This is a genomic window from Flavobacterium seoulense (assembly GCF_000695795.1).
Taxonomy (GTDB): domain Bacteria; phylum Bacteroidota; class Bacteroidia; order Flavobacteriales; family Flavobacteriaceae; genus Flavobacterium; species Flavobacterium seoulense.
In genome coordinates this window covers 288,357-346,027 of sequence record NZ_JNCA01000001.1, presented here as the reverse complement: position 1 = coordinate 346,027, position 57,671 = coordinate 288,357, and the positions used below count along the sequence as shown (strand labels likewise).

The 57,671-nt window shown below is 33.1% G+C and carries 43 protein-coding genes (2 of these 43 cut by a window edge); 17 read left to right on the top strand and 26 right to left on the bottom strand.

Features of this window, described 5'->3' with window-relative positions:
• Window positions 1-1,536, top strand: the 3' portion of a protein-coding gene (locus FEM21_RS01275) for an Rne/Rng family ribonuclease (RefSeq protein WP_035656868.1). Its footprint begins 9 nt before the window's first position; 1,536 of the gene's 1,545 nt are visible here — the last part of the coding sequence; the start codon falls outside the window, past its left edge; the stop codon is at window positions 1,534-1,536.
• 141 nt (window positions 1,537-1,677) lie between these two features.
• Here FEM21_RS01275 and FEM21_RS01270 read toward each other — a convergent pair whose 3' ends face one another.
• Window positions 1,678-2,844, bottom strand: a complete 1,167-nt coding sequence (locus tag FEM21_RS01270) for an MFS transporter (RefSeq protein WP_035656865.1) — start codon at window positions 2,842-2,844, stop codon at window positions 1,678-1,680.
• A 129-nt stretch (window positions 2,845-2,973) separates the two neighbouring features.
• Between FEM21_RS01270 and FEM21_RS01265 the strand changes: the two genes are divergently transcribed.
• Window positions 2,974-3,807 (top strand): AraC family transcriptional regulator, encoded by an 834-nt coding sequence (locus tag FEM21_RS01265; RefSeq protein ID WP_035656863.1) that lies wholly within the window; start codon window positions 2,974-2,976, stop codon window positions 3,805-3,807.
• On the opposite strand, the gene FEM21_RS01260 is transcribed toward FEM21_RS01265, so the two are convergent.
• Window positions 3,802-4,251, bottom strand: coding sequence for a nucleoside deaminase (locus FEM21_RS01260; RefSeq protein WP_035656861.1), 450 nt, complete (start codon window positions 4,249-4,251; stop codon window positions 3,802-3,804). The genes FEM21_RS01265 and FEM21_RS01260 overlap by 6 nt on opposite strands.
• A gap of 38 nt (window positions 4,252-4,289) precedes the next feature.
• Here FEM21_RS01260 and FEM21_RS01255 point away from each other — a divergent pair, with 38 nt between their 5' ends.
• A complete protein-coding gene (locus FEM21_RS01255) occupies window positions 4,290-6,080 on the top strand; it encodes a 1-deoxy-D-xylulose-5-phosphate synthase (RefSeq protein WP_035656858.1) in 1,791 nt (596 codons plus the stop codon).
• Between the two features lie 28 nt (window positions 6,081-6,108).
• Window positions 6,109-7,290 (top strand): DUF3078 domain-containing protein, encoded by a 1,182-nt coding sequence (locus FEM21_RS01250; RefSeq protein WP_236353485.1) that lies wholly within the window; start codon window positions 6,109-6,111, stop codon window positions 7,288-7,290.
• A gap of 3 nt (window positions 7,291-7,293) precedes the next feature.
• Here the strand turns inward: FEM21_RS01250 and FEM21_RS01245 are convergent, their stop codons facing one another.
• The 3 genes from FEM21_RS01245 to FEM21_RS01235 all read right to left on the bottom strand — a co-directional run bounded on the left by FEM21_RS01245 (window position 7,294) and on the right by FEM21_RS01235 (window position 12,529).
• Window positions 7,294-8,640: a deoxyguanosinetriphosphate triphosphohydrolase gene (locus FEM21_RS01245; RefSeq protein ID WP_035656856.1), complete on the bottom strand. Its 1,347-nt coding sequence runs from the start codon at window positions 8,638-8,640 to the stop codon at window positions 7,294-7,296.
• 164 nt (window positions 8,641-8,804) lie between these two features.
• Complete coding sequence (locus tag FEM21_RS01240) at window positions 8,805-9,974, bottom strand: hypothetical protein (protein WP_035656855.1); 1,170 nt, start codon at window positions 9,972-9,974, stop codon at window positions 8,805-8,807.
• Between the two features lie 11 nt (window positions 9,975-9,985).
• Window positions 9,986-12,529 (bottom strand): TonB-dependent receptor, encoded by a 2,544-nt coding sequence (locus FEM21_RS01235; protein WP_035656854.1) that lies wholly within the window; start codon window positions 12,527-12,529, stop codon window positions 9,986-9,988.
• A gap of 224 nt (window positions 12,530-12,753) precedes the next feature.
• Between FEM21_RS01235 and FEM21_RS01230 the strand changes: the two genes are divergently transcribed.
• Window positions 12,754-13,566, top strand: coding sequence for a S1/P1 nuclease (locus FEM21_RS01230; RefSeq protein ID WP_035656853.1), 813 nt, complete (start codon window positions 12,754-12,756; stop codon window positions 13,564-13,566).
• Window positions 13,567-13,619: 53 nt separating this feature from the next.
• Here FEM21_RS01230 and FEM21_RS01225 read toward each other — a convergent pair whose 3' ends face one another.
• The 5 genes from FEM21_RS01225 to FEM21_RS01205 all read right to left on the bottom strand — a co-directional run bounded on the left by FEM21_RS01225 (window position 13,620) and on the right by FEM21_RS01205 (window position 19,382).
• A complete protein-coding gene (locus FEM21_RS01225) occupies window positions 13,620-14,081 on the bottom strand; it encodes an Lrp/AsnC family transcriptional regulator (RefSeq protein ID WP_035656851.1) in 462 nt (153 codons plus the stop codon).
• 285 nt (window positions 14,082-14,366) lie between these two features.
• Window positions 14,367-14,861 carry an RDD family protein gene (locus FEM21_RS01220; protein ID WP_035656850.1) on the bottom strand — a complete coding sequence of 165 codons (495 nt, stop codon included), beginning with the start codon at window positions 14,859-14,861 and terminating at the stop codon, window positions 14,367-14,369.
• A 168-nt stretch (window positions 14,862-15,029) separates the two neighbouring features.
• Entirely contained in the window at window positions 15,030-17,429 is a 2,400-nt protein-coding gene (locus tag FEM21_RS01215; RefSeq protein ID WP_035656848.1) for a ribonucleoside-diphosphate reductase subunit alpha, read from the bottom strand.
• 133 nt (window positions 17,430-17,562) lie between these two features.
• Window positions 17,563-18,552 (bottom strand): ribonucleotide-diphosphate reductase subunit beta, encoded by a 990-nt coding sequence (locus FEM21_RS01210; protein WP_035656846.1) that lies wholly within the window; start codon window positions 18,550-18,552, stop codon window positions 17,563-17,565.
• 251 nt (window positions 18,553-18,803) lie between these two features.
• Window positions 18,804-19,382: a DUF3109 family protein gene (locus tag FEM21_RS01205; RefSeq protein WP_035656845.1), complete on the bottom strand. Its 579-nt coding sequence runs from the start codon at window positions 19,380-19,382 to the stop codon at window positions 18,804-18,806.
• A gap of 351 nt (window positions 19,383-19,733) precedes the next feature.
• Between FEM21_RS01205 and FEM21_RS01200 the strand changes: the two genes are divergently transcribed.
• Together FEM21_RS01200 and FEM21_RS01195 are read left to right on the top strand one after the other, a co-directional pair.
• Window positions 19,734-19,937 carry a hypothetical protein gene (locus FEM21_RS01200; RefSeq protein ID WP_035656843.1) on the top strand — a complete coding sequence of 68 codons (204 nt, stop codon included), beginning with the start codon at window positions 19,734-19,736 and terminating at the stop codon, window positions 19,935-19,937.
• Window positions 19,938-19,942: 5 nt separating this feature from the next.
• The gene (locus tag FEM21_RS01195; protein ID WP_035656842.1) at window positions 19,943-20,548 is read left to right on the top strand and encodes an FAD-dependent oxidoreductase; all 606 of its coding nucleotides are present in this window, start codon (window positions 19,943-19,945) and stop codon (window positions 20,546-20,548) included.
• A gap of 93 nt (window positions 20,549-20,641) precedes the next feature.
• Here FEM21_RS01195 and FEM21_RS01190 read toward each other — a convergent pair whose 3' ends face one another.
• From FEM21_RS01190 to FEM21_RS01175, 4 genes are read right to left on the bottom strand one after another with little or no spacing between them, the layout of a single operon-like run.
• Complete coding sequence (locus FEM21_RS01190; RefSeq protein WP_035656839.1) at window positions 20,642-20,953, bottom strand: hypothetical protein; 312 nt, start codon at window positions 20,951-20,953, stop codon at window positions 20,642-20,644.
• A 2-nt stretch (window positions 20,954-20,955) separates the two neighbouring features.
• Window positions 20,956-22,530, bottom strand: coding sequence for a S41 family peptidase (locus tag FEM21_RS01185; RefSeq protein WP_035656837.1), 1,575 nt, complete (start codon window positions 22,528-22,530; stop codon window positions 20,956-20,958).
• 1 nt (window position 22,531) lies between these two features.
• Window positions 22,532-22,963, bottom strand: coding sequence for a deoxycytidylate deaminase (locus tag FEM21_RS01180; protein ID WP_035656835.1), 432 nt, complete (start codon window positions 22,961-22,963; stop codon window positions 22,532-22,534).
• A gap of 2 nt (window positions 22,964-22,965) precedes the next feature.
• Window positions 22,966-23,559: a HupE/UreJ family protein gene (locus tag FEM21_RS01175; RefSeq protein ID WP_035657127.1), complete on the bottom strand. Its 594-nt coding sequence runs from the start codon at window positions 23,557-23,559 to the stop codon at window positions 22,966-22,968.
• Between the two features lie 225 nt (window positions 23,560-23,784).
• On the opposite strand from FEM21_RS01175, the gene FEM21_RS01170 reads away from it, so the two are divergent.
• The gene (locus FEM21_RS01170) at window positions 23,785-24,216 is read left to right on the top strand and encodes a fructose 1,6-bisphosphatase (RefSeq protein ID WP_035656833.1); all 432 of its coding nucleotides are present in this window, start codon (window positions 23,785-23,787) and stop codon (window positions 24,214-24,216) included.
• 70 nt (window positions 24,217-24,286) lie between these two features.
• On the opposite strand, the gene fbp is transcribed toward FEM21_RS01170, so the two are convergent.
• A complete protein-coding gene (gene fbp / locus FEM21_RS01165) occupies window positions 24,287-25,297 on the bottom strand; it encodes a class 1 fructose-bisphosphatase (protein ID WP_035656830.1) in 1,011 nt (336 codons plus the stop codon).
• A 170-nt stretch (window positions 25,298-25,467) separates the two neighbouring features.
• Between fbp and FEM21_RS01160 the strand changes: the two genes are divergently transcribed.
• The 3 genes from FEM21_RS01160 to FEM21_RS01150 all read left to right on the top strand — a co-directional run bounded on the left by FEM21_RS01160 (window position 25,468) and on the right by FEM21_RS01150 (window position 28,465).
• Window positions 25,468-25,953 carry a GNAT family N-acetyltransferase gene (locus FEM21_RS01160; RefSeq protein WP_035656829.1) on the top strand — a complete coding sequence of 162 codons (486 nt, stop codon included), beginning with the start codon at window positions 25,468-25,470 and terminating at the stop codon, window positions 25,951-25,953.
• A gap of 12 nt (window positions 25,954-25,965) precedes the next feature.
• Window positions 25,966-27,222 (top strand): aspartate kinase, encoded by a 1,257-nt coding sequence (locus tag FEM21_RS01155; protein ID WP_035656827.1) that lies wholly within the window; start codon window positions 25,966-25,968, stop codon window positions 27,220-27,222.
• Between the two features lie 178 nt (window positions 27,223-27,400).
• The gene (locus tag FEM21_RS01150) at window positions 27,401-28,465 is read left to right on the top strand and encodes a glycosyltransferase (protein ID WP_035656825.1); all 1,065 of its coding nucleotides are present in this window, start codon (window positions 27,401-27,403) and stop codon (window positions 28,463-28,465) included.
• A gap of 107 nt (window positions 28,466-28,572) precedes the next feature.
• Here the strand turns inward: FEM21_RS01150 and FEM21_RS01145 are convergent, their stop codons facing one another.
• Genes FEM21_RS01145 through FEM21_RS01135 form a run of 3 tightly spaced genes read right to left on the bottom strand, consistent with a single transcriptional unit; the run spans window position 28,573 to window position 41,062 of the window.
• The gene (locus tag FEM21_RS01145) at window positions 28,573-30,522 is read right to left on the bottom strand and encodes an OmpA family protein (RefSeq protein WP_035656824.1); all 1,950 of its coding nucleotides are present in this window, start codon (window positions 30,520-30,522) and stop codon (window positions 28,573-28,575) included.
• A gap of 13 nt (window positions 30,523-30,535) precedes the next feature.
• Window positions 30,536-31,450, bottom strand: coding sequence for a PorP/SprF family type IX secretion system membrane protein (locus tag FEM21_RS01140; protein ID WP_035657126.1), 915 nt, complete (start codon window positions 31,448-31,450; stop codon window positions 30,536-30,538).
• A 54-nt stretch (window positions 31,451-31,504) separates the two neighbouring features.
• A complete protein-coding gene (locus FEM21_RS01135) occupies window positions 31,505-41,062 on the bottom strand; it encodes a DUF7507 domain-containing protein (protein WP_035656823.1) in 9,558 nt (3,185 codons plus the stop codon).
• Between the two features lie 360 nt (window positions 41,063-41,422).
• Here FEM21_RS01135 and FEM21_RS01130 point away from each other — a divergent pair, with 360 nt between their 5' ends.
• Both FEM21_RS01130 and FEM21_RS01125 read left to right on the top strand, forming a co-directional pair.
• Complete coding sequence (locus tag FEM21_RS01130; RefSeq protein ID WP_035656820.1) at window positions 41,423-42,886, top strand: sensor histidine kinase; 1,464 nt, start codon at window positions 41,423-41,425, stop codon at window positions 42,884-42,886.
• 23 nt (window positions 42,887-42,909) lie between these two features.
• Window positions 42,910-43,557: a response regulator gene (locus FEM21_RS01125; protein ID WP_035656819.1), complete on the top strand. Its 648-nt coding sequence runs from the start codon at window positions 42,910-42,912 to the stop codon at window positions 43,555-43,557.
• A 57-nt stretch (window positions 43,558-43,614) separates the two neighbouring features.
• Here FEM21_RS01125 and phoU read toward each other — a convergent pair whose 3' ends face one another.
• From phoU to FEM21_RS01085, 8 genes are all read right to left on the bottom strand, one after another.
• Window positions 43,615-44,286: a phosphate signaling complex protein PhoU gene (gene phoU, locus FEM21_RS01120; RefSeq protein WP_035657124.1), complete on the bottom strand. Its 672-nt coding sequence runs from the start codon at window positions 44,284-44,286 to the stop codon at window positions 43,615-43,617.
• A gap of 44 nt (window positions 44,287-44,330) precedes the next feature.
• On the bottom strand, window positions 44,331-45,083 hold the full coding sequence (pstB, locus tag FEM21_RS01115) for a phosphate ABC transporter ATP-binding protein PstB (RefSeq protein ID WP_035656817.1): 753 nt from the start codon (window positions 45,081-45,083) through the stop codon (window positions 44,331-44,333).
• A 43-nt stretch (window positions 45,084-45,126) separates the two neighbouring features.
• Window positions 45,127-46,005, bottom strand: a complete 879-nt coding sequence (pstA, locus tag FEM21_RS01110; RefSeq protein ID WP_035656814.1) for a phosphate ABC transporter permease PstA — start codon at window positions 46,003-46,005, stop codon at window positions 45,127-45,129.
• Between the two features lie 2 nt (window positions 46,006-46,007).
• Window positions 46,008-47,216: a phosphate ABC transporter permease subunit PstC gene (pstC, locus tag FEM21_RS01105; protein WP_035657122.1), complete on the bottom strand. Its 1,209-nt coding sequence runs from the start codon at window positions 47,214-47,216 to the stop codon at window positions 46,008-46,010.
• 170 nt (window positions 47,217-47,386) lie between these two features.
• Window positions 47,387-48,250: a PstS family phosphate ABC transporter substrate-binding protein gene (locus tag FEM21_RS01100; RefSeq protein ID WP_035656813.1), complete on the bottom strand. Its 864-nt coding sequence runs from the start codon at window positions 48,248-48,250 to the stop codon at window positions 47,387-47,389.
• Window positions 48,251-48,378: 128 nt separating this feature from the next.
• Window positions 48,379-49,671, bottom strand: coding sequence for a porin (locus tag FEM21_RS01095; protein WP_035656811.1), 1,293 nt, complete (start codon window positions 49,669-49,671; stop codon window positions 48,379-48,381).
• 209 nt (window positions 49,672-49,880) lie between these two features.
• Window positions 49,881-50,960, bottom strand: coding sequence for a sensor histidine kinase (locus tag FEM21_RS01090; protein WP_035656810.1), 1,080 nt, complete (start codon window positions 50,958-50,960; stop codon window positions 49,881-49,883).
• A gap of 288 nt (window positions 50,961-51,248) precedes the next feature.
• On the bottom strand, window positions 51,249-51,935 hold the full coding sequence (locus tag FEM21_RS01085; RefSeq protein WP_035656809.1) for a response regulator transcription factor: 687 nt from the start codon (window positions 51,933-51,935) through the stop codon (window positions 51,249-51,251).
• Between the two features lie 177 nt (window positions 51,936-52,112).
• On the opposite strand from FEM21_RS01085, the gene FEM21_RS01080 reads away from it, so the two are divergent.
• The 4 genes from FEM21_RS01080 to FEM21_RS01065 form a co-directional block, all read left to right on the top strand.
• Window positions 52,113-54,851, top strand: a complete 2,739-nt coding sequence (locus FEM21_RS01080; protein ID WP_035656808.1) for a TonB-dependent receptor — start codon at window positions 52,113-52,115, stop codon at window positions 54,849-54,851.
• A gap of 137 nt (window positions 54,852-54,988) precedes the next feature.
• A complete protein-coding gene (locus tag FEM21_RS01075) occupies window positions 54,989-56,173 on the top strand; it encodes a hypothetical protein (RefSeq protein ID WP_035656805.1) in 1,185 nt (394 codons plus the stop codon).
• Between the two features lie 110 nt (window positions 56,174-56,283).
• On the top strand, window positions 56,284-56,625 hold the full coding sequence (locus tag FEM21_RS01070) for a T9SS type A sorting domain-containing protein (protein WP_035656804.1): 342 nt from the start codon (window positions 56,284-56,286) through the stop codon (window positions 56,623-56,625).
• Window positions 56,626-56,724: 99 nt separating this feature from the next.
• Window positions 56,725-57,671, top strand: the 5' portion of a protein-coding gene (locus tag FEM21_RS01065) for a LuxE/PaaK family acyltransferase (protein WP_035656803.1). It continues 34 nt past the right edge of the window; only the first 947 of its 981 coding nucleotides appear in the window; it begins with the start codon at window positions 56,725-56,727; its stop codon lies off the right edge, out of view.

Here is a 57,671-nt window from a genome sequence, read left to right as displayed (position 1 = left end):
GAATTAATCATTAGATCTAGTTCTGATTCTGTAGATTTTGCCTTATTAAAAGATGGAAAACTAATTGAATTACATAAAGAAGAAGAAACAAGCAACTTTCAGGTGGGTGATATTTTTATTGCCAAAATCAGAAAACCAGTTGCCGGACTTAACGCTGCTTTTGTAAATGTAGGTTTCGAAAAAGATGCCTTTTTACATTATCACGATTTGGGTCCTAATCTCACTTCCCAACTGAAATTCATAAAACTTGTAAGCGCAGGTAAAATAAAAGATTTCTCCCTAAAAAACTTTCAGTTTGAAAAAGAGATAGACAAAGACGGCACCATTACCGATGTAATCAATGCTAATCAATCTATCTTAGTACAAGTTGTTAAAGAACCAATATCTACCAAAGGACCAAGAATTAGCGCTGAGCTTTCTCTTGCCGGACGTTTTATTGTTTTAGTCCCTTTCTCTGACCGTGTATCTATTTCTCAAAAAATAGAAGACAAAAAAGAAAAAGACCGATTAAAAAAGCTTGTACAATCCATCAAACCAAAAGGATTTGGCGTTATTGTTCGTACAGTAGCCGAAGGCAAAAATACAGCCGAATTAGAAAAAGATTTGCAGAACCTGCTCAGCAGATGGTCTGCAATGTGTAAGAAATTACCAACTGCTCATCATCCCTCAAAAGTATTGGGCGAACTCAACAGAGCTTCCTCAATTCTTAGAGACGTTTTTAACGATACCTTTACCGGTATTCAAATAGATGATGAAGAGTTGTACCATCAAACCAAGGATTACCTGCAAGAAATTGCACCATCAAAACAATCTATTGTCAAGTTTTATCAATCAAACGACACACCTATTTTTGAGAAATACAATATAGAGAGACAAATCAAAACTTCTTTTGGAAAAACCGTTTCCATGAGCAAAGGAGCTTACCTTATTATCGAACACACTGAAGCCTTACACGTAATTGACGTGAATAGCGGAAACCGTTCTAATAAAGCTACTAATCAGGAAGACACAGCCATGGAAGTCAATATGATTGCCGCAGCCGAAATAGCCAGACAACTGCGTTTGCGCGACATGGGCGGTATCATAGTGGTGGATTTTATCGATATGTCCAATCCCGAAAATCGCAAAGTCTTGTTCGACTTCCTGAGGGAAGAAATGAGCGACGATAAAGCAAAACATAAAATCTTACCTCCTAGTAAATTTGGTTTGGTCCAAATTACCAGACAAAGAGTAAGACCGGAAAGAAATATTAAAACCAGAGAAGAAGATCCAAACAATGGAAATGGTGAAATTGAAGCACCAATACTAATCATTGATAAAATCAATGCCGATCTGGAAAGAATTTTAAAAACCCACAAAAAAGTAGTACTCAATGTACATCCGTTTGTGGCTGCTTACCTCAGCAAAGGTTTTCCATCATTACGTTCAAAATGGTTACTTGAACATAAAAAATGGGTGAAAATTATACCACGTGACGCTTACACGTATTTAGAATATCATTTCTTTGACAAAAAAGGAAATGCTATAAAAGACTAAACAAAAAACCGTCCCGAGCTATCGGGACGGTTTTTTTGTGCCTTGTCGCAAAATTTTTTTCTTTTTCAAAAACAAAAACCGCTAAGCTTCTGACACATATCAGAACGAAAAGCGGTTTTTTTAATATAAAAACAATTAAATCTAAGCTGTAGCAAATTTTAAAATTCGGCGTCTTCTTTCGACCAAAATAACGGTGATTAAAACACCTATTAATGACATTCCAATTCCAACCAAATTAGGCGAAGCATAACTAAATCCTGCAATTAAAGGCAAACCTCCTAAGAAAGCACCTAAGGCATTCCCAATATTAAAAGCAGCCTGTATCGCAGCCGAAGCAATCATCTCGGCTCCTACTGCAATTTGAATCATCAGCATTTGAATAGGCGCAATAAGTGCAAATGCAATACAGCCCGTGCAAAAAACTAAAAGCAAACTCACATAAGGATTTGAAGAGAAAAAAAACACCATTGTTAAATCTAAAGCCATCAATAAAAGCAATACAATTAATGTTTTCTCCGGCGAAAATTGATCGGCCAATTTTCCTCCTACAAAATTCCCTACTACCATTCCGGCACCAGCCAATATCATAATATATGGTACATCGGCAGCATCAAAACCTGAAATATCCGTCAATAAAGGAGCAATATAACTAATCCAGCAAAATAAACCACCTACACCAATTGCTGTAATTAAAATAACTAACCAGGCTTCAATTTTCTTAAAAAACTGCATCTGATCTTTAACTGAAACTTCTTCATTAGGAGCTACTTTTGGCATCCAAAAATAGAGCGAAATAAAAGTTATAATACCAAAAATAGCAATCAGAATAAAAGTATAGCGCCAGGAAAAATGATGGCCAATATAAGTTCCAATAGGAACTCCGGCAAGATTAGCAATGGTTAGTCCTGCAAACATAATCGATATCGCCTGCGCTTCTTTACCTTTCTCAGCAAGTCGGCTTGCAACCACAGCACCCACACCAAAAAAAGCTCCATGTGGCAAACCAGAAAGAAACCGGGTAAGAAACAAGAAACCATAACTTGGAACAACAATAGACAAGGCATTAAAAAAAGCAAGCATGGCTGCTAAAATTAATAGTGTTTTTTTAGGAGGATAATTTCGGGCAATAATTACCAATAAAGGCGCACCAATTACAACTCCAAGCGCATAAGCCGAAATTAAATAACCTGCAACAGGAATACTTACCTGCAAATTTGAAGCGATATCCGGCAAGATTCCCATCATTACAAATTCGGTAATTCCTATTGTCAAACCTCCCAAAGAGAGTGAAAGCAAACTTTTTTTCATTTTAATTTAAAAGAGATTATTACTAACGCAGCTTACTTTTTACAACTACGTCTATTTTACATTGCAAATTTATTGCATATAAATGCAAAGAAATTGTAATTTTACAACATAAACTTGCAACTATAGGTTATGAAAAAATTAAATCAGTTTGACACCTTAGTAATTGATGAATTTGAAGAAGATAAATTCCATCTTCCGCGACACAGCCATACCTATTATGAGATTATTTACATCATAAAAGGAAAAGGAATTCATCGTTTAAACAACAACTTACTTCCATATAAATCAGGAGATTTATTTGTACTTTCGACTGATGATGAACATTATTTTGACATAAAACAAACCACTCGTTTTTTCTTTATAAAATTTACCGACACCTATTTTAATTCGAATAAAAAACTTGCCTGCGACGAATTTCTACTTAACACGCCTGAGAATTTCATGCGTGACAAATCGCTTAAAGAAAGTGTACTTAAACTCGACTCTTATTGCGCCAGTATATTAAAAAATACTATTGACACGATTCGAATTTACAATAGCAAAGCCAATATTTCTACTTCACCAATTGTCTTTCATCAAATACTATCGATTTTTGGATTAATAAAAGAAAGTTTGCAACAGCAAAACATAAAAATCACAGGATCAGGAATAGACAACGACCAGATTATCTCCTACATTCATCAAAATATTTATAAACCAAAACTAGTACAGATTAAAACTATTGCCGAGCATTTTTCAATCTCTCAAAGTTATTTTGGCAGTTATTTTAAACGAAATTTTGAAATAAGTTATAGAGAATACTGCAACCAATTACGAACACAATTAATAGAAAAACGGATTTTAAGCAAGCAATTATCCATGAAACAAATCGCTTTCGAATTTGGTTTCACCGATGAAAGTCATCTCTCTAATTATTTTAAAAAACAGCGAAATGTAAAACCTAGTGCGATTAAACAATTATAGTTTATTTCTTCTCGAAATAAAGAAACGTTTCATCAAATCGGCGGCTTCATTTGCCATAACTCCGGAAACGACAATAGTTTTGGGATGTAATTTAGTTCCCATAGTCATAAATCCTCGTTGTTCATCCCGAGCACCAAAAACAATTTTAGTAATTTGGCTCCAGTACAAAGCCCCAGCGCACATTTGGCAGGGTTCTAAAGTCACATACAAAGTACAATCTTTCAGATATTTTCCACCCAAATAATTAGCAGCTGCCGTTATCGATTGCATTTCGGCATGGGCAGTAACATCATTCAGCATTTCGGTCAAATTATGACTTCGGGCAATAACAGTATTATTGACAACAACAATTGCGCCCACAGGAATTTCGCCTTTTTCAAAAGCCATTTCTGCTTCCTGTAAAGCTTTTTTCATAAAATAGTCGTCTGTGAAAATATTTTCCATGAGGCAAAAATACAGCATTCAATTCGTACATTTGCGTTATGCCGGAAAATTTGCTTTCAAACATACAAACTCCCACTGATTTACGCTTACTAGATGAGAATCAACTTCCTCAGCTGGCGCAGGAATTGCGTGATTTTATTATCGATATTATTTCGGTAAAGGAAGGACATCTTGGAGCCAGTTTAGGTGTCATCGAATTAACCATTGCCTTGCATTATGTATTCAACACTCCTGATGATTCGTTGATTTGGGATGTGGGACATCAGGCTTACGGACATAAAATCTTAACTGGCCGAAGAGAAAATTTTCATACTAATCGTCAGTTAAACGGAATATCGGGCTTTCCAAAAAGAAGTGAAAGTGTGTATGATGCCTTTGGCGTAGGTCATTCTTCTACTTCAATTTCGGCAGCTTTAGGAATGGCAATTGCATCCAATTTGAATGGAGATTTCAATAAACAGCATATTGCGGTTATTGGCGATGCTTCTATTGCATCTGGAATGGCATTTGAAGGATTGAATCATGCCGGAGTGACCAATGCTAATTTATTAGTAATTCTTAATGATAACGCCATTGGAATTGACCCAAGTGTTGGCGCTTTGAAGAACTATCTTACTGCAGTAAAAGAAGGCAAAAATCCCCGTCAAAACAACATGATTAAGTCTTTGAATTTTAACTATTCGGGACCTATCGATGGAAACGATATTTTTGCTGTTATCAAGGAATTAAAACGATTACAAAAAATAAAAGGACCAAAATTTCTTCATGTAATTACCACAAAAGGCAAAGGATTACAACAGGCCGAACAGAATCAGGTACAATATCATGCTCCCGGAAAATTTGATGCTCTTACAGGCGAAATCATTCCGAAACCGGAAGAAAATCTTCCTCCAAAATATCAGGATGTTTTTGGCTTGACCGTATTAGATTTGGCACAAAAAAACGAAAAAATTGTTGGAATTACTCCCGCCATGCCTACCGGAAGTTCCTTAAAATTTATGATGGATGCTTTGCCAGAACGCGCTTTTGATGTTGGAATTGCTGAGCAACATGCCGTAACTCTAGCCGCCGGTATGGCAACTCAGGGAATGATTGTTTTTTGCAATATCTATTCAACTTTTTTACAAAGAGCCTATGATCAGGTGATTCACGATGTGGCTTTACAAAATCTGCCTGTAATTTTTTGTCTCGACAGAGCCGGACTTGTGGGCGAAGATGGAGCAACACATCATGGTGTTTTTGACATTGCCTATTTACGTTGCATTCCTAATCTTATTGTTTATGCTCCGTTAAACGAAATTGCTTTACAAAACATACTTTACACTGCTCAATTAGGTTTACAAAACCCTATTGCCATTCGTTATCCTCGAGGCCGTGGTATTATTAACAATTGGAAAAAAGAACATTTTGGAAATTACCAAAATATCGAAATAGGAAAATCACACTGTATTAAAAACGGAAACGAAGTAGCTGTTTTATCTAATGGAACCATTGGAAACAATGTGATTCAGGCATTAGACGAAATTGAAAATCCTGAGCAAATTGCTCATTATGATTTTGCTTTTGTAAAACCATTGGACGAAAAAACATTGCATGAAATTTTCAAAAAATTCAAAAACATCATCACCATAGAAGATGGCACAATTATTGGTGGGTTCGGAAGTGGAATTCTCGAATTTGCCGCACATAACAATTATCAGAACAGCATTCGAACATTAGGAATTCCGGATAATTTTATTGAGCAAGGAACTGTAAATCAATTACAAGAATATTGCGGAATTGATATTAAAACACTAAAATTACTTTTTTTAAGTTATAGTAAGAAGTAATTTGTACAACCCAAATTTCAATTGAATAATGAAACTACAAGACTTCAACAAACTTATAATAGCATTAATTCTCTTAATAAGCACCTCTCTTTTTTCGCAGACAATCAATGATACTATTGCTAAAGATTCTACAAAAACGGCAGTTGTTCCTAAATTAAAGAATATCTCCCGAAAAAATACTATAAAAAAAACACCTGTTCTTGTATTAAACGATACCATTGCAAAAGATTCTGTACGAGAAATTATTGTATCTGTAATACATGATAATTTTTATCGAAAACCAGAACCGCAAAAAATGAAATATACACTTGCAAGAATAGTGGCTATTCCGGAAATTCAAAGAATTGAAGCACACTATTCTCACTGGAAAGGCAAGAACATTTTAGGATTTGATATTTCAGAAATTGCTTTTGTCAACTGGAGTGCCGGTGGAACGAGTTCTATTTCGGGATTACTAAAAGGAGATTTCAACCGAACATACGAAAGGAAATACACTAAATGGGTAAACGAACTTAGTGTGCGATACGGAATGAATAAACAGGACGGAATTGAACTCCGTAAAACCGATGATGCTTTTAGATTCGACTCTACTTTTGGTTACCGAAAAAATCCGGAAAGTAACTGGTACCATTCAGGTAAACTGAATTTTAATTCCCAATTAACTAACGGTTACAAATACCCAAATAAAGACACTCCTATTTCCAGACTATTCGCCCCTGCTTATATGTTTTTAGGAACTGGAGCGGAGTATAGCACTAAAGCAAAAAATCATGTTTTTTATGCCTCTCCTCTTACTTACAAAGCCACATTTGTCTGGGATCAGGAACTGGCTAACAAAGGATCTTTTGGTGTTGAAAAAGCCGTTTTAGATGCCGATGGTAATATTCTTCAAAAAGGAAAAAGATCAAAAAATGAAGTCGGGATATTAATTACTGATCGTTATAAAAAGGAAATTGCCAAAAACGTCATCTTTGTAAGCAACGTCAGTCTCTATTCAGATTACATCAACAAATTCGGAAATGTCGATGTAGACTGTGATTTAGCCCTGAATTTAGTTGTTAACCAATATGTGAAAGCCAACATTGGCACCCGAATTATTTACGACGACGATATTAAAAACAAAATCGAAGTTAACGGAAAACAGGTTACCGAAGGTCCTAAAACCCAGTTAAAACAAGTATTAGGCGTTGGATTGACTTATGCTTTTTAAATTTTAATTCTTTTTGCTTCCGTTTATAGTTTTGTATAATTCCAGTGCATTTCCGTCAGTCAGTAAGGAAACATAATGGCAAATATGCAACAAACGGTCGTAAAGATTTTCTTTTTCCAGATGATGTTTTTCCGGTAACAATTTCAAGATTAATTTATCATAATTAGAAGCCGTACCATTGAATTTATTATCATAAGCGGTAATAAATTTATCCAGCAAGGTTTGGATAATCTGATAACCTACTAACTCTTTTTCGATTACCTCACGGCTTTGGTAAATTTTATCAATACTAATTTTGATAATATCATCCATTTGTGCCTTGTATTTACTTTTATCCATCAAGGCAAAAGGAAATTTTCCTTCTAAAATTACTTCTTCATTTTCGATAAAAATCCTTACTGCATCATTAATTAAGCTACCTATTGCCAAAGCTCTCAAATAACTAATTCGGTCTTCCTTAGTCGTTAACAAATTATATTTGGAAGAATCAATATTGTCTTTTACTAATTTAATCAGGTATTCTAAAGCAAAATCTTCAGATACTAATCCTAAATTAATTCCGTCTTCAAAATCGATAATGGTATAGCAAATATCATCGGCAGCTTCGACTAAATAAGCCAAAGGATGTCTTTCAAAACCAATATCATCTCCTGTTTTATTTGGGATTAATCCCAATTCCTGAGCTACTTCTTGAAAAAAGGCTGCATCCGATTGAAAAAAACCGTATTTTTTATCTGCAATATTAGCTGTTGGTTTCTTAGGCAAACTCTCTTTTGGATATTTCATAAAAGCACCAAGAGTAGCATACGTTAATCGAATTCCTCCCGCAACTCCCGGGCGAGAACTTGAAAGAACAGCAAATCCATTGGCATTTCCTTCAAAATCTACTAAATCCTGCCATTGTTTTGGCGTTACATGTTCCTGATATTTTTTCCCTTTACCAATGGAGAAATATTCGCCAATAGCTTTTTCTCCCGAATGTCCAAACGGCGGATTCCCAATATCGTGCGCTAAAGAAGCCGTAGCCACAATTGCACCAAAATCGTTCATTTGAAAGCCATGAACTTCTTGTAAGTGAGGATATTTTTCAATAATTTTTTTCCCAACCAGACGACCTAAAGAACGCCCTACAACCGAAACTTCTAAACTATGTGTTAATCGGGTATGCACAAAATCAATTTTAGAAAGCGGTATCACCTGAGTTTTATCCTGTAAACTTCTAAAAGCAGCCGAAAAAATAATACGATCATAATCTACTTCAAAACCTAATCGGGTTTCGTCCTGCTCTATTCGTAATCTTTTGCCTGTATCGCCTTGTTTTTTTAAAGATAAAAGTTGTTCCCAGTTCATTTTGATTTCAGATTGTAGATTTATGATTTTAGAACCCAAAAATACATTTTATTTTAGGATTTTTCGAGAACAAGAATTATTAGGATAATAAAAAATTCGGGTTACTAATTTTAGTTTAAAACCAAAACTAATAACCCGAATTGAAAATTTATTATTTAAAAAAACTATTCTTTTAAATAAATATAATTTTTATTAGTATCCAATACAACTGTAAAATTCTCAGTAGTTGATGAACCTCTATAAACATTTACGGTCAACAAAAATTCCTGATCTACTTGAGCATCTGGGAAATTTTTCTTTAAAACGACATTAAAAGCTTTTAACATAGCGTCATCACTCCAACCAGTTGTTCCGCTGGTTCTGCTGAAGTTTCCAAAACTAGTTAAGTTAGCAACTTGATTTACTAAAGTTGTTTCTGATGCTAATCCTGTAGCTGCAGCTGTATAATCGGCAGCTACAAATGTGTATTTGATTATATTGTTAGAAACCCAAACTCCGTTTTTAAATTTAAAATTAAGTGTTTGTGGCGTTGTCAAAGGAATTACTTTCCATTCGTTTCCATCATATTGATATTGCAATAAGGTATCTTCATTTATTCTACTTCCACCTGTAGGTACATACGAATAAACATATATTACTGACTGAATATCTCCGGCATTAGCGAATGGTTTTTCGGTAGATTTCAAGTAAATTGCAATTCGTTTTTCGGCAACGGCCTTATCTGAAAAATTAGCAAATGATTGTCCTAAAGTTGTATAATTGGCTGCAGACAACGTAAATGTGGATTCCCAAGTTAAACTGCTATTCAATAAAAAACTCTTAGTCATAGGAGTAGCTACACTTGAAACATTGTAGTTATACGATAACTTAATTACATTTCCTTTAACCGCTGCCGGAAACTTGGCTTTTAGAAATCTCACAATATCAGCTTCGGTAGAAAAATTTTTAAATCTAGCTATATTTCCTCCCTGACTTGCATAATCATCATCAGAGACTTCATAAGTTGTTGTAGCTGTAATTGTTGCAGTCGGGCGATACATATTGAAATTAACAGCTGCAATAGCTCCTTCAACACGAACTAATTTATTTAGAATAATAGCCGGAATTTTTGCAATAGCATCTTCTTCAGACGGAATTCCTTTGTACTTTTCATAATCATCCGTTTTAGATGTTGGATCAATTGCTGCATAATCAGCATCTACAAGAGTATATTTCAAATCAGTCTTTATAGGACTTGGAATATTTCCTAATTCGTCATAGGTTTTTTCTAATTCACTTTCGCATGAAAGCAATCCTATCGAAAGAGAAAGCAATAAATATTTTAGATTTTTCATAATAATTTATATTAGAAATTAATAATTGAACTGATACTAAACGTTCTTCCTGGGCCATAAAATACCGTTGCTCCCTGAGCCGTTCCGTCATTATCATTAGCTCTGGTAATAAATTCTGTATTGAATACATTATTCATACGTGCAATTACTTTAGCATCCAAATTCAAAATTTTGAATTTGTGTAACAAAGAAGCATCAAACAAATGGAAGCTAGGTACTTTCCAAGGATCTACACCTGGTGATGTACGATTACTCGGATTGAAATCAGCATAATATCTGTCATAATAATTATAATCTACACTGAAACTTGTTTTTGGAGTGACAAAATATCTTGCTCCTAAAGCAGCTGTTGTTTGAGCCGAACGTCCTACAGGAAGATCTTTAATAAATAAATTCAGGTTGCTTATTACATTTTGATCTGAATCGGTAATTACAGCAGTAACATCGTTTTTCCATTTCCAGTCTCCTAATGAAAGCATTCCTGTAAAAGAAAGACCAGTCAATGGACGATATTCAAAATCAACCTCAACACCCTGATGTAAAGCGTCTACACCTAAAATATTGGTAAAAACAGTTTCAACCTCATTGGTTGTAACATTCAAAGCAGTTCTTGTATCTGTTTGTGTTCTGTCATTCCATTGTGTGTAGTATAAATTCACATTAGCTGCAAATTTTGGAAGACGTAATCCATAACCTAATTCGATACTGGTAATTTTTTGATTTTCGGCATCTTTATTCGTTTGATCATTATTATTATTTGCCCAAACTGCTGAGAAATAAGGTGCTCTTTCGAAATATCCAACGTTAGCAAAAATATTATTGTATTCGTTTAAACGATAATTAGCTCCTGCTTTAGCTCCGTACCCAATGAAGTTTACATTATCTGTTTCACGAGTTGGATCAGTACTTAATTTTCTAAAATAATCTACTCTTCTGTAAGTTGTATTCGAACCATTTAAAGCAACAAAAGCAGAAAAATCATCTTTATCATATTCTAATTGCGCAAAACTACCATACCAGTTTACAAAAGCGTCATTGTAGTATCCTATTTTATCTCCTACTCTCGCAGCATTATTAGGATTATTTACATCACTGTTATCTTTATAAAACTGACCTCCTAATAAATCATCCACTTTTTTATACTTGATTCCTTTATAATAACGATAATCTAAACCTCCTATAAAAGTAAAGTGATCATTAATTCGGCTATTCCAGGTACTAATTGCTCCAAGCCAAATATGGTCATTAGCAGTAGTTTGAATAATCGCAGTCGACTCGCCATTAGCCATATTTTCGGCAACAACTCGATCTACATCAACAGGTCCAAATTCTCCAAAACGGTAAGAATTAGGCCCTGTCAATTTTCCTTTATCAGCTCCATCTTCAAAATTCACTCCTCCTTTTCCTGAAGAATAATAAACTGCAGTTGAGATTTTGTTATTATCATTTATCCTCCAGTAATGATTTATTGAGATTAAAGGCTTGTTGAAAAAGTTTTCACTTAGCGCGAACAATTGTCCATTTTTATATCCCCAACCTTTATTTAATTTCACACCTCTATCGCTTGTTCTATAATCCTGAATAGCTAAACGCTCAAAACGTTGTCCGTGTCTTTGTGTTGCTCCAGTTGCAGTAAAAACTAATTTATGATTATCATTAATTCTTTTAGAAATACTGGCAAAATAAGAAACTCCTTCAAATGGAGTTCCATCAACAAATCCGTCACCTGAAATTTTATCAGCATAAACAGTTGCTGCAAATCCATTATTCATTAATCCAGTAGAAAGTTTTACTCCTACTTTTTGATAATTATTATTTCCTGTAGTGTAGCTCACCTGACCACCTTCTTCAGTATCTGTATTATCAGTAATTGTATTTATCGTTCCTCCAATAGACGGAACAGCCACCTTAGATGCTCCTAAACCTCTTTGCACCTGAATTGACGAAGTAACACTCCCTAAACCAGTCCAGTTAGACCAGTAAACTCGTCCACCTTCCATATCGTTCACCGGAATTCCATTGATCAAAACCGCAACATTCTCTGAGTTAAATCCTCTCAAAGTAACTTCTCCATCTCCAAATCCTCCTCCTTCTCTACTCGCGTAAACTCCTGGAACTGATTTTAAGATTTCAACAAATTCCTGATTCCCTAATTTTTCTTCAATATCCTGTTTTTTTATAGTTGAAACTGCCACAGGCGTTTTTCTGTCTACAGCTCTGGATGAAAACACCTGTACTTCTTCTAAATCTAAAGAAGAATCTTCTAAAGTAATCTCAATCGTATTTGAATTATTTGCATCGAAAGCCACTTTTTTTGACACATAACCAATAATAGAAACTAATAATGTTCCTTGTTTTTTAGTTGTACTAAACTGAAAACTTCCTTCTCCGTTTGTAATTCCGCCCTCATTAGTTCCTTCTACTACTACAGAAACACCAATTAGAGGATTTTGTTTTTCATCTTTAATATTTCCTGAAATTAATTTCTTATTTTGCGAATATATATTAGCCAAACTTATCAAGCTTAATACCGCAATTAGTACAATTTTCTTCATTACTTTTTTAGTTAAATTTGAGCTGTAAAACTAGAAATTACAGCTAGAGCGCGAGTTATCTTACTTTTATAAAAACAAACCCAAATCATTAACTAAAAATTAACCAGGTTAACAAAAAGCTTTTAAAAGCTAAAAAACATAACCTTTTAAATACAATGGCTTAATTCATTGCTTTTTAATTTTCCTTTTCTTAGTTGTTCATTTTTAAAATTCAAAAAAAGAGCATGAAAAAATTACTCCTTTTAGCAATTATCAGCTTAAATTTTACCGTTTATTCCAGTCCAAATTGGGGAAAAACAGGACATAGAACTGTGGGCGAAATTGCCTCTAATTATGTATCTAATAAAACATTAAAAAAAATAAACACTTTATTAGACAACACCACTATTGCAACTGTTTCTGTCTACGCAGATGATATTAAAAGTGACAAACAATATGACAAATACGGAACCTGGCATTATGTAAACTTTGTTGGAAATAAAAAATATAAAGAAGACCCAATAAATCCTGAAGGCGATATTTTGCAGGGAATTAAAACCTGTATACTAAACATTCGATCAAAAACTACAACTAAAGAAGAAAAAGCATTTGCATTAAAAATGCTAATTCACTTTATGGGCGATTTACACATGCCTTTGCATGTTGGCAACACTGCAGATAAAGGAGGAAATACCATTAGTGTAAAATGGTTTGGGCAAAATTCTAATTTGCACCGCGTTTGGGATTCAGATATGATTGATGATTATCAAATGAGTTACACTGAACTTTCAGAAAACAACAGCTCTTTATCAAAAACTCAAATTGAAGAAATCGAAAAAGGAAATTTACTAGACTGGATATACGAATCAAGACAATTAGCTTTATCTATTTACGATGGCGTTCAGGCAGATGAAAAGTTAGGTTATAAATACAGCTATGAAAATTTCCCAACTGTTCAAAAACAACTACAAAAAGGCGGCGTGCGATTAGCACTCGTACTTAACGAAGTTTTTAAATCAAAATCTAAATGGATTGATGCTTTTTTAGCAAACGTATAATTTTAAATAATTCCAGTTGTTTTTTAAACCAAAAAGTAACTGGAATTATTCTTTTAAAAACTTAGTTCTGTACTGTGTTTAATTTCGCCCATCACAAAAATACTTTGGGTATTCCCGATATTTTCAATGGTTGATAATTTATTCATTACAAAATCCTGATAACTTGTCATATCGGCAACCAGAATTTTAAGCATAAAATCATAATCTCCCGCAATATTATAACATTCTATAATCTCAGGAAGCGCCACAATATCTTTGACAAAATTACTTCCTATATTTCTGGCGTGCTCTTTTAATCTGATATTACAAAAAACAGTCATTCCAAGATTTAGTTTTTTCTTATCTAATAAGGCTACATATTTTGTAATATATCCTTCCCGCTCTAATCTTTTAATTCGTTCATAAACAGGAGTTACAGTTAAAAATAACTTTGCAGCTATCTCTTTTGTAGTAATATTCGAATTGGCCTGAAGCTGTTTTAATATTTCTAAATCGGTCTTATCTAAATTTTCCATACTTTTTACTTTCAAAAATTACTTTTCTACAACTTACCAGAAAAAACATCTTCAAAAATATCAAATTAAAATTCATTTTACTTAACAATCCGAACTATTTAAGAATTAAAAACCAAGTAACTAAATTTACAAAGCAATAAAAACCAGAACACATTATTAAAACAAATAATCTGAGTTATCTAAGAAATTAGAAACAATAGAGAACTACTGTAAGAGAAAACAATTCTTGCTTAATAGTTTTTTACGAGAAAGCCCTGAATTGATTAATCTCAATCAGGGCTTTTTTTACAATGGAGCAACTGTTTCAAACGAATTTTGCTCTTTTCTTTTTTTAATTAACTCCCGCCTTTTAACTACATAAGTTCTCGAAAAAGCATCATGCCAGCCTTTTGGACCATATAAAAAAGTAAATGCTTCAAAAGGAATAAAACGACAACATGTTCGGATAAAAATGCTTTTTTTAGACGGCTTCAATCCATTTGCATTAACAACAACAGTATGCGTTAATAATTTAGCTATAGTACGAGAAAAATATACTTCGGTAATGTAGTAATATAAAAAAGCAACTATTAAGCTGTAAAAGCCAATTTCAACAGCAGTTAAATTAGCTACATAATTAGATAAAGCAAAATTATCTACCGCTAAAGCAATCAAAATAATAGTTGTACCTAAACTGAGAACCAAAATATAAATAAAAATTACATCGATACTAAGGTTAAAAAAACGCTGAGACTGTGTTGCCTGCAAATCCTCTGTTATTATAAATTCTTCATTTTTCATAACGATAGTTTTTAGCATTAAAAATCAACTATCTCAAATGTAAGGAATCATTAATAAATTCATCTTACTAAATTCCCACTTCCCAAAACTCATTTAATTGAAATTCATAAAAAAAGCAGCTATCGTAATGATAACTGCTTTTTAAAATATCTAAAATCTTAAATAAAATTACGCTCCACACATTTCGCAATCCTCTGGACCACCAGCCTGTGCCTGTAAAATCATCTTTTTGTAATCTTCAATATCTATTGCTTCTGTTTTTATTTCTTCATTAGCTGCAGCAGGAGTTTCTGATTTCTTGTCATTATTCAATGTGAACTTAATCGCATCTACTGCCGATTTTGTTCTTAAATAATACATTCCTGTTTTCAATCCTGATTGCCAAGCGTAGAAGTGCATCGAAGTTAATTTAGCATAATTAGCATCCTGCATAAACAAGTTCAATGATTGTGACTGGTCAATAAAATATCCTCTTTGACGAGACATATCAATAATATCTTTCATTGACATTTCCCAAACCGTTTTATACAATTCTTTCAAATCCTGCGGAATCACATCGATATTTTGAACCGATCCGTTATGACGCATGATTTCCTGTTTCAAACTTTCGTTCCATAATCCGCGCTCTACTAAATCATGTAATAAATGCTTGTTCACTACGATAAACTCTCCTGATAATACACGACGCGTATAAATATTTGAAGTATATGGTTCGAATGCCTCATTATTTCCTAAAATCTGAGAAGTAGAAGCCGTAGGCATTGGTGCAACTAATAAAGAGTTACGAACTCCATGCTCCAATACTTCTTTTCTTAATGAAGCCCAATCCCAACGACCTGATAAATCATCGTCGTTTAGTCCCCATAAGTTATGCTGGAATTCTCCTTTAGAAATTGGAGAACCTTCGTAAGTTGAATATGGTCCTTCTTCTTTGGCCATTTCCATAGAAGCAGTCACGGCAGCAAAATATAATGTTTCAAAAATTTCCTGATTCAGTTTTTTAGCTTCTTCACTTGTAAACGGCATACGCAACATGATGAAAGCATCTGCTAACCCTTGTACTCCTAAACCAACCGGACGGTGACGTAAGTTAGAATTTTCAGCTTCCTGAACCGGGTAGTAATTTCTATCAATTACTTTGTTCAGGTTTCTGGTAACACGTTTTGTAACATTAAACAACGCTTCATGATCAAATTTACCATTCTCTACAAACATTGGTAATGAAAGCGAAGCAAGGTTACAAACCGCAATTTCATCCTTAGAAGTGTACTCCATAATCTCAGTACACAAGTTAGACGAACGAATAACTCCTAAATTCTTTTGGTTTGATTTACGGTTAACTGAATCTTTGTACAACATATATGGAGTTCCAGTCTCTATTTGAGATTCCAGGATTTTCTCCCATAATTCACGTGCACGGATGGTTTTTCTACCTTTTCCTTTTGCTTCATAATCTGTGTACATTGCTTCAAATTCGTCTCCGTACACATCATACAATCCAGGACATTCGTTAGGACACATTAAAGTCCAGGCACCATCTTCCTGTACACGTTTCATAAACAAATCAGAAGTCCACATTGCGAAGAATAAATCTCTCGCACGCATTTCTTCTTTTCCGGTATTCTTTTTCAAGTCTAAGAATTCGAAAATATCAGCATGCCATGTTTCGATGTAAATCGCAAAACTACCTTTACGTTTTCCACCACCCTGATCTACATAACGAGCCGTATCGTTAAATACTCTCAACATTGGAACAATTCCGTTTGAAGTTCCGTTTGTTCCACGAATGTAAGAACCTGTAGCTCTAACATTATGAATAGAAAGCCCAATTCCTCCCGCTGATTGCGAGATTTTAGCCGTTTGTTTCAAAGTATCGTAAATACCATCAATACTATCATCCTGCATTGCTAAAAGGAAACAAGAAGACATTTGAGGTTTTGGGGTTCCTGCGTTGAATAACGTAGGAGTAGCATGCGTAAAGAACTTTTTAGACATTAAATCATAAGTTTCTAAAACTGCCTGTAAGTCATCTAAATGAATCCCTACAGCAACACGCATTAACATATGTTGTGGTCTTTCAACAATTTTCCCGTTTATTCTTAACAAATAAGAACGCTCTAATGTTTTGAAACCAAAATAATCATAATTAAAATCTCTTGTATAAATAATGTGAGAATCTAAAAAAGCAGCATTTTCCTGAATTACTTTAAATACTTCATCCGAGATTAATGGTGCATCCTGTCCGTTTCTTGGATTCACATAATGATACATTTCGGTCATAGTTTCCGAAAATGATTTTTTTGTATTCGAATGCAAATTTGAAATTGCAATTCTCGCTGCTAACTGAGCATAATCCGGATGCGCAATTGTCATCGAAGCCGCAGTTTCAGCAGCTAAATTATCTAACTCAGACGTAGAAACTCCATCGTATAATCCTTCAATCACTCGCATTGCCACTTTTACGGCATCTACTAAATCATTTAAACCATAGCAAAGTTTTTTAATTCTTTCTGTGATTTTGTCGAACATTACCGGCTCTTTATGGCCATCTCTTTTTACTACGTACATAAGTTTTTGTTTTTTAAAACAGAAAATCCCTTCACTGTTTTTGGTTATTTGTAATCTTTGTTTTGCCCGTGGGCGTAAAGCGGTAAAGCTTTATTATTTTGCTCGAAAACGAGTATTATTTTAGCATCGAATATTAAAAATCAGCATCGAATGAAATTTCCTGAGCGTCAGAATCATTCGCTTTTCCACTGTTTAAAACTCCTGCTTTTTGATATTCGGAAACTTTTTTCTCAAAGAAATTAGTTTTTCCCTGAAGCGAAATCATATCCATAAAATCAAATGGATTTGCAGTGTTATACACTCTTTCGCATCCTAATTCTACTAATAATCTATCGGTAACAAATTCTAAATATTGTGTCATCAAACCGGCATTCATACCAATCAAACTTACAGGAAGTGATTCAGTAATAAATTCTCTTTCGATATTTAAAGCATCAACAATAATTTCTTTGATTCTGTCTTTTGGTACCTTATTAATTAAGTGGTGATTATGCAAATGCACCGCAAAATCACAGTGAACTCCTTCGTCACGAGAAATCAATTCGTTAGAAAAAGTCAATCCTGGCATTAAACCACGTTTTTTCAACCAGTAAATAGAACAGAATGCGCCTGAAAAGAAAATTCCTTCTACGGCTGCAAAAGCAATTAGTCTTTCAGCAAAAGAATCAGATTCGATCCATCTTAAAGCCCAGTCTGCTTTTTTTCTAATAGCTGGAAAAACATCTAAAGCATTAAATAATTCGTCTTTTTCTTTTTCGTCTTTTACATAAGTATCAATTAAAAGCGAATAAGTTTCACTATGAATATTTTCCATCATGATTTGGAAACCATAGAAAAATTTAGCTTCAGCATATTGCACTTCGTTTACAAAGTTTTCAGCTAAATTTTCGTTTACAATTCCATCAGAAGCAGCAAAAAATGCCAAAATATGTTTGATGAAATATTTCTCATCTGAATTTAATTTATTGTTCCAATCATGTAAATCCTGAGACAAATCGATTTCTTCAGCTGTCCAGAAACTAGCCTCCATCTTTTTATACCATTCCCAGATATCATGGTGTTTTATAGGAAATATTACGAAACGATTTTTATTCTCTTGTAAAATAGGTTCTACTTGCGACATTGTTATTTTATTTTTATGAGATTTAAGGAAGATTTTTGCTTTTTGAAGCTTTACAAAGATTGTGAAATATTGCCGAAATTAAAAGCCAAACTTATTCACAATAGCTTGTAGTTTTTAACAAAGACCAAAAACACAGCGCCACAATAAAACTAAAACAACTAACTATATATCAAACAATTAAAAATTCGAAAACGTTGTAAAAACCCCTTAGAATATAGAATTAAAACAATGCGAAACAAGAAAAAAACAGTTTATTTTGACTTCACTTTTTTCCATTCCCGAGCTACAATTTCGAGCTCAGCATACCAGTCTTCTCCAAACCTTCTAACCAAGGCTTCTTTGACAAATTTATACACCGGAACCTCTAATTCCTTACCTAAAGAACAGGCATCATCACAAATATCCCACTTATCATAATTGACCGCTGCAAACTCAGTGAAATCTTTTACACGAATAGGATACAAATGACAAGAAACCGGTTTTTTCCAGTCTACAATTCCTTGATTATAGGCCTGCTCAATACCACAAAGCGCGGTTTTACCATCAAAAATCACATAAGCACAATCCTTATTATCAATCAAGGTTGTTTCAAGATCACCATCAGTACCTTTCACCCAGGTTCCCTGAGCTTCGATAGCCTCAATTCCTTCTTTGCGTAAAAAAGGTTTTACCTTAGGATATATTTCTTCCAGAATTTTAGTTTCCTCTTCATTCAATGGCGCTCCGGCATCGCCATCAACGCAACAAGCACCATGACAAGCTGATAAATTACAAACAAATTCTTTTTCTAAAATATCTTCTGAAACGATGGTTTTTCCTAATTGAAACATGGGTTATGCTAGTATAATTTATAACTGCAAAGATAATCAAACGAAACCTCATCTTTCAAGCAGAGCTTCTTTTATACCTACTTTAATTAAAAATAGCCGCTTTTTTTGAGAAAAAACAGACTATATCTTACAACAAAAAACCGCCATTTAGACCTCAAATAGTTAAAAATCAAAAACATACTTTAACAATTCCCTTTCAGGCTGTTAAATTATAAGCGCCTTATGTTAAAGGGCTATTGCTCTAAATATATTTTTTATAATTTTACACCCTAATTTAGTCTGTAGCAACTATCTGAATTTTTTACATTTAATATAGATTCCTTTATAAAACTACAAGTCAAAATAAATATCATGAAAATTTTCACCAACACATTAGTGTTTATAGCAGCAGCACTTGTCATCTTCAACATTACTCAATTAGATTTCAATAATCTTTTTGGAGGAGACAATGCAGTAGCTTTTATTGGTATCGCTGCTTCTTGTTGTGCTATCCTAATTCTAGTAATTTTTAGAATATCTAAAAAGATAGAAGACAAAATGAACGATAAACAATAAACCAGATGTTTGACGTACTCATTATTGGTGGCGGAGTTTCCGGAATGTCATGCGCCTTAGTTCTTGGCTCAGCCAAAAACAAAAGCTTTGTAAGCGATAAAAAAATCGGAATTTTTTCGCACCAAAAATCTTCATCACTTCAAGACGCATTATTCAACAATGCTTACGGAATAGCTCCGGGAAAACTAGGTTCTGAATTACTTAGCGAAAGCATTGAACACTTAAACGAAGTTTATCCTCACATTACACAAATTGAAAACGAAAAAGTGCTTCGTATTGAAGGAGAAGCACCTAATTTTGTTATTACTACCAATAAAAACAGCTATAAAACTAAAGCTGTTGTAGTAGGAATTGGATCAGCCAATACTTTTGCAATCGAAGGATTAATGCAATATGTAATTCCGCATCAAAAAGCACTTCCTGAAAAACAAAGAATACAATTACAAAATAACGATCATAAAGTTGCTGAAGGCATTTATGTTATTGGAACCTTAGCTGGATGGAGAAGCCAACTTGCTATTGCTGCCGGAAGTGGCGCTGCCGTTGCTACTGATATTCTTACTTTATGGAATAATGGCACGCAAACTCACGCTCACGACAGTACCCGATAAACAAAATAAGAAATATAAAACCATTAAGGAATTAAGTTTATTAAGCATTCTGGCTAAATTTTCTTAATTCCTTAATGGATTAAACTTTTATTATTATTTAGCCGATAGAATTTCGGTTACTTTTATATGTTTTTCAGTATCGGTTTTCCAAATTTCTCCTTTTAAAGAAACCTGATCTCCTGTTCTAAAAACTTTATAATTTTGCGGTCCGCCAAGATTAATAATACTTATTGTCGCCAAATAAATATCGTTTTTAGCCGTTTTCACTGTTGCAGTATAACCGTCTTTTCCAAATTCAACTGATTCAACATTCCCCTGAACCTCATTTTTATTTTTCATTGTAGCACATGAAAAACAAAAAGCCAACAAACCAATTATACAACCAAAACGAAATAACTTTTTCATACTTATTTTTTATTTAAAATTTTATTAAGCATCACATCCTCTTTTAAAACAATATCATAATAAGCCTTTTCACCATATAATTGTTTAGCAAATTCAGCATTAAGATAACGTTTAACTACTTGTTTGCTCTTTCTTAATTGAATTTCCTTAACATGTTTAGAAAGCAACTTTTCGAAAAGATTAAAATACACATCCGTTGCATTCATCTTAGTTAGAAACTCTTTAAACGAAAGATTTTTAAAAATATTTCGATGTTTATCCAATTGTTCGAAAACGAAATTACCTACAATTCCAGATTCCATTAGATAAGCAACTGCTTCATTCGACCTTTCAAATTCAATTGGCACAAAAACGTCAGGAACAATTCCGCCTCCGCCATAAACAATTCTGCCCTTGGGAGTTTTAAACTTTAAAGTGTCCGCTATTTTTATGCTGTCTTTATCATACAATTCGCCATTTTTAAAACGCAATTCCGATTCTTGAAAGTATTGTTCTGTTCCTTTAACATAAGGTTTTTGAATCGATCTCCCTGTTGGTGTATAATAACGAGCTACGGTCAAACGAACCGCCGAACCATCTTCAAAATCCATTTCGCGTTGCACTAAACCTTTACCAAAAGAACGGCGTCCTACAATAGTCCCTCTGTCATTATCCTGAATCGCTCCTGCCAGAATTTCACTTGCTGAAGCCGAATTTTCGTTAATCAAAACAAACAATCTACCCGTTTCAAAATCACCTTTTTTTGTAGCATAGGTTTTTTCAATTCTTCCTTTTTTATTTTTTGTAAAAACGATCAATTGTTTGTTTGCCAATAATTCGTCAGCAATAGCAATGGCTTCTTCCATATAGCCGCCGCCATTATCACGAAGATCAATCACTAAAGATGTTGCTCCTTGTTTTTTCAAACGAGTCAAATTAGATTTAAATTCGCGATAAGTAGTTTCGGCAAATCGGTTGATTTTAATATAAGCTGTAGACGAATTCAGCATCAATCCTACATCAACACTTTTAAGCGGAACAACACCACGTTTTATTTTGAATTTTATTTTTTCTTTTTCTGGTTTTCGATAAATAGTAAGTTCTACTTCCGAACCTTCTTTTCCTTTTAGCTTATTAAACAAAGAATCCGTTGGTAATTTTCGTCCGAATAATTTTGTTCCATCAGCATACAAAATTCGGTCTCCGGCTTTAATTCCTGCTTTTGCCGAAGGACCATTTTCTATAGACTGAATGATCGCAACCGTATCTTTAAAAATATAAAAACGCACACCAATGCCTACGAAATCGCCTTTCATATTTTCGGTAACTTCAACCTGTTCACTCGGCGGAATATAAACCGAATGCGGATCTAATTGCGCCAGAATATTATCAACCGTATTATTGACAATAGAATCTGTATCGAGTTCATCAACATATTCACTGTCTATAAAATCAATTAACTGATTGAGTTTTTCTTTAGAATAATTATTAGTCAAAAGCTCATCCTGACTTGAAAAACTCAACGATCCACCAATGAATATTCCTATTGCCAGAACGATACTAATATATATCGGTATGTATTTATAATTTATTTTCACTTTATTCTTCTAATTCCGGAATATGATCCACAATTACACCTGCTTTTTTTAGAAATTCAATTCCTGAATCATCACGATATCCGTTTTGATACACCACTCTTTTAATTCCTGATTGATGAATCAACTTACTACATTCTTTGCAAGGCGAAAGCGTAATATACAACGTAGCGCCTTCACAAGATTGCGTTGACCGTGCTACTTTAAGAATTGCATTGGCTTCGGCGTGTAAAACATCCCATCTTGTTAAACCTTCCTCATCTTCGCAGCAATTATCAAAACCTGATGGTGTACCATTATAACCGTCAGAAATAATCATTCGGTCTTTTACAATAATTGCCCCTACTTGTTTTCTTTTACAGTATGACAAAAGTCCCCATTCTTTAGCAATACGGAGATAAGCTTTATCGTATTTATTTAATTTTCTTTGTTCCATAATTATCTTAACCAAATTTTATTCCCCATAATAATAGGCAAAACTACTCCAATAATAAATGCTGACATAACCAAAGTCCAATCTCTTTTAGAAAATCTAAAAACCGTTTGAACAATATAAGATAAAATCAAAGCTACCAGAACTACAACCAATTGTCCCGCTTCGATTCCCAAAGCAAGTTCTAATACCGCTAATAATTCAGACATTGCGTTTCCACGATGTATCGATTTAAAATATTTTAAAAATCCAAGTCCATGAATAATTCCAAAGAAAAGTGTAATAAAGAAAACTAAATTGATACTTTCTTTCTTAGCCGATTTTCCTGCGGTAAACAGATGAAATAAAGCAACTATCAAAATTGTAAACGGAATTAACAATTCAACCACAGCTACTTTTACAGCAATAATTCCGTAAATAGTTAACAATAAAGCAACAGTATGACCGACGGTAAATGTGGTTACTAAAAGTAAAATTCGTTTCCAGTCTTTAAAAGTAAGCGGAATTGCCAATGCAATTAAAAACAAAATATGATCGTAGGAATAGATATTTAAAATATGTTTTAATCCTAATTGAAAGTAGGTTAAAAATTGGGACATCATTATACTAATTTGTTTAATACAGTAGTGTAAACTTACGATTAATTTTGAAACCTCTCCATTCAATTCCATAAATCATTGGAACAAATTATCAGCATCACAAAGCTTTATACTAAGACAAAATGAGCATTTGTATTATTTATAACATCTCGTTAAATTAAATTTAAAAGGAAATTAAAAATTTAAAAATTCAACTATATTTGCCCAATAAAAAACACAATAATTATGTCATTTTCAGATTTATTTGATAGCGAATTTAAACAAAGAAATAAAGGTCATTTTTCTGCGATTGTTCGCGTTGCTCTAGCTGATGGTATTGTATCTGCTGAAGAAAAAAACTTCTTAGATAAATTAGCTACAAAACTTGAAATTGCTCCTTCAGAATACGAAGAGATTTTAGAAAATCCTGCAATTTACCCTATTAATCCTCCTTATTTGTACACTCAAAGAATTGATCGTTTGTATGATTTAGCCAGAATGGTTCACGTAGATCATCAATTAGGAGATAAACAAGAAGTCGTTTTAAAGAAAATTGCTATCGGTTTAGGATTTACACCTGGTAACGTTAATTATATTATTGCAAAAGCATTATCATTAGTAGACAAAAAAGTTGATTTTGACACTTTTGCTTACGAAATGCAAAATATGCACAAATAATCCTATTTGTTTTCATATTAAAAAGCTCTTGATTTCTCAAGAGCTTTTTTGTTCGTATCTATTTCTAAAATTATTTACCAGCTTTAAGCATAAATTCTTCTGCCTTAGTTACCATGTTATAACTTCCACAGAAAAACGGCACACGCTCATGCAATTCAGTTGGTTTAATTTCCATAATTCTTTTAAATCCATCAGAAGCTTTTCCTCCGGCTTGCTCCGCAATAAAAGCCATTGGATTACATTCGTACAATAATCTCAATTTTCCTTTAGGCGCTTTTGAACTCGTTGGATAAATATAGATTCCGCCTTTAATCATATTTCTATGAATATCAGAAACTAAACTACCAATATATCTTGAAGTGTACGGCCTGTCTCCTTCTTCAGACTGACAATATTTAATATAATCTTTAACTCCTTGTGGAAACTGAATATAATTTCCTTCGTTAACCGAATAAATACTTCCGTCTTTAGTAAACTTCATATCAGGATGCGAAAGATAAAAAGTTCCAATTGCCGGATTTAATGTAAACCCATTCACACCATGACCTGTTGTATAAACTAACATGGTCGATGTTCCATAAATTACATATCCTGCAGCTACCTGCATAGTTCCCGGTTGTAAAAAATCTTCAATAGTAACCGGAGTTCCTACAGGAGTGACTCTTCTATAAACCGAAAAAACGGTTCCTACCGAAACATTTACATCAATATTTGATGATCCGTCTAAAGGATCCATCAAAACCACATATTTGTTCTTGTGACTCTTATCTTTTCCTTCAACAGTAATAAAATCATCATTTTCCTCTGAAGCAATTCCGCAAACAATTTCGCGGTTTTTTAAAGTCTGAATAAAAACCTCATTAGCATAAACATCTAATTTTTGCTGATCTTCTCCCTGAATATTTTGCTCACCAGCTGCTCCGGTAATATCAACTAATCCTGCTTTGTTTACTTTGTAACTAACTACTTTAGCTGCTAAACGAATTGAATTGATTATTCGGGATAATTCACCTGATGAATATTGAAATGCATTTTGATTTTCAATAATAAACTCTCCTAAAGTTTTACTGCTTTCTTCCATTACGAAATCGATTGAATTTTAATTTGAAGTCACAAATATCGTTTTTTTTGTGATAATGACTCAATAAAACTTACTTAGTTTTACAGTATTGTATATTTGCTAAGGATTTGCAGTTCAAAAGAATTTAAAAAAGCCTTATTGTTAATTTTTAACCCGAATAATACGAATTTATGAATATTAGAAAAGGTGTAAAAGAGGATATGACGGCTGTTCTAAACCTTATTCAGGAATTAGCTGATTTTGAAAAAGAGCCTGATGCTGTAAAAGTAACAGTAGAAGATTTAATCCGGGATGGTTTTGGCACAGAACCTTTATTTTATGTTTTTGTTGCCGAAGTAAATTCAGAAATTGTAGGGATTGCTTTTTACTATTATCGTTATTCAACCTGGAAAGGAAAAATAATCCACCTTGAGGATTTAGTTGTCAAAAACAGCATGCGTGGTAAAGGAGTAGGTTATGCATTATATTCTGAAATTATCAAGCAGGCTAAAAGAGACGAAGTAAAAAGAATTGACTGGAATGTTCTTGACTGGAATACAACAGCGATTGATTTTTATGAAAAAACCGGTGCCAAAGTTCTAAAAGAATGGCGTGTGGCTCAAATGGACGAGGCGGGAATTGCAGATTTTTTAAAAAACAGATTAAAACAATATTAGAAAACATAAAATATGAAAGTATTTAAATTTGGTGGAGCTTCTGTAAAAGATGCTGCCGGAATAAGAAACGTATATGACGTTTTGCAAAAAGCAGGTTACCAGGATGTATTATTAGTTGTTTCGGCAATGGGAAAAACTACTAACGCATTAGAAGTAGTTATTAAAAATTATTTTGACAAATCGGCTGAATTAAACGCATCTGTACAAGAAATTAAAAAATACCACAATCAAATCTTACTTGATTTATTTGAGGATGAAAACCACGGTGTTTTTGCAGCTGTACAAGAACATTTTTCTGATTTAGAATATTTCTTAGCTCATAATAAATCTCCTAATTACAACTTTGTTTATGACCAAATTGTAAGTATGGGAGAGATTATTTCTACAACTGTTTTAAGTCACTACATGAATTTCATGGGAATTGAAACACAGTGGATTGATGTTCGAAACTACATTAAAACCAACAACAATTACCGTGATGCCGAAGTAGATTGGGAATTAACCCAAAGCAATATTGCTAACAACATCAAAACTAAAATCCTTAACATTACTCAGGGATTCTTAGGTTCTGACGAAAACAACTTTACTACTACTTTAGGCCGTGAAGGTTCTGATTATACTGCTGCAATTTTCGCTTATTGTTTAAATGCAGAAAGTGTGACTATCTGGAAAGACGTTCCCGGAGTTATGAATGCTGACCCAAGATATTTTGAAAACGCTAGTTTGTTAAATCAAATTTCTTACCGTGAAGCAATCGAATTAGCTTTTTACGGAGCAACTGTAATTCACCCAAAAACATTACAACCACTACAAAAAAAGGAAATTCCTTTATATGTAAAATCATTTATTAATCCTTTATTAAGAGGAACTGTTGTAAGCAAGGGAGCTACTCTGGAGCCATTTATGCCTTGTTTTATTGTAAAAAGAGAGCAATTATTAATTTCACTTTCTTCAATTGATTTTTCATTCATTATGGAAGAAAACATTAGTGAAATTTTTGGTTTATTCCATGAATTCAAAATCAAAGTAAATCTGATTCAAAACTCTGCAATTAGCTTCTCAGTATGTGTTGAGGATAAATTTGGTAACTTCAAAGATTTACTTGCTATTTTATCTAAAAAATTCAAAGTGGGTTACAATGAAGATGTTACTTTATACACCATTAGACACTTTAATGATGCTGCAGCCCAAACTGTAGTAGAAGGAAAAACGGTACTATTGAAACAATTAGGAACAGAAACTATGCAAATAGTGACTAAAGAAAGCTAAACGTTTCTTACTCAATATCAAAAAGACACTGTTATTTAGCAGTGTCTTTTTTTGTTTAAAAAACTAGGCAGATATTCTAATTATTCTATCAGGAAATAATAACTTAATAGTTTGATAATTCATAAGCCAATTGATAAAAATTTTCTTTAGTTATTTTTATCATTTAAATGAATGAAAAATGAACTTAAACACTCCTAGTAAAACAATTTTAATAGCACCTCTAAATTGGGGCTTAGGTCACGCTACCAGATGTATTCCTATTATTAAAGCCTTACAAGACAATAATTTCATCCCTATAATTGCTTCTGACGGAATTGCATTGGAATTATTAAAAAAAGAATTTCCTTATCTAAAATTTTTAGAACTGCCTTCTTACGAAATTGAGTATGCTAAAAATGGAAAGTATTTTAAATGGAAACTACTCAAAAACTGTCCAAAAATGATTGAAGCCATTTTAGAAGAAAAAAGATTAGTAAAAAAATGGATTAAGAAACACGATATCGACGGTATTATCTCTGACAACAGACTAGGTGTTTTCAGCAAAAAAGTACCATCGGTATTTATTACTCATCAGCTGAATGTAATGACAGGAAACACTACATGGATTACCAGTTTATTACATCAAAACATTATAAAAAAATATACCGAATGCTGGGTTCCTGATACGATTGACACACCCAACTTAGCCGGTGAATTAAGTCATTTAAAAAATCCTGATTTCAACATTAAATACATTGGTCCACTAAGCAGAATTCAGACTAAAAAAGTAGATAAAAAATACGATTTAATGATTATTCTTTCCGGTCCTGAACCGCAAAGAGGATTATTAGAAGAAAAATTAAAACAGGAAATAAAACTTTACAATGGAACGATTCTTTTTGTAAAAGGAATAATCGAAAAAGATCAGAAGAAAGAACAAATAGAGAATGTTACTTTTTTCAATTTCATGCATAGCCGTCAACTGGAACAAGCCTTAAACGAAAGTGAAATTATTATTTGCAGATCAGGATATACTTCGATTATGGATTTAGCAAAACTCAATAAAAAAGCTTTTTTCATTCCTACTCCAGGACAGTATGAACAGGAATATCTAGCCCGAAAATTAAAAAAAGAAGGCCTTGTCCCTTATGCAGAACAAGACCTGTTTACTATTAAAAATTTAGATGAAATTGACAATTACAAAGGACTTTCTGAAATAAAATCTAATTTAAACTGGTCAGACATTTTTAATGTATTTATTTAAACGAACACTAATCGACCATAAAGATCGATTAGTGCGTTTAAAATGCTATCCTAATATAACCCCCGTTATAGGATAACGTACAAAAACTAACCTAACTAAAAACTTAGTTATTTTATAGAAACAATTACAAACTCACTGCGTCTGTTGGCCTGATGTTCATCTTCTGTACATTCAACACCATCAGCACATTTATTTACTAATTGAGATTCTCCATATCCTTTAGCAGTCAAACGAGATTTATCAATCCCATTTTGAATTAACCATTCCATAGTTGAAGATGCTCTTCTCTCAGAAAGTTTTTCATTATATGCTGCTGTATTTCTACTGTCTGTATGCGAACGAATATCAATTTTGATGGTTGGATTTTGCACCATTACATCCAAAATTTTAGATAATTCTAAAGCCGCATCAGGACGAATATTGAATTTATTTAAATCGAAATAGATAATTTTGATTCCAAAAGCTTTAGCAATATCATCACCAACAGTTACTTTTTTAAGTGTTTTTTCTATCGTAATTGGAACTATTGTTTTTCCAGTAGCATCTCCAATTGTTGTAGAAATTTCATCGGTATTGTATTCTTCTTTTTCTGTTTTAATGTAATATTTAGCATCACAATCAACTTCTCCAAAATCAAACTCTCCTTTGGCATTTGTTGTCGCTGATTTTAAGAATTTATAACTGCTGTCATACAAGCTTACTTTAGCATTCGCAACAGGTTCGCGAGTTTCTAAATCAACTACTGTTCCTCCTAAGAATTGTTCGCAAGGATATTCAATAGGTCTCGTTTCTTTAACTTTATAAATATCGTCACCTCCTAAACCGCCATCTCTGTTTGATGTTACATAACCAATTTTAGTCTTGATATTAAATAGCAATGCAAAATCATCTTTCGAGCTATTTAAAGGTTCGCCTACATTCAAAACATCCTTAAAAGTTCCATCTTGTCTGGCCTTAGAAACAAAAACATCCATTCCTCCTAAACCAGGGTGACCATCAGATGCAAAATAAAGCTCGTTTTTTTCAGTGATAAAAGGAAAGGTTTCTCTTCCTTCGGTATTAATACCTTTACCTAAATTTTCCGGAGTCCCAAAGGTTCCATCTTCATTAATACTTACTTTATAAATATCCGATTGTCCTATAGTTCCTGGCATATCTGATGCGAAGTATAAGGTCTTTTCGTCAAAACTTAATGCCGGATGTGCCACACTGTAATTATCACTGTTAAAAGGTAATTCGGTTACATTTTCCCATTTATCACCATTTAAAGTCGCTTTATAAACTTTTAATAAAGTAATTTTTTTAGTATCATTTCCACGTTTACCCTTGTTATAATTATTTCGGGTAAAATAAACGGTTTTACCATCTTTAGTAAAAATTGGTGTTGCTTCATGAAACTTAGTATTCAGATTTTTAAAAGCTCTTTTCACATTGGTTAAAAAACCATCTGAATCTATCGTTGATTGGTATAAATTAGTAAAACCTTCTCCTGTCCAGGGATCCATACGTTTTACAAAATTCCCTGTATCACGGGCAGTAGCAAAGATTAGATTTCCGTTGTAATAAGAACTACCATAATCAGAATATTTAGAATTGATTCCGGCATTTTCAATAAGGTATCTTCCTGAATTTTTTTTAATAACTGCCAGATAATCTTTTTGAGTATTAGCTAGTTTCGCTCTTAAATCATTACCATTTTCTTTATTGAATCTGGCCATCATTTCATCAGCCTTCTGATATTCTTTAATCGATTTTAAAGACTGTGCATAACGATAATAACATTCCGGAGCTACGATTGTTTCTGTAGCAAATAACTCTTTATAGTACTTCGCTGCATTTTCTAAATCTCCATTAAAATAATAGGCGTTAGCCAATTTCAATAGCATATCCGGGGACTTATATCCTCTCTCGTACATACGTTCGTAAGTCTTAATCGCATCGATATAAGCGAATCTATCATACTCTTTATCGGCTTTATTATCCTTAGAATTAACTTGTGCTGAGAGTTGTAAAGCAAAAAAACTAAACAGCACTATTGATATGTAATACTTTTTCATAAGCTAATTTTTTTTAGAAAAATCTTGGAGTTATTATTCTCTTTTGAATATTAAATAATTCAAAGCGTAAGAATATTTCATGAGAACCTGAATTATAATTCTTAAGACTATTAGTGTCGAAATCATAACTATAACCTACAAGTAATCCATCTGTAATTTGAATTCCCGCCATTGCTGTTGCTGCAGCATCCCATCTCCAGGAAAGACCTAATGAAAACTTTTCCTGCAACAATACATTAGCAGCCACATCCACTTGCAAAGGTGCTCCTGACACCATTTTAGTCAAAACACTTGGCTTTAACTTTACACTTGGGCTTACATCAAAAACATAACCTCCCATTAAATAATAATGTAATCTCTCTTTAAAAGCTGAGGAATCATTATCATCAAAATGCTTAACACTTAAAAAGTTGGGAACCGAGAATCCTAAATACAATTTATCTGAGTGGTAGTAAACACCCGCCCCAACATTTGGAGAAAAGGCATTATCGATATTGTTTTGAAATTTTGGATTATTTAAATCATAACGATTTAGCTTCGTATAGTCTACGTTTAATAAATCGGCTGAAACTTTTATCCCAAAAGACAAATCGTATTCCTCAGAAGTTGGGATTGTATAGGACACATCTGCGGCAATGTTATTTTGATCAGAAGCTCCAATTTTATCATTTACAAATGACACTCCAATTCCTAACCTTGAATTTTGTATAGGTGAATGAATTGAAAATGCATTTGTAGTAGGAGCTCCATCTAAGCCAACCCATTGCGTACGATGTAATCCAAAAATACTTGTTACCCCTCTGTTACCGGCATAAGCTGGATTAATATTAATGGTGTTATACATATAATGTGTATACTGCGAATCTTGTTGAGCAAAACCAGACACCATTACTAACAACAGAAGTATTATTATAGAATTTGTTTTCATACTATTAATTTTAATTATTCTAAAAGAACCTTTCATTTTCGTATTCTGCATTTATTAATCATTTATTAAATGCAGGTAGCCTGATTTATTATTTCCATTTCCATCTTTATCAACATAATTGATTATGTAGAAATAAGTTCCACTTGGTAATCCGTTTGATTTACCTAGGGTAGCTCTTCCGTCAGATATACCTCTAAATGCTTTAGTATTGTTATCATATCCTTTTACATCAAACACTTTCACACCCCAACGGTCAAATATTTGAACGGTGTTATCAGGATAACAATCGATACCTCTCACATATAAAATTTGTTCTAAATCTGAACCAACTCCTGGTGATACTGCATTAAATACAGTAATCAAACAACCATCAACACTAACTACAGTAGAACCATCTTCTAAGAAACTTGTATCATGGGATAAATCCTGAACTACCTTTCCTAATGGACTTGTACCAAAAACCTTGGCTTGATTCGTTACACTTCCTGCAATAATATCTTCCTGAGTAATGGTATAAGTCGAAGAGAAAGTGGTATCATCAGTAGCTCCAGAAGCTATACTAATTGAGCCTTCATCCATTCCATGTCCAACCATTTCATCTTCAATCCATACATCAGACAAGGTAACTTCACCCATGTTCTTTATCGAATATTTATACTTGATAGTTTCACCTATTTGTGCCTGACCATCATTATTCTCATCTTGGAATTCACCTTTTAATATCAAACCTATAACTGCATTTTCTGGTAAATCGGTAATAGTTGGTTCATCATTATCAACAGCTGTACCTGATCTGTCCTGAACATCTACTCCTTGTGGATCTTTTCCAATAGCAATTGCAGTATTAGTTACTCGTTTGATATCAATATCTGTTTGCGTAATAGTATACTCTTGTGTAATTACTCCAGTTGCAAGTGGTGCTAAAATCGATGGAACTAAAGGCACATTTGTAGTTCCTAGCTTAGGATCATTAATTACAATATTGCTTACTGTTACATTTCCTGTATTAGTTACTGTAAATGTGTAAGTAATCTTATCTCCTACTTTTGCTTTGGTAGCATCTCCATTATAAACCCCTGTTTTAACGAATGCTAATGATCCTGATTTTGGCAATGTAGTTTCAGTTGCTGTATCGTTATCAACAGCTGTTCCTGATCTATCCTGAACATTGCCTCCTTGTGGATCTTGCCCTATAGTAATCGCAGTGTTAGTTACTTTTCCTGAATCAATATCTGCCTGAGTAATAGTATAATCTTGCGTAATTGTTCCTGTTGCGAGCGGTGCTAAAGTTGAAGGAGCCAATGCTAAATTAGTTGTTGCTAATTTTGCATCATTAATCACAATATTAGTTACCGTTACGTTTCCGGTATTGGTTACTGTAAATGTATACGTAATCTTATCTCCTACTTTAGCTTTGGTAGCATCTCCATTATAAACCCCTGTTTTAACAAAAGCTAATGAACCTGACTTTGGCAATGTAGTTTCTGTAGCAGTATCATTATCAACAGCTGTTCCTGATCTGTCCTGAACATCTACTCCTTGCGGATCTTTTCCAATAGCAATCGCAGTATTAGTCACTTTGCCTGAATCAATATCTGCTTGCGTAATAGTATACTCTTGAGTAGCTACTCCTACTCCTAATGGCGCTAAAGTTGATGGAACTAATGCTAAATTAGTTGTTCCTAATTTTGCATCGTTAATTACAATGTTACTTACCGTTGCATTTCCTGTATTAGTTACACTAAATGTATAAATAATTTTATCTCCTACTTTGGCTTTGCTTGCATCACCATTATAAACTCCAGTTTTAACAAATCCTAATGAGGCTGATTTTGGTACAGTTGTAGTTGTATTAGTATCATTATCAACTGCTGTTCCAGAAATATCCTGAACATTTACGCCTTGTGGATCTTGTCCTAATGCAATAGCTGTATTAGTCACAACTCCTGCATCAATATCTGACTGTGTAATAGTGTATTCACTTGTAATCACTCCAACTGCAGCTGGTGCTAAAGCACTTGGCACAAGAGCTAAATTAGTAACTCCTAATTTTGCATCATTGATTACAATGTTACTTACCGTTGCATTTCCTGTATTAGTTACACTAAATGTATAAGTAATCTTATCTCCTACTTTGGCTTTGCTTGCATCGCCATTGTAAACTCCCGTTTTAACAAATCCTAATGAGGCTGATTTTGGTACAGTTGTAGTTGTATTAGTATCATTATCAACTGCTGTTCCAGAAATATCCTGAACATTTACGCCTTGTGGATCTTGTCCTAATGCAATAGCTGTATTAGTCACAACTCCTGCATCAATATCTGACTGTGTAATAGTATAATCTTGCGTAATTGTTCCTGTTGCAAGCGGTGCTAAAGCACTTGGCACAAGAGCTAAATTAGTAACTCCTAATTTTGCATCATTGATTACAATGTTACTTACCGTTGCATTTCCGGTATTGGTTACACTAAATGTATAAGTAATCTTATCTCCTACTTTGGCTTTGCTTGCATCACCATTGTAAACCCCTGTTTTAACAAATCCTAATGAGGCTGATTTTGGTACAGTTGTAGTTGTATTAGTATCATTATCAACTGCTGTTCCAGAAACATCCTGAACATTTACGCCTTGCGGATCTTGTCCTAATGCAATAGCTGTATTAGTCACAACTCCTGCATCAATATCTGACTGTGTAATAGTGTATTCACTTGTAATCACTCCAACTGCAGCTGGTGCTAAAGCACTTGGCACAAGAGCTAAATTAGTAACTCCTAATTTTGCATCATTGATTACAATGTTACTTACCGTTGCATTTCCGGTATTGGTTACACTAAATGTATAAGTAATCTTATCTCCTACTTTGGCTTTGCTTGCATCACCATTGTAAACCCCTGTTTTAACAAAAGCCAATGAAGCAGATTTTGGTAAGGTAGTTTCAGTAGCAGTATCATTATCAACTGATGTACCTGATGTATCCTGAATATTTATTCCTTGTGGATCTTGACCCGTAACAATAGCCGTATTAGTCACTTTGCCTGCATCAATATCAGACTGAGTAATTATATACTCTTGTATTATAGTTTCTGTTGCTAATGGCGATAGTGTACCTGGAACTAAAGATAAATTAACAACTTCTAATTTTGGATCATTAATTACAATGTTACTTACCGTTACGTTCCCTGTATTAGTTACAGTAAATGTGTAAGTAATCTTATCTCCAACTTTTGCTCTTGTAGCATCTCCATTATAAATTCCTGTTTTAACAAGGGCTAATGAAGCTGATTTTGGTAACATAGTTTCTGTAGCGGTATCATTATCAACATCCGTACCTGATGTATCCTGAACATTTACGCCTTGTGGATCTTGTCCAATAGCAACAGCAGTATTGGTTACTTTGCCTAAATCAATATCTGCCTGAGTAATAATATAATCTTGCGTAATTGTTCCTGTTGCAAGCGGTGCTAAAGACGATGGAACTAATGCTAAGTTAGCTGTTGCTAATTTTGCATCGTTAATTACAATATTACTTACAGTTACGTTTCCTGTATTAGTTACACTAAATGTATAAGTAATCTTATCTCCCACTTTTGCTTTTGTAGCATCTCCTTGATAAACTCCTGTTTTAACAAAAGCCAATGAAGCAGATTTTGGTACAGTTGTAGTTGTATTATCATCATTATTAATAGCTGTTCCAGAAATATCCTGAACATTTACGCCTTGTGGATCTTGTCCTAACGCAATAGCTGTATTAGTCACAACTCCTGCATCAATATCTGACTGTGTAATAGTGTAAACACCTTTAATAGTTGCATTCGAAACACCTACTCCTAAAACAGCTATTGGACTTCCTGTAATTCCTGATCCTATCATTGGATCTGTTATTACAACATTTTTCAACGTTGTAGTCCCTGTATTAGTTACTGTAAAAGTATAGGTAACTGTATCTCCTACTTTTGCCTTAGTTGCATCTCCATTATAAACTCCCGTTTTCACTAAAGCAATTGATGAAGACTGTGTTACAGGTGTTTCAGTAGGATCATTAGTTGTTTCAGTAGTTCCTGAAGTATCTGTTACATTATTATTCTTTGGGTCTTTTGCTATCACCAATGCTGAGTTAGTTACTTTTCCGGCATCAATATCAGCTTGAGTAATTGTATATGTCCCAATAATACTTGTATTATTTGTAACTCCTGGTGCTAAACTAGCTATTGGATTTCCAGTAATCATCAATCCTACCATTGGATCACTAACTACAATATTATTTAATGTTGTATTTCCAGTATTTCTTACACTAAATGTATAAGTAATAACATCTCCTAAGTTTCTAACTGCTGCTGTATTTGCTGTTTTTACTAAAGTTATGGATGGACTTTGAGTTACCGGAGTTTCTGTAGCATCATTTGTAGCAATTGTAGTTCCAGAAATATCAGTAATATTTGATCCCAATGGAGGAGTAGCCGTAACTAGAGCTGAATTCGTTACTTTACCTGCATCAACATCAGCTTGGGTAATTATATAAGTACCTTTAATGCTAGTATTATCAGTAGCTCCTGGAGTTAAAGTAGCTATTGGATTTCCTGTGATAGTTAAACCTGTCATCGGATCAGTTACTGTAACATTTGTTAAAGTAGTAGTACCTGTATTTGTTACTTCGAAAGTATAATCAATTGTATCTCCTAAACCTCCAGCTCCTAATGCAATTCCTTTTTTAACTAATGCAATGGTTGATCTTTGACCAACTGGAGTTACTGTATCATCATCAGTAGCTAATGTCGTTCCTGATTTATCAATAACATTATTACCCTGTGGATTTTGTGCTGTTACTAATGCTGAATTTGTAACATTTCCTGCATCAACATCTACCTGAGTAATGGTATAAGTTCCTTTAATACTTGCTATATCAGTAGCACCAGGAGCTAAACTAGCTATTGGATTCCCTGTAATAGTTAAACCAGTCATTGGATCAGTTACTACTACGTTTGTTAAAGTAGTAGTTCCTGTATTTGTTACTGCAAAAGTATAGGTAATGATATCACCTACTCCTCCAGCTCCTGAAACACTTCCTGTTTTTACTAATGCTATTGTATTCCTTTGATCTACCGGAACTACGGTATTATCGTCTGTTGTTAATGTTGTACCAGAAATATCAGTAACATCATTATTTTTTGGGTCTTTAGCTGTTACTAATGCTGAATTTGTTACATTTCCAGCATTAACATTAGCTTGAGTAACAATGTAAGTTCCCTTAATTGAAGCATTAGTAGCTCCTGGAGCCAATGTAGCTATAGAACTTCCTGTTAATGTCAAACCTGGCATTGGATCGGTTACTACAACATTAGTTAATGTTGTATTTCCTGTGTTTGTAACTTCAAAAGTATAAGTAATAACACTTCCTAAAACAACTGGAGTAGTAAAACTCGCTTTTTTAACTAATGCAATTGCATTTGTTTGAGGCAATGATGTTGCTGTACAATCAGCACAAGTTGGACTAACTGGACAAGTAGTACATGGAGTAGGATCAGTAGAAGTAGCTGAAATATTTACTCCCAAAATAGTTGTAGCATTTACAGTTGCTAAATTATAAACCACACCGGCATCAATATCAGCCTGAGTAATATTATAAGTTGCTGTATAATTTGTATTGTTATTAGCTCCAGCTGCTAAACTAGTTATTGGAGTTCCGGTTACAGTAGCATTATTATCAGTTACTGTAAGATTTGTTAATGTTTCAAAACCTGTATTCTTAACATTAAAAGTATAATTAATTCTATCTCCAACATTTACTATTCCATCAGAATTAGCATCTTCATAAACTCCATCCTTTTCTAATGCGACAGCTGAAGAATTACATTCCAAACCACTTCCTGTACCTCCATCACTTTCGAAAGTGTTCACAAATGCACCATAAATATCAATTGAGTTAATAACACTTGCAACTGAATTTAACGTCAGCCTTATTTCATCAAAATCGGTGTTTGCTTTAAAACCTACATTATATACTCCAGGTGTAGAACCTAAGACGTTGATTCCTAAAAGTGATAAATCTACTAAATTACCTGCTGTTCTCGATTCTTGTAAAACTCCGTTATTATAAGTAGTTATCGTTAATGATTGTAATAAGTTTACTTGCGCTAAAGTTGATAAATTTCGAATAACATAACCTGCAAAAGTTCCTTTAGGATAGGTAAAACGTGCATCTTTTACAGCTACAGATCCTGAACCTACGACACCAGCTATTAAAGTAATATTAGCAAAATCTGTTTGACTGGCTGTTAATAAATTATCTGTATCTTTTACTGCACAAGAAACGCAAGCTACACCTTCAATACCTGTATGATCAGTATCTATTACAACAGGAAAATCAGGATTTGACCAAACATAATTTTTATTACACTCAACTATTGGATCACATAATTTTTGAAAAACTGCATTATACACTTTTACAATACCTAAATTTACTCCTACTGTATTTTGAAAAGAAATTTTTACTTCATCAAAAGCTTTTGTAGCAACAAAACCAAGAGTTTGTTTCCCTGTTCCAACCAACAAGTCTGTTCCAATACCTACTAACGGACCATTTCCTGTTTTTGTTTCTTGTAAAACTCCATCTAAATAAGTAGCTACTACTACTGAATTTAAAGCATCTACTGTAAGTAATGCTGGATTTTCTATAGTATAACCTGCAAAAGTTCCGGCAGGATAATTGGTAATTTGATTTTTAACAGATAAACTTCCTGTAGCCAAAGCGCCTACAGCTAAATTTACTTGTGCATAATTAGTTAGATCTGCATCTACTAAATTATCCTGATCAACAATATCACATAATACACAAGCTACTCCATTAAATCCTGAGTTTATATTATTAACATATACGGGATAAGTTGGCGCAGTCATTGGTGTTTGCGTATTACACACTAATTCTGGACCAGCACAAAAACTTTGAAAAACAGCTCCGTAAACTCTGGTTTCTCCTAAAGAAAGTCCTACTGTCTGATTAACGGTTAACCTTACTTCATCAAATGCCTGTGAACTAACAAAACCTAATTTGAAGCGTCCTGCCGAAGGAAGTAAAGAAACATTAGCTACCAGATTAGTTCCTGAAAAAGTTTCTGTCTGCGCTCCATTCAAATAAGTTGTTATAGTAACATTCCCTAGTGCAGATATACCTAACAAACTATTATTTTCAATTTCAAAACCTGCATAAGTACCAACAGGATAATCTGTTACCTGATCTTTTACAGCTATACTACCTCTAGCGGCAGCTGAAACAAGAAAATTAATCGATGCATAATCACTATCATTTGCACTAATTACATTTTCAATGTTAGAAACGCTACCTACTGAAACTAAACCTTCAAAACCTGATTTAGCATTATCAATAAAAACAGGATAAACAGGAGAGTTCATTTTAGTTGGTGTATTACAAACTAAAGTAGGTCCTGCACAGAAATTTTGAAAAACAGCCCCATAGACTCTGGTTTCTCCTAAGTTTAAACCAACAGGCTGAGCAATTGATAATTTTACCTCATCAAATGGTTGCGTGGCAACGAAACCTACTTTAAAACGATTATTAGTCCCCAATAGAGAAACTCCCGCTAATAAATTATTTCCTGAAAAACTCTCTACTGGTACTCCATTTAAATAAGTAGAAACTACTACATTACCCAAAACAGATACATTTAGAAGACCAGGATTACTTATCTCAAAACCAGCATAAGTTCCCGCTGGATAATCAACTAACTGATCTTTTACAGCTACGCTTCCAGTTGCAACAGCTGAAAGAAGGAAGTTAATTGATGCATAATCATTATCATCAGCACTAATTACATTTTCAATATTAGAAACGTTACCTACAGAAACTAAACCTGAAAAACCTGAATTAGCAGAATTAATAAAAACCGGATAATTAGGTGCAGTCATTTTTGTTGGTGTATTACAAACCAAAGCTGGACCTGCACAAAAACTTTGTAAAACAGCTCCATATACTCTAGTCTCTCCTAACGAAAGCCCTACAGTCTGATTAATTGATAGTCTTACTTCATCAAATGATTGAGAAGCAACAAAACCTACTTTAAAACGGCTATTGGTTCCTAATAAAGAAGCACCGGCTAATAAACTGTTTCCTGAAAAACTTTCTACTGGCGTTCCATTTAAATAAGTAGAAACTACTACATTACCTAAAACAGATACATTTAAAATACCCGGATTACTTATTTCAAAACCTGCGTAAGTTCCCGCAGGATAATCTGTCAATTGTTCTTTTACAGCTACGGTTCCAGTAGCAGCAGCTCCAAGAGTAAAATTAATTGAAGCATAATCATTATCATTTGCACTAACTACATTCTCAACATTAGAAACATTCCCTAACGAAACTAATCCTGAAAAACCAGAGCTAACTAAAGCAGGATAATTAGGTGCAGTTAGTTTTGTTGGTGTATTACAAACTAAAGCTGGCCCTGCACAAAAACTCTGTAAAACAGCTCCATAAACTCTGGTTTCACCTAAGTTCACAGCCACAGGCTGAGCAATAGATAATTTTACTTCATCAAATGTTTGCGTAGCAACAAAACCTACTTTAAAACGGTCATTGCTTCCTAATAAAGCAACTCCTGCTAATAAATTATTTCCAGAAAAACTTTCTACTTGCGTTCCATTTAAATAAGTAGAAACTACCACATTACCTAAAACCGAAACATTTAAAATACTAGGATTACTTATCTCAAAACCTGCATAAGTTCCTGCAGGATAATCCGTAACCTGATCTTTTACAGCTATACTACCTGTAACCCCTAGTCCAACTGCAAAATTAATTGTTGCATAATCTGTATCATTTGAATTGATTACATTTTCAACATTACTAACACCACTGCCAACTAAATTTACTCCAGTAACACCTGTATTTAAATGACTAATACCAACCGGATGAGTTGGTAAACTTAATTTAGTAGCTGTATTACATACCAAAGCCGGTCCTGCACTATATTCTCTAACCACTGCATGATATACATTAGTAGAACCCAATAAAGACACTCCTCCATTTAAAACTATCTCGATAGCATCAAATGTTAGAATTGTATTAAAACCTACAATATATTCTGTTGGACTAGAAAGCAAGTTTAGGCTTAATAAAGATGCTCCTGAGAAAGTTTCTCTCAAAACGCCATCATTATAAGTTCTTATTGTTACTCCATTTAGTAACTCTAAACTAAGTAATCCTCCACTTGGTCCAATTTTAAATCCAGCGAAAGTTCCTGCTGCAAAAGTTTTATTAGCATCAGTTACTCTCAATGAATGGTTGAAACCTACATTAAGAGCCCCAAAACTAGCAGTAGCATAATCAGTTAAATTTGTATTAATCAGATTAGCCTCATTGCTAATATTACATCCTATACACAATCCAAGACCTGAAGTAAACGTAGATTTTGATACTGATAAACCATTACCAAAATTATCTGTGGTTAATGGAGTTGGAATCTCAGCATTATTTTGCCCATAAAAATTTAAAGACAACAATAGCAAACCTAGAAAGAAGAATAATTTACTAATCTTATTTCTTAGTTGCAGCGCTTCGATAAAAGGATTATTTGATAAATCTGGGTAGTTTTTTCTCATAATTCAAAGAATTTAATTTTGACTTAAATCAACATTTAGATTTATTTAGTCCGAATAGTAGGACTACAAAAATTATAAAACTAAATAGTTATAAAGATCTATTGACAAAATTAAATCATTGAATACGGATAAAATCATAATATGCCTAGACATAAAACGACATAAGTGCAAAATAAAAACTACTAAAAAATAGTTAAAAATCAACTTTAAAACTGACGTATTCTTACAAAAAACTTTTGATTATATTGGTATATTTGTAAAAGACTATAATTAGTACTGATAAAAATTAATACTAAAATCATAAAATTTCTTACATAGACACCAATCAACCTATATATCAACTTAGTATAACTTAAAAAATTGAAACAAGCCAAAGCAAATACCATCACTTTTTTAATTGTAATACTGACTGCTTGTTCTATGTTGATAGTAATCAACTTTTACACCATAAAAACTTTATCAGCAACAAGAGCTTATGTAAACGGGGAATCCCGTTATTCAAAAGGACATAATATTGCTACCCGAAATTTGATTAATTATTTATTTACTTCGAATGAAGAATATTGGAAAAACTTTGAGCTAAATCTTGCTATTCCATTAGGAGATGCTGAAGCTAGAAATGCCTTGATTGAAGAACTAGATACTGAGACAATAAAACAAGGTTTTAGAGAAGGTCAAAATGAAGAAGAAGATTTAAATGATATGATTTGGTTATTCCAAAACTTTAGAAATTTTTCTTTTTTCAAAAAAGCTGTATCAGAATGGGAATCTGGAGATGTTTTAAATAAACAATTATATCAAATAGCAGTCGATGTAAAAAAGAGATTAAACAATAATGAAATTGATTACAACGAGAAAATTGAAATTCTCAAAGAATTAGACGAAATCAACAAGGAAATATCAATTAAGCAGGATGCTTTTTCTGAATCATTAGGAGACGGCACACGAGAAGTAAAAAATTATTTACTGCTGGCAAACATCTTTTTTACCTTTATTATCATAGGCTCCATTAGTTTTTATTATAGTGCTATGTTGCAAAAAATAATAAAATCGAAACAGGAACTAAATCAACAAAAAGAACAACTCGAAGCAATAATCAATGATTTAGAAAAAACCAAACAAGATTTATCAACTGAAATTATTCAGCATAAAAAAATAATCGGGACCATAAGTCATGATATTCGAAGTCCATTAAAGTATATCCAGCTTATCGCAAAACATTTAATTACGAGTACTAAAAAGTCTAAAGACGCTACAACAATCAAATATGTTGATTCTATTTATAAGTCTTCGTCGCAGCTTTATGATTTCACCAAAACGCTAATTGAATATTCTAAGATATATATTGAGGATAAAGACTATGACCAAAAAATGTTTTCGGTTTATGATTTAATCGAAAATAAGAAAATATTTTTTGAAGATATTGCTGCCAATAATGGCACACAAATTATAAACAAAACCGATTTAAATCTTAGTTCAGATATTAATATTCGAATTATTTCGATAATTATCCACAACCTATTAGACAATGCTGTAAAGAACACCAATTCAGGCATAATCGAAATTGGAGCTCATGCTGATTCTGAAAAAATAAGCTATTGGGTTAAAGATACAGGCTCAGGAATGAGTCAGGACATTATTGATTATTATACTAATTTATTTAAAGACAGAGACCCCGAAAAATTAATTCTAAGCACCTATGGCATTGGTTTGCATTTGGTATTAGAATTATTAGTTATACTTAAAGGAAATATTTCATTTTCAAATCCTACTAATGGAGGTACAACAGTAACAATTGATATCTATTTCAAACAAAACAAATAAGTCTTAACATAAATCACCAAACTATGCAAAAAGAAATACTTATCGTTGATGATCATTTAGTAGTACGGACTGGTGTTTCAATTATTCTGGAAGAGAAAATAAAAAACATTAGTATTCTAACAACTGAAAACTTCAACGACACTTTAAAAGTGCTAAAAGAAAAGAAATTTGATTTAATTATTTTAGATATTAATATTCCTGGTGGTCGAAATACTTCAATGATTGAAGCCATTAGAGACATACAACCTGAAGTTAAGATTTTAATTTTTTCTGTTTATGAAGAAGACACGCACGCCTGCCCTTACATTATTGCTGGTGCCAATGGTTATCTTAATAAGTTAAGTGATAAGAAAAAACTAACTGGTGCGGTAGATACTATTTTAAAAACAGGAAACTACCTAACTCCTGATATCATTAAAGAATTAGTAAAAGCATCCACTAATAAACAAAGTATAGATCCATTAGACAAACTCTCTAAAAGAGAAAGAGAAATTTCAGAGCTATTAATTAAAGGTGATGGAAATATCGAAATAGCTAATAAATTAAGTATTCAGCTTACAACCGTTAGTACTCATAAAAACAAAATATTCAACAAACTGAATATTAAAAACATTGTCGAACTCATTTCTTTATTTAATAAATCAACAGGTTTAAATAGTTCGATGCAATAAAAAAAGCTAGGTTCTTTTTTATCAAAAAACCTAGCTTTTAATCATAAAATCTTGTGATTATTGTTGTTTATCATCAAATTTTTCATGTTTGATAATCTTAGCTTTAATCATAAAATGTACATGTTCAGCAATATTAGTACAATGTTCAGAAACACGTTCCAAATGTTTTAAAACCATTACCAGATTCATTCCTGAAACAACAGCTTTCGAATTCGATTTCATTTCGTTCATCAAATTATGAATCGTATCATCGGTTCCTTTTTTGATGCTGTTGTTTAAAACAAAAATTTCTCCAATAGTTGTTTCGCTTCTATCTAAGAAACACTGGTTCATTTTTTTTGTAATTTCTTCAACATGCTTTGCTAATTCTGCTACATTGAATTTTACAATTAAATCGTGTTTATCTTTTATGTTTTTCGAATTTTTGATAACACTAATAGCCAAATCCCCTATTCTTTCGATTTCATTACTTATTTGCATCGAAGCCATGATAAAACGTAAATCAGAAGCTACAGGTTGTTGCAAAGCAAAAATAGCCTGACAAATCTCATCTATTTTAACATCTAATTTATCAATTTTCTCTTCGTTTTTCTTAACCTCTTTTTTCTCAGCCATAGGCTCAGATAGTAATGCTTTTACCGCTTCTATCAATTGATTTTCGGCAAGATTACCTATTTTGATAATTACATTCTTAAGCTTCTCTAATTCTATTTCAAAGTGTGATCCCATTTTTTTAATTTTAAAGTTAACCAATTATATTTCGAGGAAAAAAATTAACCAAATCTTCCTGTTATATAATCTTCCGTTTGCTGGATTGCCGGCTTGGTAAAAATAGTTTTTGTTTTATCACATTCAATTAATTTTCCCATATAGAAAAAAGCCGTATTATCGCTCACGCGAGCCGCCTGCTGCATGTTATGAGTCACAATAACAATAGTATATTGTTTCTTTAATTCGTGAATTAAATCCTCAATTTTAGAAGTCGAAATTGGATCCAATGCCGAAGTAGGTTCGTCCATCAATAAAACCGAAGGCTGAATGGCTAATGCACGGGCAATACATAAACGCTGTTGCTGTCCGCCAGATAATTCAAATGCCGATTTCTTTAATTTATCTTTTACTTCATCCCACAAAGCTACCTGCTCGATAGAAGTAACTACTCTTTCTTCGATGATATTTTTATCTTCAATTCCGTTTACTCTTAAACCGTAAGCTACATTTTCGTAAATAGTTTTTGGAAAAGGATTTGGCTTCTGGAATACCATACCTACATTTTTCCTTAAATCATCAACATTTGTATTTCTTTGATAAATATCGTTTTGATCAATTAGAATACTTCCTTCCATTCGGGTGTTATCGATCAAATCATTCATTCGATTCAATAAACGCAGGAAAGTAGATTTTCCGCAGCCCGAAGGACCAATAAGTGCCGTAACAGTATGTTCCCTCATCGACAACGAAATATCGTGCAAGGCTTGAGTTTCTCCGTAAAAAAAGTTTACGTTTCTGGATTCTATTTTATGCATGTTATACTTTTTTCTTTTACTTTATAAACCAACTCATTTGGTATTAGTTCATTTTAACTTTTTTTCCGTAATATTTGCGAAGTGCATTCGCTAATAAATTAGAAATTAATACGATAATAATTAATATAAGTGCTGTACCATAAGCCATTGCTCTGGACTTTTCAATATTAGTTCCACTCGTTGCAATTACATATAAATGGTACGGCAAAGCCATTGCCTGATCAAAAATAGAAGATGGTAATTTAGGCAAAAAGTAAGCTGCTACGGTAAATAAAATAGGAGCTGTTTCGCCAGAAACCCTTCCGATAGAAAGAATCAAACCAGTAATAATATTTGGGAAAGCAATGGGTAAAACTACTTTACTTGTCGTTTGCCATTTGGTTGCTCCTAAACCCAAGCTTGCTTGTCTAAAAGTGGCATCAACTGCTTTTAAGGATTCCTCAGTAGTTCTAATAACAACCGGAAGCACTAATAATCCAAGTGTTAATCCACCAGCTAAAATAGAATCGCCAAACCCTAATTTATTCACGAATAATGACATTCCGAATAATCCAAAAACAATAGATGGAACTCCGGCAAGGTTATTTGTCATTTGCTTAATTACCTTTTTTATCCAACCGTCTTTTACATATTCGGTCATATAAATGGCTGCAAATACTCCTACTGGAAAAGCAAAAATAATACTTGCCAAAACCAAACAAAGTGTACCAACGATAGCCGGGAAAATTCCGCCTTCGGTCATTCCATTAGTTGGCATTGCCGTAATAAATTCCCAACTGATTACTCCAATTCCTTTTACCACAATAAATGCCAGAATGACAAATAAAAGGGCTACAATAGCATAACTTATTGCTGTAAAGATGCCAAAAGCTATGTTTTGGGTTATTCTTTTTTTTCGTGCTAATTTATTTTCTGAATTCATTATTAGTGTTTTTTGTGTGCTTTTCTATTAGTAACTAATTCGACTAGCATATTAATTCCAAATGTGATTAAGAATAAAATACAACCTAAAGCAAATAAGGCTTCGTAGTGTAAACCTCCATTTGGTGCTTCACCAAGTTCGGCAGCAATGGTTGCAGGAATAGTTCGCACTGGTGCCAAAAGTGTATTTGGGATTACAGCAGCATTTCCGGTAACCATTAATACCGCCATTGTTTCACCAATTGCTCTACCAATTCCTAAAATAGCTCCAGCTGTAATTCCAGATGCCGAATAAGGCATTACTACTTTGTAAATGGTTTGCCATTTAGACGCTCCCAAAGCTAAACTGGCTTCTTTCATAGCACGCGGTGTGTTACGCATGGCATCTTCAGAAATAGTAATTATTGTAGGCAAAGCCATAATCGCTAAAACTACACTTCCTGCTAATCCTGTTTCGCCCACAGGCAAATTAAAAGTGCTTTGAATTAAAGGAACAATCACTACTAATCCAAAAAAACCATAAACTACCGATGGAATTCCGGCTAATAATTCGATTAAAGGTTTTAATAAACTACGGGTTCTTTTTTTAGCAATTTCGCTTAGATAAATTGCAGCAGCTAATCCGATAGGTAGAGCTAAAAGTATTGCTCCAAAACTCACCCATAAAGTTCCATAAATTAACGGCTTCACTCCCATTTGGGCAATGGGCTGCGCAGTAGGAAACCATTCTTCACCAGATAAAAATTCCCAAACCTTAATTTTATCAATATCTAATTCTTTTCCCGAAAATTTTTCTGCTTTGTATTTATCTGAAAAGAAAGCGATAATCCCTGGTTGTTTTTCGATTAACTCATTAATCTTTTCCGGAAAATATTCAAAGTTAGGGCCTAATTCTTCTTCAGTATAATACTCTGTAATATCACTTGTTCTAAACAACACAATCGGTCTGTCTTCTCCTCCTAGCTGTTTCCAATTAGTGATTTTTTTATCAAAAACATCCTTAATTTGAGAAGGCTGAAGTGTCTTTACATTATTAGTAGCATTCACAGCCAGTAAATAACCATCATCTATTGGTTTTCTGCTAAAAACGCCAGCTCCTTCAATAAATAGAAAAAAAACAATCAAGATTACCGTAACACTTGTAGCGGCACCACTTAGCATTAAAATGGCCTCTATTAGTTTCTCTTTTAGCTGTTTAAAATTTGTTTTCAAATCAGTATCTTTTAATTTTCGCAAAACTACATCAGCGACCTAGATTAAATGTTCAGTAGTTATTACGATTGGGTTAACTTAATGTTAAGTGATATTTATTTTAGAGACAAAAAACAAAAAAGGTTACCAAATGATAACCTTTTTCTTAAACTGAATATTTATAATAAGTATTATTTTAAAGGAATGTAACCAATATCAGAAACTGTTTTTTGACCTGCTTCCGAAAGCGCATAATCAACAATTGATTTTACTTTTGCTGCATTTGTTTTATCATACATATAAAACAATGGTCTTGAAATTGGGTACGTTTTATCTTTAGCACTTTCTATTGAAGGCTCAATAAATGTTTTACCCTGATCATAAGAAACTCCTAATTGTTTTACTTCTTTAGTCTCATAAGCTAAACCAATGTAACCAATAGCTCCTTTAGTCTGACCAACTGCCTGAACAATTGCTCCAGTTGCTGGTAAACTCAACACATCTGTTGCATAGTTTTTCTTAGCCATTACTTCTTCTTTGAAAAACTCATACGTTCCAGAAGAAGATTCTCTTGAATAAGCTACAATTTTCTCATCAGCTCCACCTACTTCTTTCCAGTTTTTAATTTCTCCGGTAAAGATTTTTTCTAATTGCTCACGAGTCAATTTTGAAATTTTATTCGCTGGATTCACAATTACTGTCAAAGCATCAAAAGCAATCACAACTTGTTCAATTTCTTTTTTAGCTTCAGAAAACTTTAATTTTTCTTCTGTCTTCAAATCTCTTGAAGCCATTGCAATATCAGTAGTTCCGTCAATAAGAGCAGTAATACCTACTCCAGTTCCTCCTCCTACTACTGTAACACTGGTACCAGCATCTGATTTCATTAAATCTTCAGCTTCTTTTTGCGCTAATGGCAAAACAGTATCACTTCCTTTTATTGTTACCGAAACAGCTGCTGCTTTATCTCCAGAAGTCTTATCTTCTGTTTTAGCCTTACCACAACTCAACATACCTATTAAAGGTAAAATCAAAAACAATTTAATTTTATTCATTTTTATGATTTATTAATTTTGTACAAATGTATTTTCTCAATGTTATCTTAGTGTTAGCAATGTATTATGTAATGTTTATTTATCAATCAAAAAACACATCACAAACAACTGATTTTCAGTAATTTTTATTAAAAATTAAACTGTGCTTGTAATCGCAATAAATTTCCTCTTTGTCTATTGTTTGGCAACGCACTGTCTTCAAAAGTTCGATCGGCAATTACCCATTCGGCAACTAATTCAAAAGCCTTAAATGGCTGCCATTCGATACCCAATTCATAATCTCTTACCACATAACTTCTGGCGTCTTTTTCGAATTTTTTTCCACCATCATAATATTGAAATTTAGCAAAAGGATAAATCAACTGATGTTTTGGTAAATCTAATTTGTAATTAAGCGTAACATATCCACCTTCTAAATCAGATACATCAACAGTATTAGTAGTTTTATTATAACGAGGACCTTTACCAATATTATATTCGGCCTGGATTCCAAAAGGTCTTGGATACATGATAAAAGAAGCCGCCACTCGCTGGTCTAAAGTATTCTTTTTATTTTCAGTCGTTACACCTGTAGAAAGCTCACTAGTAAATGCCCATTTTCCAGTATAAGCCTGAATACCTGGCTCGATAATTTGATTCCCCACAACAAACGGATAACTAAAACGGGTTACAACATGCAGGTTTCTGTTAGCTTCTGATTTATTAGCTGTTTGCCCATTGTAAGCACCAAAAGCAAATACTCCGTAATCGCCTGAACCTTTATAACCATCTCTAATTAACATTGCAAAACGCTCTCTGACAACTGCCGGAGCCCAGTAGAAAAATGCTCCTAAATCACGCTCATTAGCCACAGCACTATTTAAACCGTCGTTACGATCCAGTGTTAATCTGTTTTGACTTGATTGCATATTTTCGAATCCATAAGGCACTTTACTTTGCCCTAAACGCAATCTAAATTCTCTTTTTTTATCGAATGATAAATCAAAATAAGCATCTCTAATTTGTGCAAAATTATTGATTCCAGAACTAGGCGAACTAGCAAAATCAGGCTGGATATAAAAATAAACATTCGGATGAATTTGTCCCGAGAAAACGATACGGGCACGTCTTATAAAAAGACCATTATTAGCTTTTGCATCTGGTTCTGTAGAAGTTGTTCCCCATGATTTATCACATTGTTCGCAAGCTACTTTATCATTTGTAGATAACAATCCATTATAACGTATTTGCACATAACCTCTTATTCCAATATTATCAAACCAATGTTCTTTTTTAGGCTTGCTTTTCTCTTCTTCAACTTTTGCTTTGTTAATGGAATCCAAAATACGAACCACTTCTTTCGCCACCACATCCTTCTTAATATCCTGAGCATTAGCAACAAACGAAACAACTAACAAACTCGCAAATAAAAATTTTTTCATTTTTTGTTTTATGATTTATTTTTTTTTGCAAAGGTGAAGTGGCTGTGTTAAGCTAATGTTAACACAATATTATGTTGATAATAAATTAATATTGAGGATACGTTTTGTTAGTATTTACAAGGCTTTAGAGACCCAAAATAGCTAGGTTAAAAAACCTTAGTTTAACATTAAATGATAAATAATCGTACAAAAGATTAAAAAAGAGTGATTTAATCTTTAATAATAACTTGTTTTTTATTCGCTTTTTCGATAGTAAATGAAAATTCAGAACCAATTCCGAATTCACTTTCTACATAAATTTTTTCTTTATGGGCTTCAATAATATGCTTTACAATGGCCAAACCTAATCCGGAACCACCTTCAGATCGAGAACCACTTTTATTCACACGGTAAAAACGTTCAAAAAGTCTTGGAATATTTTGTTTTTCAATTCCTTCACCATCGTCACTAATTCGAACCAATACTTTTTCTTTAGTCAAATTCACAACAGCTACTTCGGTAATTCCGTCTTTTTTACCATATTTAATAGAATTTACAATCAGGTTTTCGATTACTTGCTGAATTCTGTCTTTATCGGCTTTAACAAAATTAGGACGAATGTATTCGTTTTCGAATGCCAATTTTATATTTTTCTTGTCAGCTTTCATTTCTAACAAGTCAAAAACATTCCGAATCAATTCGACAATATCAAATTCAGTGATTTCTAAATCCAAATCTCCTGATTCTAATTTAGTAATCATATCTAAATCTTCTACGATATATATCAAACGCTCTACGCCTTTATCGGCACGTTTTAAATATTTTTTTCGAATGGTTTTATCATCCATTGCTCCATCAAGCAAAGTCGAAATATAACCCTGAACGGTAAAAAGAGGTGTTTTTAACTCATGCGAAATATTACCTAAAAATTCTCTTCGGTATTCTTCCCGCACCTGAAGCATTTCGATTTCCAGTTTTTTATCGGTAGCAAACTTCTTCACTTCTCGTGTCAAAGTTTCCATATCAGTTGTAATAGGCTGATTGATAAGCGTACTGGATTCTAGCAAAGAAACATCATCGTATATTTTTTTTACCCTTCGATAAATAAAACGTTCTACACGATATTGTAACACTAAAAATGAAAAAAGATAAATGGTAAACATGAAAGCAATACCAAAAAGAAATAAACTTTTAGTACTTGCATGAAAAACAAGCATTGCTAAAAAAACAACAAAAGCTGTAGAAAAAAGAGTAATGTAAAATGCCGATTTTATGGCAAACTTATATGTTTTTTTAAAGCTAATTTTCATTTATTCGTATTCGTTCTTAAAAAACAATAATCCTATCTTTTAAAGATATAAGTAAGATAAGTTTTTTTGTCTTTAGTTATTTACAAAAATATCATTTTAAAAATAAGTACATATAAGCATCATAACAAAAAGAAAATTTCATCATCTTAAATTATAATTCCTGTTGAAACAGAATATTAAACTATTAGACAATACTTACATCAACTTCTTTTATAAAAAAGAAAAGTCTAACTGTTACATCAGTTAAACTTATATGACTTATATGGTTTAAAAAACCCGAAATTATAACTATACTTCAAATTTATAACCAACACCTTTTATGGTTTTAAAAAGATCATCGCCTATTTTTTCACGCAATTTTCTAATATGAACATCAATAGTTCTTCCTCCTACAACCACTTCATTTCCCCAAACTTTATCTAAAATCTCATCTCTTTTAAATACTTTTCCAGGTTTAGAAGCTAAAAGGTAAAACAATTCAAATTCCTTTCTAGGCAAAGCAATCTCAACACTATCTTTGATAATCTTATATTCTTCACGATTAATTTCGATTCCTCCTACATTTAGAGTTTCGCTGTCTTGTTCGTTAGCTTCTTTTAATCTTCGCAACAAAGCTTTTACTTTACTTACTAATAACTTTGGCTTAATAGGTTTTGTGATATAATCATCAGCTCCGGCATCAAAACCAGCTACCTGAGAGTAATCTTCACTTCTTGCTGTTAGAAAAGTTATAATTACTTCGCTTAATTCCGGAATGTTTCTAATGTTTTCACAAGCTTCCATGCCATCCATTTCAGGCATCATTACATCCATAATAATTAAATCAGGTAATTCCTTTTTGGCTTTAGCAATTGCCTCTCTACCATTAGAAGCAGTAACAATTTGATAGCCTTCCTGAGAAAGGTTGTAACCAACAATTTCTAAAATATCCGGTTCATCATCAACCAGTAAAATCTTCGTGTTTTTCTTTTTCATAATCTGGCAAATTTTCTTTTGCGTTGTAAATGTAGCAATAAAAAAACAGCATAAAACTCCCGTTAACCGTAATTTAAAGAGATAACAATTTAGTAATATTCAAGAAACACAATCGTAACAACCCATTAACACCAACTTTACAGAGCTGGTATTTCTTTGCAAAAAATTTAATCAATTATGAAACTTAGATTATTCATTCTAACACTTTTTATTACTACACTAAGCTTTGCTCAAAGTAAAGGTACGATTTCAGGAGTAATAACAGACAAAGATTCTAATAATGAAACACTTCCCTTTGCAAATGTTTTTGTAAAAGGCACTAAAATTAACACTACTACTGATATTGATGGAAAATATACCATTAGTATCGAACCAGGAAGTTACATCCTTCAATACACATTTGTAGGATATGAGACTAAAGAAGTTCCAGTAAAAGTAACTAACGGAGCTAAACTTGTAATTAATCAAAGCTTATCATCCGGAGCTTTTACACTACAAGATGTTGTTATCAAAAACACAGTCAACAGACAAAAAGAAACAGCATTATTGTTAGAGCAGAAAAATGCCGTTGAAATCAAACAAAACATTGGAGCCCAGGAATTATCCCGAAAAGGAGTTGGCGATGTAGCTGCTGCTGTTGTAAAAACAGCTGGTGTTTCAAAACAAGAAGGCAATAACAACATTTATGTACGTGGATTAGGAGATCGTTACAACTCTACTTCTATGAATGGATTACCAATTCCTTCAAATGATCCTGAACGAAAAAACATTGCTTTGGATATTTTCTCAACAGATATCGTTGAATACATTTCTATAGACAAGGTTTACGGTTCAAGAATCTATGGTGACTTTGCCGGAGGTAATGTAGATATTGTTTCTAAAGACTACCGTGGAGATGGAATGTTTGAAATTTCAATAGGATCAAAAGCAAACACAAATGCCTTAGGAAAAAACAATTTTATGCTACAACAAGGACCTAATAAAACAGGTTTTGTTTCATACGGTGTTCCTAACAGTCCTTTATCGTCATTTACTTTTGAGAACAGCTTAAACCCGAAAAAAGAAACACCACTTGGTGGAAACTTTAGCTTAAAAGCAGGAAAAAATTTCAACATTGGTGAAGAAGGAAAATTAAGTCTTTTTGCTACTGCCAGTTTTAGTAATGGGTATGAATTTAGAGAAGGAATAACAAAAGCCGTAAGTTCTCAAGGTGCTGATCAAAAATCATACTCACAAGAGAAATACTCTTACAACACCAATACTACTGGTATGTTTAATGCCAACTATCGTTTAAATAAGAATCACAAAATTGGATACAATTTATTATATGTAAATTCTTCTGAGCAAGCCAGAGATATTTATGTAGGTAGCAATACTGATTATGATAATGCCAATGCTGATTTACAAGTTCAAAGAGGAACATTTACTCAAAATTCAGTTTTCATCAATCAATTATTAGGAAACCATAAATTAACAGATAAAATAGATTTCAACTGGGGAGCTTCTTACAATACTGTAGAAAGCAATATGCCTGACAGAACTCAAAATATGCTGTTCCATTACAGAGATAATAATTATTATAATATTGCCCAAAGAACAACTACTGACAACCAAAGATATTTTCAAAACCTAAAAGAAGATGAAATAGCCGCAAATATGGCTTTTACTTACAAACTGGGTAATCCAAAAGATGGAGATTCAAAAGGTAAAATTGTAGCTGGTTATAATGGTAAATTCAAAAAACGTGATTTCGAAGCGATACAGTTTAACTTCCAACTAACTGAAGCAGGTTTACAAGAAAGAGTTAATCCTAACAGTTTAGATGATTTTTTCAATCAACAAAATTATAGTAATGGTGTATTCTCAACAAGTTCTTTTGCCGGAATGACACCACAAACTTATAGTGGAGATCAGGACATCCACGCAGGATTTGCCAACCTTGAATATAAGCTAACAGATAAATTAAGCTCAGTTTTAGGATTCAGATACGAAAAAATTGCACAAACAGTAGAATGGAGAACACAATTTGATGCAGGAGGAGGAATTAATACTTTTGACAGAAATGAATTTTTGCCAAATCTAGTGTTAAAGTATGAATTGAATGAGAAACAAAATCTTCGTTTAGCAGCTAGTAAAACTTATACTTTACCACAATTTAAAGAACGTGCATTATTCGTTTATGAAGATGTTATGGAATCAAAAATAGGTAACCCTTACTTATATCCATCTCAAAACTACAACTTTGATTTAAAATGGGAAATGTTTCCAAAAAGCGACGAGTTATTCTCAGTTACTGCTTTCGGAAAATATATACTTGACCCAATCAATGAAATTATTATCGCTTCAGCTTCAAATGATATTTCTTGGGTAAACATTGGAGACACAGGTTATGCTTACGGAGTGGAATTAGAAGCAAGAAAAAATATTTTTGACTTTGATGAAGAGTTAACAAACAAGCTTTCTTTTGGGTTTAACGCTTCTTACATGAAAACAAACCAAGATATAGATGCTGAAAAAGTTCAAAAAGAAACAAGAAGTATGCTAAATATCAATTCAACAGATACTAATTCAGGATTTACTGGTGCTTCCGATTTGATTTTAAATGCAGATTTATCGTATGCTAAGAATTGGAAAAAGGATGCTGGAATTATAGCAACATTAACTTACAACCACTATTCTGATAAGCTTTATGCAATTGGAAATCTAGGAAAAGGAAACTTAGTTGATAAAGCCATGGGAACCTTAGATTTTGTTTTTAAAACCAGACTTAACAAAAGCCTTGGAATCGATTTTGGAGCAAGAAACTTATTGAATCCAGAATTTAAAAGAGTTCAGGAAAATGCTAACAACGATGTATTAGTAATGAACTACAAAAGAGGAATCACTTTCGGACTTGGTATAAACTACCAATTCTAAGAAACATTAAAGAAACATTGAGCTTGCGTTAACTTAATGTTTCTTTAAAATAGAGATAACAAACAGATGATAACAGCTTAACATTCATTCAGACTTAAGTTTTAATCTTTGCATAAACATAACTAATAAAAAAAGTAATGAAAAAATCACTTTCAACAATTTTAGGCTTAGCAACTTTATCGCTTGTAACACTTACAACATCTTGCTCAAACGATGACAACAAAAACGATGAACCAAAATCTGATTTCGTAGTAGTTAGAGACAATCTACAAGGAGAAATCAATACTGGAGAAGTTATCTTAGAATCTGGAACTTACAAACTTACAGGAAAACTAATTGTTAACAACACTGCTAAATTAACTATTAAACCAGGTGTTATCATCCAGGCTACAGCAGTAGCAGAAGATAAGATAGAAGAAGTACGCTACATTGCAATTGCTCAGGGAGGATCAATTGATGTTCAGGGAACTGCTACAAGTCCAGTAATTATGACATCTGAAGTTCAAAAACCAGGTGCTTGGGGAGGATTAGTAGTATGTGGTAAAGCAACTATCAACAAAGGTCTTACTGCTAGTGCAGAGGTTTCTGCTCTAACATACGGTGGAAAAGAAGACAACGATAACTCTGGATCTATCAAATATTTAAGAATTGAATACCCAGGTTTTGCTTACAGCTCTTCTAAAGAATTCAACGGGCTTTCTTTATTTGGAGTTGGTAGAGGAACAACTATTGATTATGTTCAGGTTTACGAAAGCTCTGATGACGGATTTGAGTGGTTTGGTGGAACTGTAGATGCTAAACACTTAGTTGTTTCAAACAAAGCAGCTATCGTAGGTGACGATTTATTTGACTGGACTGAAGGATGGATTGGTAATGGTGAAAACTGGTACGGAATCAGAACAAATGCTGGTAACAGAGGTATCGAAGCAGACAATAGCGGTGACAACCTTTCTATTACACCAATTTCTTTCCCAAATATCAAAAATCTTACATTAATTGGAGCTGGAGCAAATGATACAAGTTCAGAATCTCAAGCTTTAAAATTAAGATTTGGAACTAAAGGTAAATTTGACAACGTAGTTTTAAAAGACTGGAAAACTGGTTTTGATGTACAACATGACGAAAGTATTGCATTTGTTGGAACTGGCTTATTAGCAACTAACGTAAAATTCGAAAACGTAACGGTTAAATCAAAAGGAAGTGCTACTGCTGGAACAACTGTTGATGTAACTAAAGTTTTCACAGAGTCAACTACTGCAACTGGAGCAGGAAATGGTTCAGGAGTTCCTACATGGGCTAATGGATGGACAAAAGGTTTGTAATAAACAAAATCATACAATCATAATAAAATGCCTTCCTGATAACAGGAGGGCGTTTTTTTGGCATACTATTTGAAATATTTTGCTTATCTTTACATATCAAAGTCAAGCTAATGAAAAAAAACTACTTTTATAGTATCATTTTAATGGTTTTTTTCTGTTCCTTGAGCATTAGTGCTCAAGAAGCTAAAGCGCAGCAAAATAGCCAATATAGTCCCTCTGTTATTGAGGGTTTGAATTTATATCCTAATCCTGTATACAATGGTAAAGTGAATATCACTACTAAAAACGACAGCGAAAAGGAAATTATCATTTTTGACCTTTTAGGAAAAAAAGTACTTCAAACCCAACTCAATTCCAGAGAGCTCAATGTTTCTAACCTAATACCAGGTGTATATATTATCAAAATAAACGAGCAAAATGCTACTGCAACCCGAAAATTAATCGTGAGATAATACAAACCCTTAAATAACAAGAAAGCTTCAATTTGAATTTTGAAGCTTTTTTTATGCCAAAGAAAAAAATTTTAATTTATACCTTTACCAAAAAAATTCTTGATTACAGCTACTGATATATTTACCATTTCGAATCAAAAGCAATTTGAAAAAATCGCTTTAAAAGTATTTCGTTTTCAATATGAAAATAATCCAGTATATCGTGAATTTTGCGACTTTTTAAAAACAGATGTGCAACGTATAAAAACGATACAGCAAATCCCATTTTTACCCATTCAGTTTTTTAAAAGTCATGATGTTGTTTCTAATACTGATCCTGTTCAAACTATTTTTAGCAGCAGCGGTACAACAGGAATGATTACAAGTAAACATCTTGTCACAGATGTTACACTTTATGAAGAAAGTTATCGAAAAGGATTCTCTGAATTTTACGGCAATATCGAAAACTATGCTGTTTTAGCCTTACTTCCATCCTATCTGGAAAGAGAAGGATCTTCATTAATTTACATGGTCGAAGACTTAATTAAGCTCTCTAATCATCCTGAAAGCGGTTTTTATCTTCATAACCACGACGATTTGATTAAAAAAATAATCGAATTAGAAAACTCCGAACAAAATATCATTTTAATTGGCGTTACCTATGCCCTACTTGATTTAATTGAGAAAGAAAAATTCCAGCTTCAAAATACCATCATTATGGAAACCGGTGGTATGAAAGGCAAACGCAAAGAAATGATTCGCGAAGAATTACACGAACAATTACAAAATGGTTTTGGCGTTTCGGCAATTCATTCTGAATACGGCATGACCGAACTACTTTCACAAGCCTATTCATTAGGAAATGGCGTATTTGAATGCCCTTCCTGGATGCAAATTCTTATCCGCGATACCGAAGATGCTTTGACGTATGTTTCTCAAGGAAAAACAGGCGGAATTAACGTTATTGATTTAGCTAATATTAATTCCTGTTCTTTTATTGCCACACAGGATTTGGGCAAAAAAAATCCCAATAACTCTTTCGAAGTACTGGGACGTTTTGATAACTC

Coding starts and splice junctions, on each gene's coding strand:
- FEM21_RS01270 (WP_035656865.1), bottom strand. CDS start 2,844: ATGAAAAAAAGTTTGCTTTCACTCTCTTTGGGAGGTTTGACAATAGGA.
- FEM21_RS01265 (WP_035656863.1), top strand. CDS start 2,974: ATGAAAAAATTAAATCAGTTTGACACCTTAGTAATTGATGAATTTGAA.
- FEM21_RS01260 (WP_035656861.1), bottom strand. CDS start 4,251: ATGGAAAATATTTTCACAGACGACTATTTTATGAAAAAAGCTTTACAG.
- FEM21_RS01255 (WP_035656858.1), top strand. CDS start 4,290: ATGCCGGAAAATTTGCTTTCAAACATACAAACTCCCACTGATTTACGC.
- FEM21_RS01250 (WP_236353485.1), top strand. CDS start 6,109: ATGAAACTACAAGACTTCAACAAACTTATAATAGCATTAATTCTCTTA.
- FEM21_RS01245 (WP_035656856.1), bottom strand. CDS start 8,640: ATGAACTGGGAACAACTTTTATCTTTAAAAAAACAAGGCGATACAGGC.
- FEM21_RS01240 (WP_035656855.1), bottom strand. CDS start 9,974: ATGAAAAATCTAAAATATTTATTGCTTTCTCTTTCGATAGGATTGCTT.
- FEM21_RS01235 (WP_035656854.1), bottom strand. CDS start 12,529: ATGAAGAAAATTGTACTAATTGCGGTATTAAGCTTGATAAGTTTGGCT.
- FEM21_RS01230 (WP_035656853.1), top strand. CDS start 12,754: ATGAAAAAATTACTCCTTTTAGCAATTATCAGCTTAAATTTTACCGTT.
- FEM21_RS01225 (WP_035656851.1), bottom strand. CDS start 14,081: ATGGAAAATTTAGATAAGACCGATTTAGAAATATTAAAACAGCTTCAG.
- FEM21_RS01220 (WP_035656850.1), bottom strand. CDS start 14,861: ATGAAAAATGAAGAATTTATAATAACAGAGGATTTGCAGGCAACACAG.
- FEM21_RS01215 (WP_035656848.1), bottom strand. CDS start 17,429: ATGTACGTAGTAAAAAGAGATGGCCATAAAGAGCCGGTAATGTTCGAC.
- FEM21_RS01210 (WP_035656846.1), bottom strand. CDS start 18,552: ATGTCGCAAGTAGAACCTATTTTACAAGAGAATAAAAATCGTTTCGTA.
- FEM21_RS01205 (WP_035656845.1), bottom strand. CDS start 19,382: ATGTTTCAATTAGGAAAAACCATCGTTTCAGAAGATATTTTAGAAAAA.
- FEM21_RS01200 (WP_035656843.1), top strand. CDS start 19,734: ATGAAAATTTTCACCAACACATTAGTGTTTATAGCAGCAGCACTTGTC.
- FEM21_RS01195 (WP_035656842.1), top strand. CDS start 19,943: ATGTTTGACGTACTCATTATTGGTGGCGGAGTTTCCGGAATGTCATGC.
- FEM21_RS01190 (WP_035656839.1), bottom strand. CDS start 20,953: ATGAAAAAGTTATTTCGTTTTGGTTGTATAATTGGTTTGTTGGCTTTT.
- FEM21_RS01180 (WP_035656835.1), bottom strand. CDS start 22,963: ATGGAACAAAGAAAATTAAATAAATACGATAAAGCTTATCTCCGTATT.
- FEM21_RS01175 (WP_035657127.1), bottom strand. CDS start 23,559: ATGTCCCAATTTTTAACCTACTTTCAATTAGGATTAAAACATATTTTA.
- FEM21_RS01170 (WP_035656833.1), top strand. CDS start 23,785: ATGTCATTTTCAGATTTATTTGATAGCGAATTTAAACAAAGAAATAAA.
- fbp (WP_035656830.1), bottom strand. CDS start 25,297: ATGGAAGAAAGCAGTAAAACTTTAGGAGAGTTTATTATTGAAAATCAA.
- FEM21_RS01160 (WP_035656829.1), top strand. CDS start 25,468: ATGAATATTAGAAAAGGTGTAAAAGAGGATATGACGGCTGTTCTAAAC.
- FEM21_RS01155 (WP_035656827.1), top strand. CDS start 25,966: ATGAAAGTATTTAAATTTGGTGGAGCTTCTGTAAAAGATGCTGCCGGA.
- FEM21_RS01150 (WP_035656825.1), top strand. CDS start 27,401: ATGAACTTAAACACTCCTAGTAAAACAATTTTAATAGCACCTCTAAAT.
- FEM21_RS01145 (WP_035656824.1), bottom strand. CDS start 30,522: ATGAAAAAGTATTACATATCAATAGTGCTGTTTAGTTTTTTTGCTTTA.
- FEM21_RS01140 (WP_035657126.1), bottom strand. CDS start 31,450: ATGAAAACAAATTCTATAATAATACTTCTGTTGTTAGTAATGGTGTCT.
- FEM21_RS01135 (WP_035656823.1), bottom strand. CDS start 41,062: ATGAGAAAAAACTACCCAGATTTATCAAATAATCCTTTTATCGAAGCG.
- FEM21_RS01125 (WP_035656819.1), top strand. CDS start 42,910: ATGCAAAAAGAAATACTTATCGTTGATGATCATTTAGTAGTACGGACT.
- phoU (WP_035657124.1), bottom strand. CDS start 44,286: ATGGGATCACACTTTGAAATAGAATTAGAGAAGCTTAAGAATGTAATT.
- pstB (WP_035656817.1), bottom strand. CDS start 45,083: ATGCATAAAATAGAATCCAGAAACGTAAACTTTTTTTACGGAGAAACT.
- pstA (WP_035656814.1), bottom strand. CDS start 46,005: ATGAATTCAGAAAATAAATTAGCACGAAAAAAAAGAATAACCCAAAAC.
- FEM21_RS01100 (WP_035656813.1), bottom strand. CDS start 48,250: ATGAATAAAATTAAATTGTTTTTGATTTTACCTTTAATAGGTATGTTG.
- FEM21_RS01095 (WP_035656811.1), bottom strand. CDS start 49,671: ATGAAAAAATTTTTATTTGCGAGTTTGTTAGTTGTTTCGTTTGTTGCT.
- FEM21_RS01090 (WP_035656810.1), bottom strand. CDS start 50,960: ATGAAAATTAGCTTTAAAAAAACATATAAGTTTGCCATAAAATCGGCA.
- FEM21_RS01085 (WP_035656809.1), bottom strand. CDS start 51,935: ATGAAAAAGAAAAACACGAAGATTTTACTGGTTGATGATGAACCGGAT.
- FEM21_RS01080 (WP_035656808.1), top strand. CDS start 52,113: ATGAAACTTAGATTATTCATTCTAACACTTTTTATTACTACACTAAGC.
- FEM21_RS01075 (WP_035656805.1), top strand. CDS start 54,989: ATGAAAAAATCACTTTCAACAATTTTAGGCTTAGCAACTTTATCGCTT.
- FEM21_RS01070 (WP_035656804.1), top strand. CDS start 56,284: ATGAAAAAAAACTACTTTTATAGTATCATTTTAATGGTTTTTTTCTGT.